This is a genomic window from Micromonospora sp. NPDC093244, from assembly GCF_040683695.1.
Lineage (GTDB): Bacteria > Actinomycetota > Actinomycetes > Mycobacteriales > Micromonosporaceae > Micromonospora.
In genome coordinates this window covers 1-54975 of sequence record NZ_JBFBEO010000011.1, presented here as the reverse complement: position 1 = coordinate 54975, position 54975 = coordinate 1, and the positions used below count along the sequence as shown (strand labels likewise).

The following is a 54975-nucleotide window of genomic DNA, read 5'->3' as shown; positions in this document are numbered from 1 at the left end:
GGCGCCGTACCGCTGCCCAGCTCGGCCTCGGCCGCGTTGCCGCAGCTGGACATGGAGGCGCTGATCAAGGCGGCGCAGATCGATCCGCGTCGACCGGACACCGCCCTGACCGAGGGGGCGAAGGACAGTGTCCTGCTCGTGGAGCGCGCGCTGGTGGCGAGAGGGCTGCTGTCGTCGACGTACGTCGACGGGCACTTCGGCACCAGCACGATCGCCGCGTACGCGGCCTACCAGCGGTCCCTCGGCTACACAGGTCTCGACGCGACGGGCCTGCCCGGCCCGTCGTCGCTGCGGTCGCTCGGCGAGGGGCGTTACACGGTGGTCAGGGCGATCTCACCCGGCAGCGTGGTGACCCTGCGCGGTGTGCAGGTCAACACGCGCACCAGGTCGATGCTGCTCGAGGCCGAACGCCTGCTCGGCCGTCAGCTCGGTATCACGCAGGGCTCGTACAGCAGCGGTGTTGGCGCGTCCGCCGGCACGCACGACGGCGGCGGCGCGCTCGACCTCTCGGTCAGCGGTCTCTCCTCGGCCGTGCGCACGGATGTGCTGCGGCGACTGCGGACGGTGGGCTTCGCCGCGTGGCTGCGGACCCCTGAGCAGGGGGACTGGGGTTACCACATCCACGCGATCGCGCTGTCCGACACCGACCAGTCGACAGGTGCGCAGAACCAGGCCGGCGACTACTACCTCGGTCGTAACGGCCTGGCCAACCGGGCCGCCGATGACGGGCCGGCGGTGAGCCCGAAGCGGACCTGGGAGGAGTACCAGCGCACGCTCTGAGAGGGTCGGTGCCGGTCACCTGGCACGACCTGCCTGCGTGGCCTACTGGCGCCCGATCCGCTGGCACCGCACGTCGGCCGACGTGCGGTGCCAGCGCCGATGGACCGCGCGACGTCGGGTACTGATCACCACTGGTGGGCCACGTCGAGGACGACCCGACTGTGCGCGCCCGGACCGGCGAGGACGAACGTGCGGAACGGCAACCGCGCGCGTACGCCCACCGCGAAGGTGCTGTAGCCCTCGAAGCTGCCGCCGAAGACGACATCACGCAGGGTCGGGTAGCGCAGCAGGTTCGCGGCGTGCTCACCGACCGCGTACGGCACGGTGCCCTGGCGGGCGTCGTCGTAGGCCGGCGCGCGCAGTGCGACCCGCAGCAGCGCTCCCCCCGCGGTGTACGGCGACAGCGCCAGCCCCTCGCCCTCGGTCCACGTCTCGCCGTAGCCGACCGTGTAACCGTCCATCGGGCCGGCGAACTCGAACACCACCCGGTCGTAGCAGTCGTGCCGTCCGGTCCGTACGTCGACCAGCGGCGCGCTGCTCAGTGTGCCGGCCGACTTCTCCGCGCTGCCCCAGGTGAGCCCGCAGTACGGCGACGCGCTCGTCGCTGCGGCGCCGTTGCCGGTGCCGGCGACCAGCCCGGCGAGCACGACCGCCAGCGCCGTCAGTGCGCTCCTGATCCTCATCGTGGTGCCTCCGTCCGATGTGCGGGGGCCACGCCGCGGCGGCGTTGCCGGTGACCCTCTGCCGTGACCGTCGTCCCGCCCCGGCACGGCCACTTCGCCGGGGCGTAACAGCCACGTAACGGAGGTCGATGGTGGTGACGTGGACGGCGCAGGTCAGTCGGGCACGGGTGGTCGGTGCAGCGTGCGCAGTGGTGAGCAGAACACCGGGAGCCAGGTCAGTCCGTTGGTGACCGCGCCGACCACCAGCGCTGTACGGACGTCCGCGTACTGACCGAGCAGGCCGGCGGCGACCGCTCCGACGGTCAGCGCCCCGGTGAGCAGGAACCGGAAGGTGGCGTTCATCCGGCCGAGCAGCGCGTCCGGGGTGGCGCCCTGGCGCAGGCTCACCCCGATGACGTTGCCGACCCCCGTCCGCCAGGCCAGGGCCATCCAGCCGATCCCGGCGAGCCAGAGCATGGGTCCGGTGTGGACCAGGGCGACAAGCCCGCCGAGCGGGGCGACGAGCAGACCGGGCAGCCAGAGCGCGCGACCGTGACCGATCCGATCGGCGAGGGAGCGTGCGCTGAGTGCGCCGAGCAGCGCACCGACCCCGCCGGCGCCCAGGAAGACGCCGAGGACGGCCGCGCCGAGCTCCAGTTCGCGCAGGAAGACGACCGGCAGCATTGTCGTGGTGAGCTGCATGGTCAGGTTGATGCCCGCGGTCGAGAGGGCCAGTGGGCGCAGCAGCGGGTTGCCGGCCACGTGCCGGACCCCGGCGCTGAGCTGCCGGGCGAAGCTGCCCGTGGCACGGGACCTCGGAGTGCGGGGTGCCCCGGGGCGGATCCGGGAGAGGACTGTCCCGGAGACGGCGAAGCTCACCGCGTCCAGCACGATCGCGACCGGCGCGGTGAGCGCCTGCACCACCAGCCCGCCGAGCCCTCGTCCTGCGATCTGCATGGTGGCGCCGGTGCTCATCATCAGCGAGTTGGCGGCCACCAGCCGCTTTCGGCCGACCAGTTCGGGCAGGTAACTCTGCGCGGCGACGTCGGCGAAGACGGTGCCGACTCCGGTCAGCAGCACCACCACATAGAGCTGCGGGATGCTCAACCAGCCGGCCCACCAGGCCAGCGGCACGGATGCGACAAGTGCCGCCCGGGCGAAATTCGCGATGATCAGCACTGCACGGCGGGGCAGCCGATCGACCCAGACGCCGGCCGGCAGGCCGATCAGCAGGAAGGCGGCGGTGTTCAGAGCGGCGAGAGCTCCAACCTGACCGGGAGTGGCGGCCAGCAGGGAGACGGCCAGCACCGGTACGGCCAACTGGCCGACGTGGAAGCCGACGCCATCGATGAGGGAGGCCGCGTAGAGCAGGCGGAAGGATCGCGGCCAGGGCTCCGGTCGCTGGCGTGCGGCGGTCACTGTCGGGGCAGTGGTCATGCCGCCCACGGTGCCTGTCGCAGTCCTTTCGACCGATAGATTTGATGCTCGCCGAATCGATCGGGGGGCGCGGATGATGCTTGTCGGTCTGGACGCGCGGGACCTGGCGATGACCCGATTCGCGGTGTCACCGCTGTGGGAGGCGGTGGCCAGTGTGCGGATCATCAAGCGGCCGCATCAGTTCCCGGAGCACCTGGCCTGGCACCGGCGGGTCCGGCCGCGTCTGGCCGAAGTGGACTGGCAGTTGTTCACCGACCTGGTGCAGATGCCGACACCAGCCATCCCGACCTTCATCTGCCCGCCACCGACCACGTCACAGCCCACCCTCGACATCGAGTTGGCGACCCTCGTCGCCACACCTCCCGAAGCGGTGCGGGCCAGCCTCGACACGCTGCCAGGGCCCCGGTCGTCGGCCCTGGCGGCGCTCTACGCCGATCCGCCAACTCACCTGGCCGGGCTGGCCGAGGTGATTCGGGCGTACACCGATGCGGTCATCGCGCCCTACTGGCCCCGGATGCGGACCCTGCTGGAGCGCGAAGTGCTGCTCGGCGCACAACGGATGGCCACCGACGGGGTGCACGGCCTGCTCAACCAGCTCGATCCCTTCGTCCGGCTGGAGGCCGGCACGCTGAAGGTGGAACACGTCGTCGTCGCTGGCAGTGTGCGACTCGACGGCCGGGGCCTGCTGCTCGTGCCGTCGGTCTTCATCGGCCGCCGGGTGTGGTCCAACTTCGGCTCTCCGGGACAACCGGTGCTGCGCTTTCCGGCGCGGGCGGTGGCCACTCTCTGGGAACGGGATCCGGCCCCGAGCGGGCGAGGGCTGGCCCGGGTGTTGGGTCGCACCCGGGCCGCCCTGCTCCACGAACTGGCGGTCCCGACCTCGACCGTGGAACTGGCCGAGCGCTGCGGGCTCACCCCGGGCACCGTGTCACAGCACCTCGGCGCGCTGCGCGAGGCCGGCCTGGTGGGGGCCCACCGCGTCGGCCGCTTCGTCCTCTACGCCCGCACGACCGCGGCCGAGGCGCTGGTCGCCGCCGGCGGTGCGGCCGCCACCTGACGCCGTCTCGACCCAGGTCGGCGGTCTGCCCGTCTGACCATTGTGGATCGTGGCGGTCGGGGAGGCGAGTGTCCCGACCGCCACGCCGGGGTGTCACCCACAGGTGACCCACTGTGCGGTAGCCTGCCTGGCACATCGACACATCCGAGGTGGACCATGCCTGCTGTCGTCGCCCTCGTGCTGACCCTCGCCCTGGCGCCCGCGCCGTCCCCGTCGACCACCTCGGGGCCGATCGGCGACCTTCTCGGGGGCGTCGGGCAGATCGTCGACGACCTGCTGGGCGGCGGTTCGACGCCGAGCACGTCCCCGACGCCGGCTCCCACCGTGGCGCCCACGCCGAGCACGTCGACGGCGCCCGGCCGGTCGGATCCGGCGGTGCCGGCGAGCACCCCACCGGCCAGGTCGACGCCTCGGGCGTCAGCGGCGCCCGGCCCGCCCGAGCGTCCCGCGAACGGCCCTGGGCCCCGGGAGGCGTCGGTGCCGCTGCGCACCGGCGACGCGCCCGCTCCGGCCGCCCCGCCGACGTTCACCACCCCCACCCGGGGCGGCTGGCCGCCGGCGTACTACCTGGCGCTCGCCGCCGCCTTCGGGGTCCTGGCGCTGCTGCTGCTGTGGCGCCGCCGCCCGGTGGTCGTGGCGGCCGGTCCGACACCTGCACCCGCGCCCACTCCCGCACCCACGACCGCTCCCGATCCGGACCCCGGCCCGGTGCCGGACAATGTCAGCCGGCTGCCGACGAACCTGAACGCCATCTACGAGCTGGGTCGCCTCGACGAGCGGCTCGAGCAGGAACGCAAACGTCGCTCCTGAGCCGCCCTGTTCAGTGCGCCGGCCGGGCACCCTCGGGCGGCGGGATCGCGTCGCGGTACGCCCCCACCGGCCCGGTGTAGCGGGCCGTGCCGTTCGGGTACGGCCAGGCGTTGGCGGTGCAGCCGTGCAGGCCCAGCGTCTGCTGCTGCATCACCGGCGCCGCCCGCCCGCGCCCCGGGCACCGCTCGTGTCCCAGTCCGAGCCGGTGACCGACCTCGTGGTTGACCATGTACTGCCGGTAGGTGGCCAGGTTCGCGCGGTAACCCGGCACCGCCTTGACCCACCGGGCCACGTTGAGCACCACCCGGTCGCCGTTGCGGCACGACGTGTAGCCGTCCGGCACGTCCTGGCAGAGCGTGTCGCGGGTGCCGGGGGTGGCCAGGTAGATGGTGAAGTCGGCAGGGGTGCCCGCGCCCACCCGGCGCAGGCGCCACCTCCCGCCGGCCGTCCACCCGCGCGGGTCGTTGAGCGTCGCCGACACCGACGCCGCGACCTCGGCCGCCGGAAGCCCCCGGATGTCGCGCTCCACAAGCACCCGGTAGCGCAGCAGGTGGCCATCGCCGCCGGCGCCGGCAGTCGTCTCGGCCGCCGCCGTCGTCCAGCGGTTGCCGCCGGTGGCGGGGTAACTGACCACGACGGGTGGGGGTGCGGCGCCGGCGCTCCCGGCGGCGGCAGCGGGCCACCCGGTCGGCACCTGTCCCGCCGCGGGCTGCCGGCCGAGCACCGGGTCGGTCGTGGCACCGCCGGCCGGGGCCGGATCGTTCGCCGACCCACCGGCGACCGGCAGGTCGCATCCGGTGAGCAGTGCCACCACCAGCAACGCCGCGGAGGCGGCGTGACCACGGCGGGTAGCCTTCGTCGACATGTCTCTCCCCTCGCGCGCCGCACGGAGGCGACGCGGGGGAGAAGACGGGTGATCGCGGCGAAAAGTTGAGGCGGTCCGGACGCAACTTTTCGGGGGCCCCGCCCGTCGGTACCGGTGTGGCACGGGGGAGGGCGCGCGGTGGCGCGGGGTGACGCGGAGTTCGTCGAGTTCGCGCAGGCGGCTACCGCGCGGCTGGTGCACGCCGCGTTCCTGATGACCGGCGACCATCACCGCGCCGAGGACGCCGCGCAGACCGCCCTGGTCCGCACGTACGCGTCCTGGTCCCGGATCCGCGACGACGACGCCTACGGCTACGCCCGCCGGATCCTGGTGAACCATCTGGTGGACGGGTGGCGGCGCCCACTGCGGGAGTATCCGACCGAGCAGGTCCCGGAGCAGCGGCGCGACGACGTGGCCGACGAGGTGGTCACGCGGCGCTGGCTGACCGCCAGCCTCGGCGCGCTGAGCCCCCGCGAGCGGGCCATCGTCGTGCTCCGCTACTACTTCGACCTTCCGGAGGCGCAGGTGGCCAGGGAACTCGCCATCTCCGTGGGCACGGTCAAGAGCACCAGCTCCCGGGCCCTGGAGAAGCTGCGCGCCGCCGGCCCGTTGACTGTCGACAACCAGGAGGTGCGGCGATGACCGAGCTGGACCGGCTCCGGGACGCCATGCGGACGACCGAGCGTCCCGCCGCCATCCTCGACCTGGCCGCCGTCATGCGGGAGGGACGACGGTTGCGGACCCGTCGACGGGTCGCCGGAGCCGGAGCGGGGACGCTGGCGACCGCCCTCGCCGCCGTCGTCGTCATGGTGGCGGTCGGGCCGCGGCCGGGGGAGCCGCCGTCGGTCGACCGTCCGCCGCCGGTGGCCGTCGCTCCGCCGCCAGCCGCCGTCTCGCCGACGCCGACGCCGAGGTCGCAGGAGCCCACGCCGCCGCCGTCGACACCACCGCCGAAGCCGTTGGGCCGGACCGTCGACAGCGGGGTCTGGCACGGCACCCACCAGCGGGTGTACTACATGGTGAGGGTGTCGGTGCCCGGCCAGCCCGGGGTGTCCATCGGGCTGGCCGCCGGACGCCGCGCCCCGGACGGCACCCTGACCACCGACTTTCTCGTCAACGACGTCGAGGGGGCCGACCGCAGTCCGGGCTTCCACCAGATCGGCTACGACGAGCGGTCGTCCGCGGCGCCGGTGCCCGCCTTCGGTTACTTCGTCGGCCCCGCCCAGCGGATCGTCGGCACCGTCGGCGGACGGCAGGTCGATGCCCGACTGGCCCGGTGGAGTCTCGACAAGCAGGTGGTCATCTTCTGGTTCGAGCCGGCCGAGCTGGCCCCGGGGCAGCGGCTGGACGGCATCGTGGCCCGCGACGGCGACGGCCGCCGCCTCTGACGGGTCTGTCGTTCAGGCCGGGTCGTCCAGCCGACGCTCGATCGTCACCGTCGTCCCCTCGGCGGTGGAGACCAGCCGCACGTCGCCGTACGCGTTCATCAGCAACGCCCCGCGCCCCCGGTCCATCGCCGGGCGGCGGTCCCGCCAGGTGCCGAAATCGCGGACCGAGATCCGGATCAGGCCACCGCCGACCTGGAGCCGGACCCGCACCTCCGGGCGACTGGGCCGCTGCGCGTGCTCGACGGCGTTGTTCATGGCCTCGGACGCGGCGAGCAGCAGATCCTCCAGCAGGTCCGGGCCGACGTCCAGATCGGCGAGCGCCAGCCGTACGTCGCGGCGCAGCGCGGCGGCGGAGGTGGGCGCCGAGGGGTACGTCCAACCGGCGTCGAGCGCGTCGCCGGGCGGATCCGTCGGTGCTCCGGTGACCGGTCCGGCGGTGGTGCCGGACAGGTCGGGGCCGTCGGGCGCGGCCGGCCGCGGTTCGACTGTCGACGCCGGCAGCCCGGTGACGACCTCGCCGGGGCCGATGGTGGCGGGTGCCGGAGTGACACTGCCGGCCAGGGTCGGGTCGGTGGCCGTGCCGGCCCGGGCCCGACGGATGGCGGCCCGCACCCGGGCGATCAGCTCGGCGGCGGCGAACGGCTTCACCAGGTAGTCGTCGGCTCCGAGGCTCAGGCCCGCCACGCTGGCCTCCTCTCCGGCGCGGGCGGAGAGCACCAGCACCGGCAGGGTCCGGGTCGCCGGGTCGGCGCGCAGTTGGCGGACCAGGTCGAAGCCGTCGAGCACCGGCATCATCACGTCGGTGAGGACCACGTCCGGTCGATCGCGGTGGATCGCGTCCAGGGCCTGCCGGCCGTCGTTGACCGCCCGTACCCGCCAGCCCTGGGCGGTGAGCAGCCGACTCAGGTACGCCCGCATGTCGCTGTTGTCGTCGGCCAGCAGGATGTCCGCGCCGGCCAGCTCGTCCGTGGCCGGACCGGACGCCGCGTCGGTCTCCCGCACCTCGTCGGCCGGGTCAGTCAGCCAGCCCATCGCCTCGGCGACCGCCGCGCGGGCCGCGTCACCCCGACCGTTCGCCGGTGGGCCGGTCACCGCACGACGTGCGGTAGACCGGGGCAGCGCCACCGTGAAGGTCGTCCCGACGCCGACCTCGCTGGTCACCCGGACCTGCCCGCCCTCCAGGCGGGCCAGCTCGTGAACCAGGGCCAGCCCGATCCCGGTGCCCTCGTGACTGCGTGAACGGGTGCCCTGGACCCGGTGGAACCGTTCGAAGAGCTTCGGCAGGTCCTGTTCGGCGATGCCGATGCCGGTGTCCGCGATGGTGAGCCGGACCTCCTCGTCGTCGGCGTCCAGCGCGACCCGGATCCGCCCGATGAATGTGTACTTGAGGGCGTTGGAGAGCAGGTTGGTGACGATCCGTTCCCAGTTGACCGGGTCCACCGTGACGGGGCCGGGCAGCGGCGGGCAGTCGACCTCCAGCACCAGGCCGGCCCGCTCGACGGCCGCCCGGAAGACCCCTGCCAGCTCGGTGGTGAGCGCCGCGAGGTCGATCAACCGGGCCTCGCTGGAGGCCCGCCCGGCCTCCAGGCTGGAGAAGGTCAGCAGGCTGTTGACCAGGGTCAACAGCCGGGTGGCGTTACGCCACGCGGTCTCCACCCGTTCCCGCTGCACCGGCGCGAGCGGCGCGGCGGCGTCGGTGAGCGCGTCACCGAGCGGCCCGAGCATGAGGGTCAACGGGGTACGGAACTCGTGGCTGACGTTCGTGAAGAAGGTGGTCTTCACCCGGTCCAGCTCGGCCAGCGCCTCGGCTCGCCGACGTTCCTGCTCGTACTCCCGCGCGTTCCGCAGGGCCACGGACACCTGCTGGGCCAGCAGGTGGTAGAAGGACCGGTACGACTCGTCCAGCCCGCGGCTGGGACTGACCCCGGCGAGCAGGACGCCGAGCGGCTGCTCCTGGTCGGCCGAGGGCAGCGGCAGCGCCAGCGCGGCGCGTACCGGGTCGTCCCACGCGCCGCCGGACAGCTTCAGTCGTTCGGCGATCCCGGTCACCTCGGTCGGACGGCCCTCGGCGGCGTCCGGCAGCCCCCAGGCGTGCCCGGTCCGGCCCGGCTCGTCCAGGTGTACGGCGTCCGGGAGCCCGTGCGGCACCGTGGCGTCGTCCGGTTCGCCGCCGACGCAGGCGGCACGCCTCAGCACCGCGCCGTCGCGCAGGTAGATCGCGGCGAACGGCACGTCCAGCGGGTGACCGCCGATCGCGGAGATCAGGCGGGCGCAGGTGGCGTCCACGTCGACGGTGCGGCCGTCGCCGCGTACGGACAGGTCGCGCAGCAGCCGCAGCCGCCGTTCGCCGACCACCTGCTCGGTGACCTCGCTGCACACGGTCAGCACGCCGACGGTCCGGCCGTCGTCGTCGCGGGCCGGGGCGTGCGAGACGCTGAAGTACGCCTCCTCGCGGTAGCCGGCCCGATCCAGCAGCAACCGCAGGGCGGGCACCCAGCTGGCGACCCCGGTGGCCATGGCCTTCTCGATCAGCGGGGCGAGGACGTCCCAGCCCTCGGCAAGCGTCACGCGTACGTCGCCGCCGAGCGCGGCGGGGTGCTTGTCGCCGATCAACGCGGAGTACGCGTCGTTGTAGAGCTGGGAGAAGCGCTCGCCCCAGAGCAGCAGCATCGGGTAGCGGGAGGAGAGCACCACCCGGACCCCGGCGCGCAGGCTCTGCGACCAGTCGCTGACCGGTCCGAGCGGAGTGCCGGCCCAGTCGAGGTCGGCCATGAGTCGGCCGGTCTCGCCGCCGTCGGTGAAGAGATCCGTTCTGGGTCGTGTCACGTTCGACCCGGCCCCATCGCAAGCCCCCCGTTCCGGGCCTGTCGACCCCTGCTGGTGTTACCTACCCATCCTGGCATCTCTACTCACCTGTGCTGACGCCGGCACCTACCGTCGAAGCGGTGGTGGTTCCGGACGAACGACCGATGCCCGTTACATCGATATCTGTCAGTGTCGCGGTTATCTCTCCAACCCCCGAGGAGCCCCCATGAGAGGCATAACGCTGAGCGCGGGAACCGCGCTCGCCGTGTTCGCCATGACGGTGACGCTGGCCGCCCAGCCGGCGACCGCGTCGCCCACCACCACGACGACGCTGGCCCGGCCGATCGCCGCGTCCGCCGCCGCCCTGGCCGCACCTGACATCTCCGTCACGAACGTCCAGGCCCACCTGACCCAGTTCAACTCCATCGCCACCAGCAACGGCGGCAACCGGCGGGCCGGCTCGGCCGGCTACACCGCCTCGCTCAGCTACGTCAAGAGCAGGCTCCAGTCGGCCGGCTACACGGTCAGCGAGCAGTACTGCTCCAGCTGCACGTATCCCTCGAACAACCTGATCGCGGAGTGGCCCGGCGGCCCGACCGACCAGGTGGTCATGTTCGGCGCCCACCTCGACGGCGTCTCGGCCGGCCCGGGCATCAACGACAACGGCACCGGCTCGGCCACCCTGCTGGAGAACGCGCTGGTCCTGGCCGCGCAGAACCCGACAATGACGAAGAAGGTTCGGTTCGCCTGGTGGACCGACGAGGAGCAGGGGCTCAACGGCTCCCGCTTCTACGTCAACTCGCTGAGCGCCACCCAGCGCGGCTACATCAAGGGCTACTACAACTTCGACATGGTCGGCTCGACGAACGGTGGCTACTTCATCAACCGGGTCAGCTCGACGACCGCCGCGCCGCTGAAGGCGTACTGGGACTCGTTGGGCCTGCAACCGGAGGAGAACGTCGAGGGGCAGGGACGCTCCGACGACTACTACTTCCAGCAGGCAGGCGTCCCCACCTCCGGCTACGCGGCGGGCGCCAGCGCCCGCAAGACCAGCGCCCAGGCGGCCAAGTGGGGAGGCACCGCCAACTCGGCGTACGACCCCTGCTACCACCGGTCCTGTGACACCACAGCCAACGTCAGCGCCACGGTGCTGAACCGGGCGGCGGACGGCGTCGCGTACGCGCTGTGGCAGCTCGCGGTGGGTGGCGGCACCCCGACCAACGACTTCTCCGTCGCGGTCAGCCCCACCACGCGCACCGTGGCCCGGGGCGCCAGCACCACCGCGACGGTCTCCACCGCCACCACCGCCGGCTCGGCGCAGTCGGTGAGCCTCTCCGCCTCCGGGGCGCCCAGCGGGGTGAGCGTGTCGTTCAGCCCGTCCTCGGTGACCTCCGGCGGCTCGTCGACGATGACACTTACCGCTTCGTCGAGCGCCGCTACAGGCACCTTCACAGTGACGGTCACCGGGACCGGCTCGGTCACCCGGACCGCCACCCTCACCCTCACCGTGACCGGCACCGGCGGCTGCGCGGCCGCCCAGGTGATCGGCAACGGGGGCTTCGAGAGCGGCGCCACGGTGTGGACGGCGTCCTCCGGGGTGATCACCAACTCCAGCAGCAAGCCGGCCCGCACCGGGTCGTACAAGGCGTGGCTCAACGGGTACGGCAGCACCCGCACCGAGACCCTGTCCCAGTCGGTGACCGTGCCGGCCGGGTGCGCCAGCTACACGCTGTCGTTCTGGACGCGCATCGACACCGCCGAGACCACCACGTCCACGGCGTACGACAAGCTGACCGTGCGGATGGGTTCGACCACGCTGGCGACGTACTCGAATCTGAACGCCTCGACCAGCTACGTCCAGCGCACGCTCAACGTGGCCGCGTACGCCGGGCAGACCGTGACGCTGACGTTCACCGGCACCGAGGACGCCTCACTGCAGACCAGCTTCGTGATCGACGACGTGACGTTGCAGGCGAGCTGACCCGCGTACCCGACATGAGGGAGGGCCGCCGTCGGGAACGCCCGGCGGCGGCCCGTCGCGTCGGAGGTCAGGGGAGCTGCGGGTAGAGCGCGGCGACGCCGCCGGCCAGCCCGGCCTGCACCTGCCGGCTCAGGTCGTCGGCGACGATCTCGTACGCGTCGGCCTCGATGCCGTCCACGGCGATCCGGGCGATGGCGGCCGGGTCGGACTTCGGGCCGGTGACAGTGGCGGCCATGTCGGTGTCCAGGTAGCCGACGTGCAGGCCGGCGACCCGGACGCCCCGCTCGGCGAGTTGGACGCGCAGCACGTTTGTCATCGACCATTCGGCGGACTTGGCAACGCTGTAGGCCGGGTGGGCCGGGGAGCCGAACCAGGACAGGACGCTCAGCACGTTGAGGATCGTCCCGCCGCCGTTGTCGGCGATGACCGGCGCGAACGCCCGGATCGTCGACAGGGTGCCGATGTAGTGGGTCTCCAACTCCAGCCGGACGAGGTCCAGGTCGCCGTCGAGCAGGTCGGTCCGGGTGTCGATGCCCGCGTTGTTGATCAGCAGGTTCACGTCGCCGGCCAGCTCGGCGGCGGCGGCCACCGAGGCGGGGTCGGTGATGTCGAGGCGTACCGGCGTCACGCCGGGCAGGTCGACGGTGTCGGGGTTGCGGGCGGCGGCGTAGACGGTGGCGCCCCGGGAGGCGAGTTCGGCGGCGAGGTGGCGGCCGAATCCACGATTGGCGCCGGTGACGAGGGCGGTGCTTCCAGAGATCTTCATGGGCGTCAGGCTATCCGTGCTGGCTTCTGTTAGCCAAAGTCAGCTATGTCACGAGGACGGCGCGCCCGGATCGGGAATACGACCCGGACGCCCCCACCGCCCACCCGGTGACGACTCGTATCCTTTGCGCGAACCTCCGCACGTGACAGAAGGGAGACGGTGTGAGCAACCAGGCCGAGACGTTGGAGTTCCAGGCCGAGGCGCGTCAGCTCCTCCAACTGGTCGTCCACTCGATCTACTCGAACAAGGACGTCTTCCTGCGGGAACTCATCTCGAACGCGTCCGACGCGCTGGACAAGCTGCGGCTGGCCACCATGGTCGACAAGGACCTCGTCGCCGACACCGACGACCTGCACGTCGCCATCGAGGTAGACCGGGACGCCCGCACCCTCACCGTCCGGGACAACGGCATCGGGATGAGCCGCGACGAGGTGGTCGGCCTGATCGGCACCATCGCCAAGTCGGGCACCGCCGAGCTGCTGCGCCAGCTGCGCGAGTCCGCCGACGCGCGCGCCTCGCAGGACCTGATCGGCCAGTTCGGCGTCGGCTTCTACGCCGCGTTCATGGTCGCCGACCGGGTCACCCTGCTCACCCGCAAGGCCGGCGAGACCGGCGGCACCCGCTGGGAGTCCGCAGGCGAGGGCACGTACTCGGTCGACGGAGTCGACGAGGCGCCGCAGGGCACGTCTGTCACCCTGCACCTCAAGCCCGCCGACACCGAGGACAACCTGCACGACTACACCTCCGAGTGGACCCTCCGCGAGATCGTCAAGCGCTACTCCGACTTCATCGCCTGGCCCATCCGGATGACCGTCGAACGCCCCGGCGCCGACGGCGCGGACGCCACGAGCGAGGTGCAGACCCTCAACTCGATGAAGGCGCTCTGGGCGCGGCCCCGCGACGAGGTCGACGCCGCCGAGTACAACGAGTTCTACAAGCACGTCAGCCACGACTGGGCCGACCCCCTCGAGGTCGTGCACATGAAGGGCGAGGGCACCTTCGAGTACGAGGCGCTGCTGTTCCTGCCCAGCCACGCCCCGCTCGACATGTTCGCCCCGCAGGGCCGCCGCGGCGTCCAGCTCTACGTCAAGCGCGTGTTCATCATGGACGACTGCGAGGCGCTGGTCCCCACCTACCTGCGCTTCGTCAAGGGCGTCGTCGACGCGCACGACCTGTCGCTGAACATCTCCCGCGAGATCCTGCAACAGGACCGGCAGATCCAGATCGTCCGCCGCCGTCTGGTCAAGAAGGTCCTCGCCACGGTCAAGGACCTCAAGGCCAACCACCCCGAGCGGTACCGCACCTTCTGGAACGAGTTCGGCACTGTCGTCAAGGAAGGGCTGATCGACGACACCGACAACCGGGACACCCTGCTGGAGATCCTGTCGGTGGCGTCCACCAACGACCCGGCCGAGCCCACCGACCTCGCCGGCTACGTCTCGCGGATGAAGGACGGCCAGAGCGACATCTGGTACGCCACAGGCGACTCCCGGGCCACCATCGAGAACTCCCCGCACCTGGAGGCGTTCCGGGCCAAGGGCCACGAGGTGCTGCTCCTGACCGACCCCGTCGACGAGGTGTGGGTCGAGCGGGTCGGCACGTACGACGGCCGGCAGTTGCGCTCCATCGCCAAGGGCGAGGTCGACCTGGACACCGACGAGGAGAAGCAGCAGGCCGAGACCGAACGTGAGCAGCAGCGGCAGGAGTTCGCCGCGCTCGTCGAATGGCTGGGCACCACCCTCGCCGACAGTGTCCGGGAGGTCCGCCTGTCGTCGCGGCTGACCACCTCACCGGCCTGCGTCGTCGGGGACGCGCACGATCTCACCCCGACGCTGGAGAAGATGTACCGGGCGATGGGGCACGAGATTCCGTCCACCAAGCGGATCCTGGAGATCAACCCGGGTCATCCGCTGGTCGCCGGGCTGCGCAAGGCCCACGAGCAGGGCGACTCCTCCGAGACCCTGACCGAGACGGCCGAACTGCTGTACGGCCTGGCGGTACTCGCCGAGGGCGGCGAACTGGCCGACCCGGCCCGCTTCACCCGGACGCTCGCCGACCGGCTGGCCCGCACCCTGTAGTCGCTCCGACCGGCGGGGCACCCGGCAGGGGCCCCGCCGGCACGCGACCCTGATCTCTGCCCGAACGTCGATTCCGGGAGGGCTCGTGCCTGTCGACACCGTGATCTTCAGCGGCCAGGGGCCGCACGGCGACCCCTGGCACCCGTTGGCGCAGACCAGCGCCATCCTCGCGGACATCATCGGTGGTGCCGCCGTCATGACGTCCGTCGACCGGCTCGCGACCGCGCTCGACGGTGCCCGACTGCTGGTGGTGAACGCGAGCGCCGACCGGTCCTCCCCGGTCCCCGACGACGCGCTCCTCGGGCTCGTTCTCGACGGCTTCCTGGCCGGCGGCGGCAACCTGCTCGCCGTCCACAGCGCGACCCTCGCGTTTCCCCGGGTGCCGAGCTGGCGTGCCACGATCGGCGCCGCCTGGGAGCACGGCCGTTCGTTCCATCCGCCGATCGGTTCCAGTCTCATCCGGCGGACCGCCGTCGCGCATCCGATCACCGAGGGGCTCGGCGACATCGAGGTCTTCGACGAGCGCTACACCGACCTGGAACGGGTCGACGGCGTCCACATCGAGCCGCTCTACGGGCACCGGGAGGACGGCGTCTTCCACCCGCTCGTCTGGGCCCGCACGGCAGGGGACAGCCGGATCGTCTACAGCGCCCTCGGCCACGACGGCCGGTCGTACGAGTCGCCAGGCCACGTCGAGCTGCTGCGTCGAATCGTCGCCTGGCTCCGCCCCGAGCGCTGATCGCAAACGGTCCATCGTGGTCACTGCACAGTGCCGCGAGGCCCGCAACCGGTGGGCGCAACGCCGAGCGCTGCCCGGTGAACAACTTCACAGCGAGTGGGCGTTCGTCACCGACCGTGCCTAACGTCGGTCGGGTTCGCCACTGCGGACACCACGGCCGGCAACGCCAAATCCTGCCCCCGGTCGTCGGAACCCAGTCCACCGGGCAGGAGCGGGGGACCCAGGTTTTCCGGTGCACGTCACCTCGGGGTGAAGCCGCCACCGCGCGGCCGGGCTCCTCGGCCCGAACCCGACAGCTCACCTCGCCGGCGTGGAGGAAACTCATGACTTCTGCTCACACGCCCCGTCATCGACGGGTCACCACCCGCCGCCTCGCCGTCGGCACCCTCGCCGTCGGCGCGGTCACCGGTGCTGTCGCCCTCTTCGGCCCGGCCGCCCCGGCGCAGGCCGGCGTCAACTGGGACGCGATCGCCAAGTGCGAGTCCGGCGGCAACTGGAAGACCAACACCGGTAACGGCTACTACGGCGGTTTGCAGTTCTCGCAGAGCACCTGGGCCGGTTACGGCGGCAAGAAGTACGCCGCACGCGCCGACCTGGCCAGCCGCGGCGAGCAGATCGCCGTCGCCGAGAAGGTGCTCGACGGGCAGGGCATCGGCGCCTGGCCGACCTGCGGCAAGAAGGGCGGCTCGTCGGGCGGCTCCGCCACGAAGTCGACCAAGTCGACGGAGTCGAGCTCGAAGCCCAGGCCGTCGCGCGGCGAGAAGCCGGCGACGCGCGACCACGAGCGCACCGCGCCCGCGGCGGGCGGCGAGACGTACACCGTCAAGCCGGGCGACACCCTGTCGGAGATCGCCGACCGCCAGCGCTCGACCGGCGGCTGGCAAGCGCTGTACGAGCGCAACCGGCAGCTGATCGGCGCCGACCCGGGTCTGATCTTCCCGGGTCAGCGGCTCAGCCTCTGACGCACGACGCACGACGCACGACGCACGACGCACGACGCACGACGCACGAACGCTCGGCCGGGTCACCGGCCGAGCGTTCGTGTGTGACGACGCGGGTAGCGGTCAGGCCGCGGTGGCGGACGCCTTCTGCTCTCGCTGCTGCGCGGGCAGCGGCCCGGCGTTGCGGCCCCAGCGCGGCGCGGTCCCGCCGGGCCAGCCGGGGCGGCTCTCGTCCCGTACGTCGTCGACTGTCGTCTCGACCGAGGTGGACTCGCCGCGGGCCAGCCGCAGCGAGTGCTCGGCGCCGGTGCGGGCCTCGCACGGCCACCCCTGGCCGGCGCACTGGAGATTGCGGCAGTGCCCCTCGTCGTCCGGCTCGTGGGCGCTCAGCACGTCGACCGCGAGCTGCCAGAGCAGCGGGTCGGTCACGTCGTGCGGACGCTCGACGCGACGGCTCGGTCGGTTGCTGGTGTCGTCGGACATCGTGGGTCCCCCTCGTCAGGCTGGTCCCCTCAAGGGTCACCCGTGGGCGGTCGGCTAAACCGCCGACCTGCTGTGATGTGTCACCGATCGCAGAAACTCGGCCGCCAAGAGACCATCAGTCGGGCAATAGCGGCATCTCGACGCCGGGATCGCGGCCGAGCAGCACCGCCCGGGTGAGGGCCGCCGATCCGAACCGGTCACGGACCGCGTCGACCGCCGCGTCGAGGTCGGTGCCGGGGTCGGGTTGGAAGGGCAGCTCCGGCTGGACCGGGTTGTCGTCGAGGTTGCCCACCGAGACGCCGATCAGGGTCACGCCCCGCCTGTCGATCTCGGGCCGGGTCGCCCGCAGCAGCGCCCGTGCGGCGGCGAGCACCTGAGTGGTGTCCGCGGTCGCCTTGCCCACCGTGTGCGAGCGGGTGGCCCGCGTGTAGTCGCCGAAGCGAAGCCGCAGCACCACCGTGCGGCCGGCCCGTCCGGCGGCCCGCATCCGCCTGGTGACCCGGTCGACCAGGCCGGCGAGGATCGCGTCCAGCTCGGCCGCCGCGTGCGGGGCGGGGCTCAGCGCGTGCTGCGCGCCCATCGACCCACGCCTGCGGCCCACCTGCACCGGCCGGGGGTCACGGTTGTGGGCCAGAGCGTGCAGGTGCCGGCCCGCGCCCCCGCCGAGCAGCGAGACCAGCGCCGCCTCACCGAGCCGGGCCACGTCGCCGACGGTACGGATCCGGCGTTCGCGCAGCTTCGCAGCGGTGATCGGACCGACACCCCAGAGCCGCTCGACCGGCAGCGGATGCAGGAACGCCAGTTCGCCGTCGGGTGCGACCACCAGCAGCCCGTCCGGTTTCGCCACCCCGCTTGCCACCTTCGCCAGGAACTTCGTCCGCGCCACGCCCACCGTGATGGGCAGGCCGACCTGCTCGCGGACCTCCCGACGCAGACCCTCGGCGATGTCGGCCGGGGGCCCGACCAGGCGGCGCAGGCCGCCCACGTCCAGGAACGCCTCGTCGATGGAGAGCCCCTCGACCAGCGGGGTGGTCCGCCGGAAGATCTCGAACACCGCCCGGCTCGCCACCGTGTACGCGGACATGCGCGGCGGCACCACTATCGCGTCGGGGCACAGCCGGCGCGCCTGCCGACCGCCCATGGCGCTGCGGACGCCGCGCGCCTTCGCCTCGTAGCTGGCCGCGAGCACCACCCCGCCGCCGACGATCACCGGGCGTCGCCGCAGGCGTGGGTCGTCGCGCTGCTCGACCGACGCGTAGAAGGCGTCCAGGTCGGCGTGCAGGATGGTGGCCCCGGGCGACACGTACACATGTTCGCATAGTGCCTGTCGCCACTGTAGTGACCTGGGCGAACGCGGTCACGTGCCGATCAGTCGAGGCAGAACTCGTTGCCCTCGGGGTCGGCCATGACGAGGTGGCCGGCACCCAGCGGGGGAGCGGGCTCGTGTCGGGCGAGCCGGGTGGCGCCGTACGCGACGAGCCGTTCGGCCTCCGCTTCGAGGGCCGCCATCCGCTCGTCCCCGGCGAGGCCCGGCGCCGCGCGGACATCCAGGTGGACGCGATTCTTGACCTGCTTGCCCTCGGGTACGCGCTGGAAGAACAGCCGTGGTCGGGAGCCCTCGGGGTCGACCACCGCCGAGGCGTCGTTGCGGTTCTCCGGCGGCACGCCCATCGCGTCGAGTGCCTGCTCCCACGACTCGAAGCCGCCGGGCGGGCCCTGCAGCCGGTAGCCGAGCGCCTCGGCCCAGAACCTGGCCAGCGCGGCCGGGTCGGCGCAGTCGAACGTGATCTGCACGTCGCGTGGCATGGCAGCTCCCCTGATCTCGTCGGTCATGGTCCCAGCCTCCCGGAAATCGCGGACAGGATCGTTCCTCGATCCGTGCAACGATCGGCGGGTGAGTGTCGAGGCGACCACCGAGCGGGTTCTGCGGTTGTCGCGCTGCTGCAACGACGACCGTCCTGGACGGCCGCCGACCTCGCCGCGCAGCTGCGGGTCACCGACCGCTGCGTCCGCCGCGACGTGCAACGCCTGCGGACACTTGGGTATCCGGTGCGCGCGGTGTCAGGTGTCGGTGGCGGCTATCAGCTCGGCGCGGGCACCCGGCTGCCGCCGTTGCTGCTGGACGACGAGGAGGCGATCGCGACCGCCGTGTCCCTGCGGCTGGCGTCCGGGGGCACGGTCGCCGGGGCGGGCGAGGCGGCCCTGCGGGCGCTGGCGAAGCTCGACCAGGTGATGCCGTCACGGCTGCGCGCCGAGGTGCGGGCGGTGCACGGCTCCACGGATACCCTCATCGGGCCGGTCGTCGAGATCGACGCGGAGTTGCTGGTGATGCTGGCGCGGGCCTGCCGCGACGCGGTGCGGGTGCGGTTCGGCTACCCGGGACGGGACGGGGAGCGCGAGCGGACGGTCGAGCCGGTCCGGATGGTCACCACCGGCCGACGGTGGTATCTGATGGCCTGGGACGTCGACCGGGCCGACTGGCGCACGTTCCGACTGGACCGGATGCGTACGGCGGTGGCCACGACCTGGCGCTTCCGGCCCCGCGCGCATCCCGACCCGGTCGCCTTCGTGCAGCGGTCGGTCACCGGGTCGCCGTACCGGTACGTCGCCCGGGTGCGGGTACGCGCCCACCCCGACCAGGTGCGGGCGTCGGTGCCGCCGCAGGTGGGCCGCGTCGAGGACGACCGCGACGGGTGGTGTGTGCTGCTCGTCGGCGGCGACGATCTGGACTGGCTCGCCGCGCACATCGCCCGCCTGAGCTACGAGGTGCAGGTGGTGGAGCCCGCGGAACTGCGTGACGCCGCCGCCGGTCTGGCGCGCCGCCTGGCGGCGATGGCCGAGCCCGCCGAACCGGGCCCGGTCAGTCCGGGGCGGGCCGGGCGCGGACGGTGAACTCCCGCAACGACACCGGGTCGCCGTCCGGAGCGGTCCACGATGCCGTGCGGATGCCCGTGCACCGCCACCCGGTGCGTTCGTAGAGCGCGACGGCAGCGGCGTCCCGCACGGCCACCTCGAGCACCAGGTCCGTCGCGTGCTCGTCCGCCCACCGTCGGGCGCGGGCCAGCAGCGCGTCGCCGAGCGCCAGCCCGCGGGCGGCCGGCGCCACGAAGAGGCGCGCCACCTCGGCTGTCGGCCGGTCGGTCTCGGACAACCTGTGCACCGCGACATGTCCCACGATTGTCGCGTCCGGCGCGACGGCGACCCAGGCCCCTGCCGGTCGCGGCTCGCACAACCACCGGTGCGGGTCGGCGGGCCAGTTCATCGGGTACCCGTCGACCCGGTGCACCTCGACGAGGGCCGCGACACATCCGTCCAGGTCGGTGGCGCGGCGGCGACGGACGTGCGGTGGAATCACAGGTCGTCGAACGGGCGGGCGTAGCGGAACTCGCCCCGGATCGTGTCGCGCCACGCGCTCAACGGGCGGGCCATGAAGTACTGCGGACCCCACGGCTGCGGCGGGGTGACACCCACTTCGACGGCCGGCCGGAACCCGAAGCGCGGGTAGTAGTCGGGGTGCCCGAGCAGCACCACCAGGGGCTCGTCCCGCGCGTCGGCCGCGCCGAGCACCGCGTGCATCAGGGCGCTGCCCACCCCGCGCCGCTGCCAGCCGGGCAGGACACCCAGCGGCCCGAGACCCACCGCCACCGGCGCACCGGCCACCCGGGCGCGGGTGGCCACCACGTGCCCCACCACCTGGCCGTCCGAATCGACAGCCACCAGGGAGTACGCGGACACCCAGCTCTCGTCCACGCGCAGCGCGTCGACAAGTGTGGCCTCGACGGGTACGTCGACACCGTCCTTGGCGAAGGCCGCGACGTGCACCGCCCGGACGGCGTCCACGTCGGCGGGTGTCTCGCGCCTGATCAGCATCGCGCCACCATAGGCGTGCGGCGCCGCCGGCCGCACAGGATTATCGCCGTGCGGCCGGGGGCGGGAGGTCAACCGACCGCGGTCGCCGACGGTGGGGCGCTGCCGCCCTGCGGCACCTCCGGGGTCATCAGTCGGATGATCTCGGCCTGGTCGGCGGGCGACGGCAGCCCCCAGCCCGGACGGTAGCCGTACACCTCGTGCAGTGGGGTGGAGCCGGTGCGACCGTCCAGGATCTCCACGGCGTCGGTGTCGATCAGGCCCGGGTGTTCGACGCCGCACGCCTCGGCGACCTTGGTGAGGTCGCGGCGCAGCGTCGCCAGATAGTTGGCGGCCCGGACCGACTTCAGGGTCGGGTCCAGGCCCCGGGCCAGCCAGGCGTTCTGCGTCGCGACGCCGGTGGGGCAGGTGTCGGTGTGGCACTTCTGCGCCTGGATGCAGCCGATCGAGAGCATCGCCTCCCGACCCACGTTGACCATGTCGCAGCCCAGCGCGAAGGCCACGATGGCGTTGTCCGGCAGGCCGAGCTTGCCGGCGCCGACGAACACCACCTGTTCGTGCAGGTCGTGCTCGGCGAAGACCTTGTAGACCCGGGAGAAGCCCTGCTGGAAGGGGAGAGACACCGAGTCGGTGAAGATCAGCGGCGCGGCGCCGGTGCCGCCCTCGCCGCCGTCGATCGTCACGAAGTCGACGCCCCGGCCGGTGTCGCGCATCAGGGTGGCCAGCTCCTGCCAGAAGCCGAGGTCGCCCACCGCCGACTTGATGCCGACCGGCAGGCCCGTCTCGGCGGCCAGCAACTCCACCCAGTCGAGCAGGCTGTCGCAGTCGGAGAACTCGGCGTGCCGGGACGGGCTGACGCAGTCCTGCCCGGCCGGGATGCCCCGGGTCGCGGCGATCTCGGCGGACACCTTCGCGCCGGGCAGCAGCCCGCCGAGGCTCGGCTTGGCGCCCTGGCTGAGCTTGATCTCCAACGCCCGCACCGGTGCGCCGGCGACCAGGTCCTTGAGCCGGTCCAGGCTGAACCGGCCGTGCTCGTCTCGGCAGCCGAAGTACGCGGTGCCGAGCTGGAAGACCAGTTCACCGCCGTTGCGGTGGTACGGCGACAGGCCGCCCTCGCCGGTGTTCTGGAGGCAACCGGCCAGCGCCGCCCCCTTGTTGAGTGCGGTGATCGCGTTGCCGGAGAGCGAGCCGAAGCTCATCCCGGAGATGTTCACCGCCGACTCGGGCCGGAACGCGTGGGCACGCCCCCGGGCCGCGCCGAGCACCTTCGCGCACGGCAGCCGCACGTCGTGCCCGGCGCCCGGCGTCGACGGCGGCACGGCCCGGCCGAACGTGCGGTGCTTGATGATCGGATAGCCGGGGGTGTACTCGATGTCGTTGTCGGTGCCGAACCCGAAGTAGTTGTTCTGCTGCTTCGCCGACGCGTACACCCAGCGGCGCTGGTCGCGGGTGAACGGACGCTCCTCGTTGTTGCCGGCCACGATGTACTGCCGAAGCTCCGGCCCGATGGCCTCCAGCAGATATCGGGCGCGACCGACCACCGGGAAGGTGCGCAGCAGCGCGTGGTCGCGCTGGATGAGGTCCCGCGCGGCGAGCGCCGCCATGGCGGCGGCGACGGCGGGTACGGCTCGACGGGCCCATGTCATGCCCGGGTCTCTTTCCGGCCGGGCGGTGGATCAAACCGGCCCGAGAGTGACGCGGTGCTGGTCAGCCCCGTGACTGGGTGTGGGCCGGGCGGCGGTGCGGGTGTGGCCCGCACCGCCGCCGGTGACTCAGCGGTGCCGCAGGCTCTGGCGGACCGTACCGCCGACGATCGCGCACCACGTGCTCGTGCTGAGCTTGCCGTTGCGCGGCAGGTTGTGCAGCGCCTGGAGGTCCTGCACGGCCGCCCTGGTGGCGTGGTCGTACGCGCCGGTGACGGTGACCGCGTACCCCTTGGTGGCCAGGATCTCCTGCACGGCGGTGACCGGCGCGCCGGTGGCGTGCTGGTCCAGCTCCGGCGCCAGGGTCTCCCAGATCGGCGTGGTGAGCGTGGCGTCCACGTCCACGGCGATGCCGTTGCGGGCCTGCCAGTCCTGCACGGCGGCGACTGTCGCGGCGTCGAACGTGCCGCTGACCGTCACCGCGTAGCCCCGGAAGGCGAGCAGGTGCTGCACGACCCGGACCGACGGGGAGTTGACGAAGCGCCACAGGTCCGGCCAGCGGCGCGCCGGCACGTCACCGGGCTTAGTGCCCAGGGCCGTGTGCACCCGGCGGCGAAGCTCGGGGAACTGCCGGTAGAAGGCCGCGCCGGGGCACTGGGTGGTGCGGAAGTCCCAGTGTCCGAAGATGTCGTACGCGTGCAGACCGTACTGGCGGCAGATGGCGACGCAGAGCTTGACAAGCGAGTCGGTGAGCGCCTCCGGTGGCGTCTCGGTGACGTAGGTGCCCTCGTTCTCGATGCCGATGGCCCGACCGTTCTCGCCGGGGCAGTGCGCGGAGATCATCTGCCTGTCGCCGGCTTCGAGGCGTTCCAGGCTGCCCCGGCGGCCCTCCAGCACGTAGCCGCCCCGGCTGACCGTGAAGTGCTGGCCGGTGTCGGACCAGCCGTTGCCGTCCATGTGCAGGTCCTGGCAGTCGTGGGCCAGCCTGACCGCCTGCTCGCGGGAGTAGTCGGTGACGTTCGGGAACGCCATGTGATGCACGATGATCTTGTTGGTGGGGATGGCGCTCACCGACAGCGGGTCCTTCGGCGGCCGCGCCCCCCACTCGTCACAGCTGATGATCCAGTCCAGATCGGTGCCCGGAGCGGCCTGCGCCATGGCGGGAAAGGCCAGCTCGCTCCCGACGACGGCGACCGTGGCGGCGCCGAGACCGGCCCGCAGCAGCGTCCGGCGGTCCACTTCGGAGTGGTCGACGTGCATGAAAGTCTCCTCCTGCGGCCGACGGCGGGGGATGAAAAGTAGCTCCAGTGGCCGCACGCACTCCGGAGAATATTGCCAAGGCTGTCCCCGCGCCAGACCCCGTGTCACCGCAGCGCGGCGTTTCCCCGCCGGTGAGCGGGGGTAGGTCGGGGCTGACCGTTCGGCTTTCCCGCGTGAAGGAATGACCAGATGAGTGACAACGTCAGCGACGCGGTGGGCGACGCCCTGCGCTCGGTGATGCTCTTCCTGCCCAAGGCCGTCGCCTTCCTGGCGATCCTGGTGGCCGGATGGCTGATCGCCAAGGCCGTGCTGAAGATCGTGGAGAAGGTCCTCGAACGCGTGGGCTTCGACCGCGCCGTCGAACGTGGCGGCGTGCGCCGCGCGTTGAGCCGATCCCGGTACGACGCCAGCGACATCGTCGCGAAGCTCGCCTACTACGCGGTGCTGCTGTTCACCCTCCAGCTCGCGTTCGGCATCTGGGGCCCCAACCCGATCTCCGACCTGCTCGGCGCGGTCATCTCCTGGCTGCCCCGCGCGTTCGTGGCGATCGTCATCGTCGTGGTCGCCGCGGCCATCGCCAATGCCGTGAAGGACCTCATCAGCGGCGCGCTCGGCGGCCTGTCGTACGGCCGGGTGCTGGCCACCATCGCCTCGGTGTTCATTCTCGGCCTCGGCGTCATCGCCGCGCTGAACCAGATCGGCGTGGCCACCGCGGTCACCACCCCCGTGCTGATCGCCGTGCTGGCCACGATCGGCGGCATCCTCGTCGTGGGCGTGGGTGGCGGTCTGATCCGTCCGATGCAGAGCCGCTGGGAGGCCTGGCTGACCCGCGCGGAGCAGGAGTCACACCTGATCGCCGCGCACACCCGCGCGTACCGCACCGAACGCCGCGACGCCGAGCGGGCCCGCGCGTCGGCACCCGCCAGCGATCCGGAGGAGACCCAGATCGTGACGCGGCCGGTCGACCCGGACGCCACCCAGGCGGTACGCCCGTCGGCCGACTCCGAGGCGACCCAGGTGGTACGCCCGTCCGCCGACTCCGAGGCGACCCAGGTGGTACGCCCGCCGGCCGACTCCGAGGCCACCCAGGTGGTACGCCCGTCGGCCGACTCCGAGGCGACCCAGGTGGTCCGGGGTGGCACCGACCGCGCGGTGCCCGAGCAGCGCCTCGGCGACGACAGCGAGGCCACCACGGTCATCCCGCCGGTCGACCGGCGCTGACCGTCAGCGGCACGAGGCGGGGCGGGATCCTCCGGGATCCCGCCCCGCCTCGTCGTACGCCACTCCCAAAACGCTGGCCGGGGCCGGGAGGCTTGTCTAGCATCGCCGACATGACCTGGCGATGTTGATCCAGCGGCGTAGGCCGATCCCGTGGACCGCCACGGACACCGCACGTCCGGTGTCCGTCTCCACTCCCACGGGAAGGCCAAATGATCCACACGATCCCGCGCGTGCCCGGCCCGGCGCTCCGCCGGCTGACGACAACCCTCTACGGGTACGCGTTCCTCAGTGACCTCGTCCTGCTCTACCCGCTGTACGTGGTGTTCTTCGCCGACACCGGGCTGTCGGTGGGGCAGATCTCGTCGCTCTTCGTCCTCTGGTCGGCGGCCGGCATCCTGTTCGAGGTGCCGTCCGGCGCGTGGGCCGACGTGGTGTCCCGCCGGCTGCTGCTGTGCCTCGCCCCGCTGGTGACCGCCGGCGGGTACGCGCTGTGGGTGCTGCTGCCGTCGTACCCCGCGTTCGCGGTCGGGTTCCTGCTCTGGGGGGCCGGCGGCGCGTTGGTCTCCGGCGCGCTGGAGGCGCTGGTCTGGACCGAGCTGGACAGGCTCGGCGCGGCCGACCGGTACGCCCGCGTGCTGGGGCGTGCCCGCACGGCGGGCGTGCTGGGAGTGGTGCTCTCCGGGGTGCTCGCCGGTCCGGTGCTCGCGGCCGGCGGCTACCCGGCGGTGGGTGCGGCAAGCGTGCTTGCCTGCCTGCTCGCCACGACTGTCGCCGCGCGGTTCCCGGAGCATCGCGCCCCGGCCGCCGCTGGCACGCCCGCCGTCGCCTCGGTCGTCGCAGCCGACGACGGTGACCTGGGCTGGTGGGACACCCTGCGGGCCGGGGTGGCGCAGGTCCGTACCCGACCGCCGGTGCGCTCCGCCGTGCTGCTGGTCGCCGTGGTCGCCGCCGACTGGGGTGCCCTCGACGAGTACACCCCGCTGCTGGCCCTGGACACCGGCGTCGGGCCGCGCGCCGTGCCGCTGCTGCTCCTGCTGCTCTGGGCCGGGGTCACGGTCGGCGGCCTGCTCGCCCCGATGGCGGAGCGGTGGGGCGGCCGGGGCTACGCGGCGCTGCTGGGCCTGGTCGGTGTCGCGCTGGCCGGGGGCGCCCTGCTCCGGCACCCGGCCGGGTTCGTGCTGCTCGCGGTGGCGTTCGGAGCCGCGCAACTGGCCACGGTGCTGGCCGACGCGCGGCTCCAGGCCCGGATCACCGGCGACAGCCGTGCCACAGTCACGTCGCTCGCCGGGATGGCCACCGACCTGCTGATCATCGGGACGTACGCGGGTTACGGTCTGCTCGCCACCGTGTTCGGCAACGCGGTGGCCTTCGCGGTGACAGCCGTGCCGTACCTCGTCCTGGCCCTGGTCCTGGTCCTGCTGCGCCGCACCCGGCGCGCGGTGGGCACACCCGTCGGCGTCGCCGCGCGTAGTTCGACCTGACACGGTGCGGGGCGGCGGCCTGACGGGCCGCCGCCCGGCGTGCGGCGGTCAGCTCGCCAGGTGCAGGAACGACCACTGGTGGCCGTCGAGGTCCCGGAAGCCGCGCATGTACATCGGCCCGTTGGCGATCCCCGGGCCGAGCGGCTCCCCACCGGCGACCGCCACCCGGTCGACCAGCTCGTCGACCTGCTCGCGGCTCTGCGCCGACAGCCCCACGATGACCTCCCGGCTGGTCGCCGTGTCAGTGGCGGCTACCCCCGTGTACGCCTCGAAGGCCGAGCGGACGTGCAGCATCAACCGGGTGGTGTCGGAGATGGTGAGCATCATGCTGTCGCCGGCCGGCGCGGTCTGGTCGCTGGTGAAGCCGATCGCCCGGTAGAACTCGGCGGCGAGGGTCAGGTCGCTCACCGCCAGGTTGATGAACGTCATGGTCATCGGAGGTCTCCGTTCAGCTCGGTGGGCTCCGGTCAGCTTCCCGCGCGGGACGCCGACCCGGCCCTCGACGCGCCGACGGCGGCGTCAGCGCTGGTCGCCGTCGAGGTAGACCCACCGGCCGTCCTCGCGGACGAACCGGCTGTGCTCGGTGAGCGTGCCGGGCCGGCCCGCGTCCCGGTAGTGGGCGTGGAACGTCACGGTGCCGGCGCTGTCGAGCAGGCCGCCCCGCTCGGTGTCGACGATCTCCAGCCGGGTCCACCGCTGCCCCGGGTCCAGGTCGAGAAGGGCCGGCCGGGTCGAGGAGTGCCAGCTACGTAGCAGGTAGCCGGAGTCGCCGAGGGCGAAGGCGCTGAACCGGGACCGCATCAACGCCTCGGCCGTCGGCGCCTGCGCCGCGCCGCCGTGCACCGGGGCGCAGCAGTCCCCGTACGCCTGCCCCGACCCGCACGGGCAGGCCCGTCCCGTCGTCGCGTTCGCCCGCCGCCGCGCACCACCCTTGCCCACGCCCTCATCCTGCCGCACCCGTCCGCGAGCCCCGACGCTGGCCGAGGGGTTGACGCTCGTCCCTAGACTTGCGGCAACTCAGCCAAGATCCTGTGCAGCGACTTCCGGATGACGCGGCAGACCGCCCACGTCCTGGGCGAGTTGGAGTACGACACGCCCGCCTTCACCCACGGCCCGGAGTTGACCGACAACCCCCGGGCCCGGATCCGCGCCTTCCTGTCCCGCCACCGGTGAGCACGGCGGGCCGCCGCCCGTCAGAGCCAGCCGGAGCGCCGGAACAGGCGGTACAGGGCCAGGGCGGCCACCCCCATCAGCGCCACGGCGCCCGCGTAGCCGTAACGCCAGGCCAGCTCCGGCATGTGCTCGAAGTTCATGCCGTAGATGCCGGCGATGCCGGTCTGGGTCGCCGCGATGGCAGCCCACGCCGCGATCTTGCGCATGTCGTTGTTCTGCTCGACCGCGAGCTGCGCCAGGCGGGACTGGACGATCGAGGTGAGCAGGTCGTCGTACGCGGCCACCCGGTCGACCGCGCGGCTCAACCGACCGTCGACGTCCACGAACCAGCGGTGCAGGGTACGCGGCGGGCCGGCGGGGCCGTCCGGGGTGAGTAGCGTGCGCATCGGCGCCTGCAACGGCAGGACCGCCCTCTTGAACTCCACCACCTCCCGCTTGAGCTGGTAGATGTGCTGGATGTCGGCGGAGCGGTCGCGGGCGAACACGGCCTCCTCGACCCGTTCCAGGTCCCGTTCCACATGCCCGGCCACTTCCAGGTAGGAGTCGACCATCCGGGCGCAGACCGCGTACGCGACAGCCCACGGGCCGGCGGCCAGCAGCGCCGGTCGGCGTTCGATGTCGGCCCGTACGCTGCGCAGCGCCCCGGCGGCGCCGTGCCGCACGGTGATGGCGAACCGGTCACCGAGCAGCACCATCACGTCGCCGGTGTCGATCACCTCGGAGGTGTCGGTCAGCTCGTCGTGCTCGACGTACCCGGCGGTGCGCAGCACCAGCAACGTCACCGGCCCGTGTGGCTGCACGGTCGGCCGGTGCCCGTCGGCGAGCGCCTGCTCGACGGTCAGCTCGTCGAGGCCGAACGTCCGGCCCACCGCGGCGAGCACCGCCGGACCCGGGTCGTGCAGGCCCAGCCACACGAAGGCGTCACGACCGCGCCGGGCCCGGGTGTACGCGTCGGCGTAGTGCGGGCGGCCGGGCTCCCGTCGTCCGTTGACGTAGACGGCGCAGTCGACCACGGCGTCCGGGTTGGACCTGCGCGGGGTGGGGGAGCCGTCCTCGGCGCGTCCGAGCAGTCGACGGGCCAGCGCGCGTACGCCCCGACCGGCCCGGTCCCGTACCGTCCGCCCGTCCGCCACCGCGTGCCCCCGTCGCCGCCGTACCGCCCCGATCACCGATGGTGTCACCGCATTCTGCCCAGCGGGGTCGGGCGTGCGACAGGCGGGCGGCAGGGCTCACGCGGTGCGGGTGGCGAGGACGACGATGTTGTCCACGTAGTTGCCGGTGGCGGCGTCGAAGCGCCCGCCGCAGGTGATGAGACGCAGGGCTGCGACGTCCGCCGGGCCGTAGACGAGCGCGGTGGGGAACCGGTCCTTGGGGTACGCGCGCACGTCGTCCACAGTGAACGTGGTGACCCGGGCGTCGGCCCTGGTGACCTCGATCTCCTGGCCGGCGCGCAGGCGACCGAGGTCGAAGAAGACGGCCGGGCCGGCGGGTGAGTCGACGTGTCCGACCAGGACGGCGTTGCCGGTCTCGCCGGGGCTGACCCCGTGCCGGTACCAGCCGGCGAGACCGGGCCGGTCCAGGGGTGGCACCTCCAGCACCCCTGCGGTGTCCGCGCCGACGGGGACGATCTCGGCGCGTACGTCGATGGCGGGTATCCGCACCCGGACCGGCGCGGAGCGCGGCAGGGGCGGCAGGTCCGGTGCGGGGTGGGTGCGGGTCGGCGCGTGGGCAGGCGGCTGTGGTGGCCGCGCCGGGTCGGCGGTGAGGCCGACGGTGATCAGCCCCAGCCCGGTCACGCCGAGCACCGCGACCACGGCTGGCAGGGTCCGCCGCCACCACACGTGCGTGCCTCCGTACGGGATCGTCGGGGTGCCCGCGCCGGTGTCACCGGCACGGGCACCCGTCCTCAGGGATGGAGCGGGTCGCCGGTCAGGCGACGGTGGACGCCGGTCGGCGCCGGCGGAACAGGACCACCGCACCGGCCAGGGCGGTGCCGAGCAGCGTGCCGCCGGCGGCGAGGGCGCCGGTGTCGCGGCTGTCGCCGCCGGAGCCGGCAGGTGCGGCGCCGATCGGCGTGACGGTGAACGTGGCGCTGCCGGCTGAGCTGCCGTCGCCGCAGGTGGCGGCCACCGTGTACGTGCCCAGGGTGAACCCGGCGGTGAAGAGTTCGGCGCTCAGGCCGCCGCCGGCGGCGGCCGTGGTGGATCGGACGTTCTGGTCGCGGTTGGGGCCGGTGACGCGGAAGAGGGCGTCACCCGACTTCGGGTTGCAGGTCGTCGCGGTGAGCACGACGGTCCCACCGACCGGGGTGGTGGCCGGTGACACGGTGGTGTCGGCCAGCGCGGCGCCTGGCAGCAGGAGCGTGCCGAGGCCCACGCCGAGCGCCGCTGAGCAGAGTGCTGTTGAGACCTTCATACGCGTCTTCCCTCACTTTTCGTCCGCTGACTGCGTGGGACGTCGTTCGGGTGGCCAACTCCGTGACTAGCACCGGTGTGCCCAACACTAGGTGGGTTGGGACCTCGATCCGGTGAAAATGAGAAATCCTCGTTGCCGTCACGTGTCCACCCGAAGGCGGGGAGAGCTGCCCAAAGGCCCGGACGGGCCGACCGGCACCGGTGCTCCGTCGATGTCTCCTGCGGGCAAGCTGTCGTCGCTGGGCCGATGGCGAGGTATCGCGTCGCCTGTCCCAACGGTGCCGGATGCGACGCGGAACAGGGCGGGGCCGTGTGGCAGCGTGGTGCGGGTGACCGACTCCGCGCCACTCGACGTCGACCTCGCGCTGCTCGGCGGCGGTGGCGCCGCGTCGCTGCTGCTCGCCGCACTGGACCGGCACCACGTCCGCGACCTGCGGATCGCCGTCGTCGACCCGGTGCGCCGACGCGGCCAGGACCGCACCTGGGCGTTCTGGGGCAGCCCGCACGACGACCTGGACCCGCTGCTCAGCGCGAGCTGGCAGCAGGTCGAGGTGGCCACGCCCGCGCGGCGCCGCGTCCTGGACCTCACCCCGCTGCGGTACGCCATGCTGCGCTCCGGCCCGGTCTACGACCGGGCTGCCGAAGCCGAGCACCGCCTGGGCGCCACCCGGATCGTCGCGCCCGCCCAGGCGGTGACAGACGACGGCAGCCGCGTGGTGGTGCGCACCGGCGACGGATCGGTCGTACGGGCCGGCTGGGTCCTCGACTCCCGCCCCCGCCCACCGGCGCGCGCGGGTCGTACCACCTGGTTGCAGCACTTCCGCGGCTGGTGGCTGGAGGCCGACCGGCCCGTCTTCGACCCGGAGCGGGCCGTGCTGATGGACTTCCGCACCCCGCAGCCGCCCCGGGGCGTCTCGTTCGGGTATGTGCTGCCGGTCAGCGACCGCTACGCCCTCGTCGAGTACACCGAGTTCTCCCCGGAACTGCTCACCGACGCCGGGTACGACACGGCGCTCGCCGCGTACCGGGACCTGCTCGGGTTGGACCCGGCCGGGCTGCGGGTACGCGAGGTGGAGAACGGGGTGATCCCGATGACCGACGCGCCGTTCCCGGCCCGGCCGACACCCCGGGTGGTACGCCTCGGCACAGCCGGCGGCGCGACCCGGCCGTCCACCGGGTTCACCTTCTCCGCCATGTACCGCCAGGCCGACCAGGTGGCCCGCGCGCTCGCCGCCGGTGGCCCGCCGGTGCCGGCGCCCGCGTACCCGCGCCGGCACCGCTGGATGGACGCGGTGGCGCTGCGCGCGCTGGACCGGGGTGGGGTCGGTGGACCGGAGTTCTTCGACAGGCTCTTCGACCGCAACCCCGCCGAACGGGTGCTGCGCTTCCTCGACGGGGTCACCACCCCGGCCGAGGAGGTCGCGGTCATGAACTCCACCCGGCTGCTGCCGATGATCACCGCCACGGCCGGCGACGCGGCGCACCGCCTGCGCGACCGCCTACGCCCCGCCCGGCCCGCGCCGGCCATCCCGGCGGCGGTGGTGGGCGCGGAGACACCCGCCTGATCAGGTCGGTCAGCGCCGGGCGGCCACCGCGTCGCGAACGAGCACCCGCAGGTCCTCCATCGGGTCACCGTCGCCGGCACCGAGCAGCGTCTTCGTCGCCGCGACGGTCAGCCCCAACCCGGGGTAGGCGTAGGCGAGACTGCCACCGCTGCCGGCCGCGCCGAACGAGCCGTCGGGATCCACCGCGTACCCGAGGCCCCAGGTGCCCTCCTGCCCGAACACCCACTCCGGGCCGGGCAGGTCGGGGGTGGTGGCGGCGCGCAGCCGGATCGGCGAGATCAGCCGGACGCCGTCCACCTCGCCGATGAGCGCGGCGAGCATCCGGGCCGCGGCGCGGGCCGTCATCGTGCCGGTGGCCGGCACGTCGGCGGTGAGGACATCGGCGCGGGCGCCGATCTCCGCGCCGGGGCGCACACCGGGCGGGGCGACCCGGTCAAAGTTCGGCAGGTTCGCGCCGGCGTACGCGAACAGCGCGGACAGGTTGCGGTCCTCGACCCGCGCCAGCCGGCTCAGCTCGGTCGGCGGGACCCCGAGGTACAACTCGTCGCGTACCCCGAGCGGCCCGGCGACGTCCTCGGCGAGCACCTGCGAGACGCGCCGGCCGGTGACCCGGCGGACCACCTCACCGACCAGCCAGCCGAACGTCCACGCGTGGTACGCCTTCAGCTCCCCGGACCTGGCGATCGGCTCCGCGTCGGCGACGAGGGCGCACATCCGGTCCCAGTCGGTGAAGTCCTCAGGCGTGACGTCCGCCGGGAGGACGGGGACTCCCGCCGTGTGGGTGAGCGCGTGCCGCAGCGTGACGCCGCCCTTGCCGTGCCTGGCGAACTCCGGCCACACGTCGGCGATCCGCACGTCGTAGTCCAGCTCCCCGCGTTCGACGAGCACGTGAACGACAGTCGCGGTCAACGCCTTGCCCGTGGACGCGCTCCAGATGGGCGTGCCGGCGGTCAACGCCCGGCCGGTGGCCCGGTCGGCCAGCCCGGCGTGCACCTCGAGGATCGGCTCACCGTCGAGGTACGCCGCGACCTGCACACCCGACTCCCGACCGGCGGCGATCAGCTCGTCGATCCGCTGGCGCACCTCGGCCCGTAGGCCGTCCCAGTTCCCGTCGTCCATGACGATCGACTCTGGCAGACCGGCCGGAGCAGCGCGCGTGGTTATCGGTGGCCGCGCCGACTCAGCGGTCCAGCAGACGCTCGCGCAGCCGGGTGGTCAGCGCCTCGTCCACGCCGAGCCGGTCGGTCACGTACCCGGCGACGGAGCCGTGCGCGGCCGTCAGGTCGGCCAGGAAGTGCCTGATGATCGCCTCCGGCGCCCGCCCGTACCCCGGCCACCGCAGCTCACGGTCGGGATTCAGGGCCCGCCAGTCGGCGACCAGCCGTTCGGTGGCCAGCTCGGTGCGCGCGAAGTCGGCGGCGATCTGGTCCTCGTCCACCCCGAGCACCGCCAGCAGCAGCGCCGCCAGCAGGCCGGTGCGGTCCTTGCCGGAGGCGCAGTGGAAGACAAGCGGAGCGTCGGCGGCGGCGATCACCTCGAGCGCCTGGCGCAGCTCGTCCACACCGTCCTCGGCGACCTCGGCGTACCGGTCGGCGAGGTAGCGCCACGGGTCGAGCGCCGGGTCGATCGTCGCCTGGTCGTAGGGGCGGTGCTCGACGCTGAGGTTGTGCCAGGTGAGCCCCGCCAACTCCGGTGCCCGGCCGCGCGCGGCGATCTCCCACGGGTACCGCAGGTCGATGACCGTGCCGACCCCCAGAGCCCGGAACCGGTCCAGGTCAACGCCGCTCAACTTGCCAAGGGAATCCGAGCGGTAGAGCAGGCGCCAGCGCACCGTACGCCCGTCGTCGGTGCGGTAACCGCCGAGGTCGCGGAAGTTGTGCAGGCGGTCGAACGTGACGTGTCGATCCATCCGGCCGACCCTAGCGGGCCCCGCCCGGCGCGGCGGCCCCCCGAGCGCCGGGTGTGGCGTCGCCGCCCGGTAGGTTCGCCTGCATGGTGGACGCGGCGGCCGGCAGGGGCGTACAGATCTGGACCGACGGGGCGTGCAGCGGCAACCCCGGGCCCGGCGGCTGGGGTGCTCTGCTGCGCTACGGCGACCACGAGCGGGAGCTGTGCGGCGGCGAGGCCACCCCGACCACCAACAACCGGATGGAGCTGATGGCGGCCATCCAGGCGTTGGAGAGCCTGAACCGCCCGGTCACCGTGGAGCTGCACACCGACAGCACGTACGTGCGCAACGGCATCACCAGTTGGCTCGCTTCGTGGAAGCGCAACGGGTGGCTGACCGCCGCGAAGCAGCCGGTGAAGAACGCCGACCTGTGGCAGCGACTGGAGGCGGCCTGCGAGCGGCACGAGGTCACCTGGCTGTGGGTCAAGGGGCACAACGGGCATCCGGAGAACGAGCGCGCCGACCGGCTCGCCAACAAGGGGATGACCGAGGCGCGGGGCGCGCTGGCCAGCCGCTGAAACCGCGCCGGGCCCGCCCTCAGCGGGTCGCGTCCGGATGCCCCGGCATGCTCGACCCGCCTCCGCTGCTGCCGGACGAACCGCCGGTCATGCCCGAGCTGTTGTCCTCGGTCACGATGTCCGGTGGCACGTCGGTGTCGTCCGGCGGCGGGACGTCGGTGTCGGCCTCGACCTGCACCAACGGCACCTGGCCCGCCTCGTCCTCGGCATGTGCCGGGTCAGCCGGCAGCTCACCGTCGCGCTTTCGGTAGCCCACGCCGCGCCCCCCGTCGATGCCGTACCGCGTCGGCGGTGGCTACCCGGCGTGGTCAGGGCCGAAACCTCGCGCTCAGCGGTGCCGGCTCCGTCGACCGCGACCGCCGGCCCGCGACGCCTGGCCCACCGGGGTGAGCGCGAGTGCCGTCCAGTGCGCCGGCCGGGTGCGGGTCGCCGGCAGCCCGGTGCGGACGTCTCCCCGCGCGGCATCGAGCTGGGCCTGGTGCAGGAAGAGGGTCGTGCGCAGGTCCGCGCCCCGCAGATCGGCGCCGCGCAGGTCCGCGCCCGTCACGTCCGCCAGGCCCAGGTCCACGCCGCGCAGGTCGGCGCCGACCAGCAGCGCGCCGCGCAGGTTGGCCCGGCGCAGGTCGACCCGGCGCAGGTCGGCCCCGAGCAGAGGCGCGCCTCGGTGGTCCCGGCCGCCCGGGGAACGCGCCGCCTCGCTGGCCCGCGACAGCAGCGGGTTGATCCGCTCCCGCTTCGCGGCGACGTCCACCGCGCGAAGCCGCGCGGGGTCCCCCGCAGTGAGCGCCGCGATCTCGGCGCGGGCGCGGTCCAGCTCGGCGCGCAGGTCGGCCGGCGGGCGCAGCGCGACCGCCTCGGTGAGGTACCAGAGCAGCTCGTGCATCGGGCGCAGCACGGTGAACGCCTCCGCCATCGCCGGCAGCGTCTCCGGTGCGTCATGCCAGTCCCGCCCGCCGAAGGTGACCTGGGCGACCTGCTGCCCGGCGCCGAAGCAGTCGAAGACCGTGCAGCCGGGAAAGCCACGCTGCCGCAGCTCGGTGTGGATGCCGCAGCGGTGGTCGGCGCCCAGGTGGGGGCAGGCCTTCCCGGCGGGCTTGTCGATGGCGAAGTCCGCCGACCTGGCGAACGCCGGCACCACGCAGCACAGCCCGAAGCAGCGCTCGCAGTCGGCGCGCAACTGCGCCGAGCCGGGCGGGGGTGCCGGGCTGGACGACACTGGGGAGGTTCCTTTCGCCAACGGACGCGGGTGCCCCGATTGTCCCGCGTGCCGACAGGTCCGACCGGGTCGGGGGTCACCGTCCGTGCGTGTCGCCGGCCGCCGAGGAGCGGGGCGCCGGCGTACGGGGACCGCCAGGTGACGGCACCAGCCGGCGGATCGCCCGTTCCCCGCCGTCGTGCCCGTACTTCTGGTCGAACTGCCGTGCCACGACGGCGACCGGCGTACGGTCCCCGTCCACCGGCTCGGCCAGCTCGAACACCGCGGGGGCCGCCCCCGGCGCGCGGGGCGGCAGCACGGCCCGCACGGTCAGCGGCCCGGTCACCCGGAAACCGCTGCAGTCGACCCAGTGCTGCCCGTCCACGGTCACGTAGGGAACCCGCACCTCGACCACGTCCAGATCGTCGTGGCGCAGTGTGACCGCCACCGACAGGTACCGCTCCAGGTCCAGGGTGGCCTGCTGGTGCTCCCACAGCTCCTCGAACCGGGCGTGCACGAACCCGCCCCACGGGCTGTCCATGTCCACCTCCAGCTGGGGCACGTTGAACGACAGTTTCCCGATCGGGAAGAACGAGATGAGGGCACGCCCGTCCCACTGGTAGAGCTGGATCGACGGGGACGCGTCGTAGAGCCGGACCTGCAACCGGTGTCGAAGCCGGGCGTCGAGGGTGTCGGCGAAGGCGGCCAGGTGGCGCAGATTGGTACGGATCTGTCGCGGCACGTCCACCCGCTGCCGCTCCAGTTCCTCGGAGCGCTGCTGGGCGGCGGTGCAGTCCGGGTCGAGCAGGAGCAACTGCACCTGGGCACCGTTGGTGAGCGCCGCGCGTACCGCGGTCAGGGTCTCCTCGCGGTGCCGCTGCTCGAGCAGGATCGTCCACGTGTCGAGGATGCGTACCCGACGGGCGGAGCGGTGCAGTCGTGTGACGAAGGCCTGCTGGTCGAACCTCAGGTGCTCCTGCACCCGCGCCTTGCGGGCCTCCTCGAACAGCGGGTCGAAGATGACGTACGAGATGGCCGCGAGCACCACACTGGCACCCAGGTTGAGCAGCAGGTCACTGAGGAAGCCGGTGCTGCGCCAGGCCGCCAGCAGCATCACGACGGCCACCGCGAGCAGCGGCCCGCCGACGAGCAGGGCACGTCGTTGGCGGCCACCCCGACCAGCCCACCCGGGCATCCGGTTCCTCCTTCGCCGTCGGTCGGCGCCACCGCCGATCACCGGAATGCGGAGGATACGTGCCCGCTTTGCCGCCCGCTGTCCCCTTCGCGACCGGCCGCGCCGGCTCGTCCCGCCCGTCCGCTCAGACCTGGCGCCAGTCGTCGGTGGTGAGGGCGTTGGCCTGCGGCCCCATCAGCAGCATGCCGCCGTCGACAGGCCAGGACGCCCCGGTGACGTACGCGGCGGCGGGGGAGGCGAGCAGGGCGACCATGGCGGCGACCTCCCGGGCGTCACCCGGCCGACCCACAGGTACGCCAGGCCTCCGCTCGGTGAACGGGTCGACGTCCTCCTGACCTGTCATCGGCGTGGCGATCTCGCCGGGGGCGACCGCGTTGACGGTGATCCCGTCGGCGGCCAGCTCCTGTGCCATCACCCGGGTCAGCAGGCCCAGCCCGCCCTTGGCTGCGCAGTACGCGGCGGAGCCCACCCGGGGCGCGTGCTCGTGCACGCTGGTGATGTTGATGATCCGTCCGCCGAGGCCGGCGGCCCGCATCCGTCGCGCGGCCCGCTGCGCGCAGAGGAACGGCGCGTCGAGGTCGACGGCGAGCACCTCGCGCCACTGCTCCCACCCCGTGTCGACGAACGGCGTCGAGGCGCCGGTGCCGGCGTTGTTGACGAGCACGCCGATGCCGCCCAGCCGGTCGGCCAGCTCGTCCACCACCTCGGCCGCGTCCGGCAGGCCGGTCAGGTCCACCTCGGCCACCTCGCAGCGTCGACCGGTGGCGCGGACCTCGGTCGCGGTCCGCTCGGCGCCGTCCGGGTCGCCGTACCAGGTGATGCCGATGTCGAAGCCGGCCCGCGCCAGGGCGACCGCGCAGGCCTTGCCGATGCCGGAGTCCGCGCCGGTGACCACGGCGATCCTCGGGTAGTTGTCGTATCGCTCGGGCATGACCGGGCAGTACCCCGAGCGGCTGCGGCGTACCGTCGCCGGATGCGGATCACGAAGTTCACCCATGCCTGCGTCCGGGTCGAGCACGACGGCGGGGTGCTCGTCGTCGACCCGGGCACCTGGAGCGAGCCCCGGGCGCTGGCCGGGGCCGACGCAGTCCTGGTCACCCACGAGCACACCGACCACGTGGACGTGCTGCGGCTGGCCGGCCTCGGTGTCCCCGTGTACGTCCCCGAGGGCGCCCGCCTGCCCGACCTCGCCCCGCTGCCGGTGACCCCGGTCCGCGTGGGGCAGCGCTTCACTGCGGCCGGGATCGAGGTCAGCGCCCACGGTGGCCGGCACGCCACCATCCACGAGGGTCAGCCCGACTGCCCCAACCTGGGTTACCTGATCGGTGACGGGCTCTACCACCCGGGCGATTCGCTGCACGTGCCGGACGAGCCGGTGCACACCCTGCTCGTCCCGGCGCAGGGGTCCTGGATGCGGCTCGACGAGGCGATCCGGTTCGCCCACGCGGTGGGCGCCGAACGGGCGTACCCGATCCACGACGCCCAGCTCAACGAGCGCGGCCTGGCGAGCGTCGCCGGCTGGTTCGGCGAGACGATCCCCGGATACCGCCACCTCGTTCCCGGCGACACCGCCTGAGCCCGCCCAGGGCTTGAGGACGGGCACGCCCTGGGCGACGAGTGCCCGGTCAGCCCAGGAACAGCTGGACGAGGACGAGCACGGCGAGCAGCGCCGGCCCGCGTGCGCCCTGCCGCAGCAGGTCGACGGGGACCATGCCGAACGGCGTGTTGACCGTCGCGCCGCCGTAGTCGATGGGTGGGCGGGTGGCGGCGCGGAAGGCGGCGGCCACCACGCCGAGCGCCAGCGTCGGCGCGAGCCACGCCGGCCCGGGCTCGACCGTCGGCAGGGTCGCCAGCCACCACAGGCCCGCGCCGAGCGCCGGCACCACCACGTGGATGCCGCGCAGCAGGGCGTCGCTGCCGCCGAGCGCCCGGCGCAGCCCGGTCGACCTGCTGATCGCGCGCAGTCCGCCGGTCAGCCGGGCGGCGGCGAGGTACGCGAACACCACCTGCGCGGCGCCGGCCAGCCCGGGCAGGGCGAGCGCGGCGGCGTACTGGACCCCGATCAGGGCCGCCCAGACCAGCAGGGCGCTGGGGTGGCGGCGCAGCCGGCGCACGTCGGCCTGCAGTAGCGCCCACCAGCCCGGGCCGGGCAGGAAACCGCCGCTGCGTACCCGGCCGATCCGGCGCCACCGGCGGCTCTCCACCAGGCCGGTGAGCAGGCTCGGGTCGAGCAGGATGGTGGCAGTGGCGGCGGCGTTGGCGAACTGCGCGCCGGTGGTCAGGGTGGCCCGGTCGACCCGGGGCAGCGCCCGTACCGCGAGGACCGTTCCGGCCACCGCGAGGGGCACCCCGAGGGCGACGAGCGCGATCGTCGGCGTCGACTCCGGCCGGGGCAGCCCGTCGCCGAGGCGACCGGTGAGCACCACGAGGGCGGTGATGACGGCGGCGGCCACCATGGGGGCCGCTCCGGCCACTGTGGGCCACCGTCGACCCGCCCGGCTGCTCTGGGCGACGACGCTCAGCGCCAGCGCGGCGGCACCCCAGCCCGCGCCGGCGCCCGCCGCCCAGCCCAGCGCGGTCGGGTCGCTGACGCCGCCGAGCGCCGCCACGGCCACGCCGAGCAGCGCGGTGCCGACGGCGGTGCCGGCCAGCAGGACCGCGAGGCGCGGCGCCAGCCAGGCCCGCCTGTCGATGGGCGCGCTCGTCACCCAGCTCTGGGTGGCCGGGGTGACCAGCAGCGGGCCGAACGCGCGCAGGCCACGCCAGGCCAGGCCGGCGCCGGTGAGGAGCGCGGCGACGGCCAGCCACCACCGCACGCCCGGCTCGGCCTGCCCGACGGTGGGGGAGTCCAGCATGTTCCGGCCGGCGCTGATCGCGAACCAGCCGTACATGCCGACGAACAGGACGATGACGTACGCGTCGCCGAGCACGTCGCCGAGGGAGTGCTCGTGGTGCCGGCGGCGGGCCCGACGCAGGTGGGTACGGACCTGGCGGGCCGTGGGCAGCCCGGCCGGCGCCTCGGCGACGGTGGCCGGCGGGGCGGTCACCTGCCGATCTCGATCCGCTCGTCGACGACCGCGTCGATCAGTTCCGGGTCGTGCGAGGCCAGCAGCACCGTGGTGCCGGCGTCGCGTTCGCGGCGCAGCCGGTCGGCGAGCCACTGCCGGCCGGCGACGTCGAGGCGCTGCTCCGGCTCGTCGAGGATGAGCACCCGACGGGGCCGGACGAAGCACGACGCCAGGGCGAGCCGTCGGCGCTGCCCACTGGACAGGGTGACCGGCAGTTGGTCGCGGGCCGGACCCAGGCCCAGCTCGGTGATGACCTCCTCGACCGGCTCGGCGCTGCCCCCGTGGGCGTACGCGACGAGTTCCAGGTGCTCGACGACTGACAGGTCGGGGAAGAAGTCGATGTCGTCAAGGGCGGCGGCCATCAGCGCCCGCACCTGCGGGTCGGTCTCGTCGGCCCGGTAACCGTGCACCCGCACCTCGCCCGCATCCGGCCGGTCGGCGCCGACCACGCAGCGCAGCAGGGTGGTCTTGCCGCTGCCGTTGGGGCCGAGAACCACCGCGATCCGCCCGGGCGGGAGCGTGAAGCTCACGTCGTCGAGCACCACCAGGTTGCCGAAGTTACGGCTGAGTCCCCGTACCGCTAGCGCGTCCACGAGCACACACTCTCCCAGACCCGTGCCACCGGCCACCACGAGCGGCCGTACTCAGGGTGTCGTACCGCCCCGGGTGTCCGGTTGCGGCGCGGGTGCGTAGAGGGCGGCCAGCCCCGCCGCCGTGGCGGTGAGCCGCTCGCGGAGAGCGACAGGTGTCAGCACCTCCACGTCCGCGCCGAGGCGCAGCAGGTCGCCGTGGGCGTGGGTGAGCGACTCGATCGGCAGCACCGCTGTCACCCAGCCCCGGGCGTCCGGCGGACCGGCGCTGGCGTCCACGGCGGCCACCACCGGATCGCTGCCGATCTCCCGCAGCCGCTCCCGACCGGCGGGGGAGAGCCGGACGGTGGCCTCGTCACGGTGCAGTTCCGCCCGGAACCGGGCCACGTGCGCCCGCCACCAGGACGGCAGGTCGAAGTCGGCGGGCCTGTCGAACTCCTCTGTCAGGGGGGTCAGCGCTTGTATCTGGTTGACCCGGTAGGTCGCCGGTCGACCCCGGCCCGGCTGGGCGGCCACCACGTACCACCGGCCGCCCTTGAGCACCAGACCGTACGGCTCCAGCACCCGTGTCACGTCGCCCTTCCAACTGCGGTAGCGCACCTCGACGCGGTGCTGGCGCCACACCGCCTCGGCGGTGCGGGCCAGCTCGGGTGAGGTGTCGCCGTCGGCGTACCAGCCGGGCGTGTCCAGGTGGAAGCGTTGCTGGAGCTGGGTGGCCCGGTCGCGCAGCGGGGCCGGAAGCGCGGCGTGCAGTTTGAGTCGCAGTGCGGCCACCACGTCGCCGTAGCCCAGCTCGTCGGCGGGGCCGGGCAGCCCGGCCAGGAAGAGCCGGTCGGCCTCCTCGGCGGTGAGACCGGTCAGCCGGGTGCGCCAGCCGTCGACGAGCTGGTAGCCGCCGGCGTGCCCGGCCTCGCCGTACAGCGGGATGCCGGCGGCGTGCAACGACTCGACGTCCCGGTAGATGGTGCGGGGGGAGACGGACAGCCGCTCGGCGAGCTGCGCGGCGGTCAGCCGGCCGTGCGCCTGGAGCAGCAGCAGGACGGAGAGGAGTCGACTGGCCCGCACTTCACTGACACTAGCTGTCAGGGAAGGGGTCCTACCGTCCCGGCATGGCATTTCGCGACAAGGACCTGCGAGCACCCGGACCGGTCACCGTGGACGGTCGGCAGCTCAAGCGCTATCACATCGACCAGCCGCAGCGGCCCCTCGAGCCGGAGGTGGAGAAGGCCGCGTACGACATGCTGCCCGCGCTGCTGGCCGACGTCCCGTACGACGGCACCCCGGCCGCCGGCTGGGTGGTGCTGCACCGGGGCGCGGACACGGGCGCCTACCTGCTGGCGTACACCTGGGTCTGGGACAACGCGGTGGAGGTGCGCGTGGCGGCGGCCGGGCAGCCCGCGCTGGACTGCCCGGACCAGGACCCGACGAACTTCGTGACGCTCCGCCGCCCCGCGGTGGGCTGCGTCTGGGAGTTGGCGGTGTTCGAGCACGAACGGGCCGCCTGGGTACGGCACATGCTCGCTCCGGAACGTCCCGACCTGACCGGGTATCTGCGCGACACGCGAGCGGAAGGACCGGTGGGCCGCTGATGGGCGACTTCGACTTCTTCGTGGGCACCTGGAACGTGGTCAACCGCCGGCTGCGCGAGCGGCTGGTCGGCTCCGACGAGTGGGAGGAGTTCCCGGGGGTGTCGGTCGCGCACGGCTTCTTCGCCGGCGGCGGCCACTTCGACGAGATCACCTTCCCGACGAAGGGTTTCTCCGGCGCGACGCTGCGGATCTTCGACCCGGCCACCGGGCAGTGGTCGATCTACTGGATGAACAGCTGTCGCGGCGAGTTGGAGCAACCCCCGATGGTGGGCCGTTTCGTCGACGGGGTGGGCCGCTTCCACGCCGACGACAAGCACGAGGGGCGTCCGGTCCGGTGCCGGTTCATCTGGTCGGACATCAGCGCGAGCACCGCGCGCTGGGAGCAGGCGTTCTCGGTCGACGGCGAGCGCACCTGGGAAACCAACTGGATCATGACGTTCAGCCGGGCGGCCGACTGAATCGGCCCGGCGACGGGGCGGTGGGCGCGGTGTTAGTGTCCGTCCACCGCCCCGGATCCAGGAGCGCCCATGACTCCCGACCACGTCGACGTGCTGATCGTCGGTGCCGGCCTGTCCGGCGTCGGCGCCGCCTGCCACCTGCGCCGCGACTGCCCCGACAAGACGTACGCGGTGCTGGAGGCGCGCGACGCCGTCGGCGGCACCTGGGACCTGTTCCGCTATCCGGGCATCCGGAGTGACTCGGACATGTTCACCCTCGGCTACTCCTTCAAGCCGTGGACCGCGCCGAAGGCCATCGCCGACGGCGGGACGATCCGGGAGTACGTCCGGGACACCGCCCGCGAGTACGACGTGCAGCGGCACATCCGCTTCAACCACCGGGTGACGCAGGCCGACTGGGACAGCGCCACCGCCCGCTGGACGGTACGCGCCCAGCGCACCGACACCGGTGAGCCGGTCGTCCTGACCTGCTCGTTCCTCTTCGCCTGCACCGGTTACTACCGCTACGACGAGGGTTACACCCCACCGCTGCCCGGCCTCGACGCGTACACCGGGCGGCTGGTGCACCCGCAGCACTGGCCCGACGACCTCGACTACGCCGGCAAGCGGGTGGTGGTGATCGGCAGTGGCGCCACCGCCGTGACACTGGTGCCGGCGATGGCCGAGCGGGCCGCCCACGTGACGATGCTCCAGCGCTCACCCACGTACGTCCTGGCCCTGCCCTCGCGCGACAGGCTGGCCGACGCGCTGCGGCGCCGGCTGCCGGCGACTGCCGCGTACCCGGTGGTGCGGTGGAAGAACGTGCTGATGTCCACGATCACCTTCCAGCTCAGCCGGCGGGCGCCCCGGCTGGTGAAGCGGATGCTGCGCCGGGCCACGACGGGCCGGCTCCCGGTGGGGTACGACGTCGACAGGCACTTCTCACCCCGCTACGACCCGTGGGACCAGCGGCTCTGCGTGGCGCCCGACGGCGACCTGTTCACGGCCGTGGCTCAGGGCCGGGCGTCGGTGGCCACCGACACCATCGACACGTTCACGCCGCACGGCGTCCGGCTGACCTCCGGCGCCGAGCTGCCCGCCGACGTCGTGGTCACCGCCACCGGGCTCAACCTGCTGGCCATCGGCGGCCTGACCCTGCGCGTCGACGGTGTCGAGGTCGACCTGGCCGACACCGTCGCCTACAAGGGCATGATGCTGTCCGGGGTGCGGAACTTCGCGTTGACCCTCGGCTACACGAACGCGTCGTGGACGTTGAAGGCCGACCTGGTCGCCCGTTACGTCTGCCGGCTGCTGCGGCACCTGGACCGCACCGGCCAGCAGGTCGTCACCCCGCTCCCGCCGCCCGACGACGAGCGGGTGCCGCTCATCGACCTGCGCTCCTCCTACGTGCTGCGCAGCGTCGACGTGCTGCCCCGGCAGGGCGCGAACGCGCCGTGGCGGCTCTACCAGAACTACGCCCGTGACGTGCTTCTCATGCGACACGGCCGGCTCACCGACGAGGGGGTGCGGTTCTCCCGCGCCACCCGGCAGGAAAGGAGCACCCGTGCGGAGGTTTGAGTTCACCGGCGCGACAGCCGTCGTCACAGGCGCGGCCAGCGGCATCGGCGCGGCGTTGGCGCAGGCGCTGGCCCGCCGGGGCAGCGACCTGGTCCTGCTGGACCGCGACACCGAACGGTTGGACGCGGTCGCCGTGGCGATCCGCGCCGAACACCCGGGCCGGCGGGTGCACACCCACGTCGTGGACCTCGCCGACGCGTCGGCCACCGCCGCGGTGGCCGAGGAGATCCGCCAGCGGCATCCCCGCGTACGGCTGCTGGTGAACAACGCGGGCGTGGGCCTCGGCGGCCGGTTCGACCAGGTGACGTTCGACGAGTTCAGCTGGGTCATCGACGTCAACTTCCGGGCCGTGGCGCAGCTGACCCACGCGCTGCTGCCCACCCTCAAGGCGGAACCCGGCGCGCACCTGGTGAACATCTCCAGCCTGTTCGGGCTGATCGCGCCGGCCGGGCAGACCGCGTACGCGGCGAGCAAGTTCGCGGTGCGCGGCCTCACCGAGGCGCTGCGCCACGAACTGGTCGACGACGGCATCGGCGTGACGTCGGTGCACCCCGGCGGCATCCGCACCCGGATCACCGAGAACGCCCGGATCGGCAGCGGCGTCTCGCACGATGAGTACGCCGCCGGCCGCGCCCAGTTCGAGAAGCTGCTCACCATCGCCCCGCAGCGGGCCGCCGAGGTGATCCTGCGCGGCGTCGAGCGACGCCGGGGCCGGGTGCTGATCGGCTGGTCGGCAAAGGTGCCCGACCTGCTGGCCCGGGTCCTGCCGGCCTCGTACAACAGGCTGCTGGTGACCGGCCTCAACCGGGGCGTCGTCCGGCCGGCCCCGCCCGTGCCCGCGCAGCGCTCCGCCGACACCGCCCGCGACGCGGTGTGACGGCAGGTCCGGTCACGGCGGCGTGCTGCCCCGCTTCTCCTCCTGCGCCAGCACCGCCTCGCGGTGCTCCGGGTCGTCGCGGCTGTCCAGCTCGGCGGCGAGCCGCGGATCGGCCACCAACCGCTCCCGGTTGCGGTGCAGGAAACTCTCGAAACCCCCGGTGTACGGGCAGGCCAGGTCGCCCAGGGCCCGCTCGGGCACGTAGCGGCACCCGGCGCAGTAGTCACTGATCTCGTCGATGTCGGTGCCGCCCACCGCGTACGGGCGGGTGTCGATCCGGGCCAGGTCGGCGTACTGGCTCATCCCGACGACAGTCGCGTTCATCACCCAGTCGGTGCCGTCGACGAAGCACAGCTGGAACCAGTCCGCCAGCTCCGACGGGCGCCAGCCGCGCTGCAACGCGTAGTTGCCGAGCACCAGCAGGCGGGGGCTGTGGTGGGTCCACGCCCGGTCCCGTACGGCGGCGAGCACGTCGGCCAGGCAGCGGGCCTCCACCGCGTCGGCGTCCAACTCGGCGAACCACTGCGGCAACGGCTCGGTCGCGCCCAGCCAGTTCGCGCCCCGGTACGGCGGCTCGAAGTACCAGTACAGCTGCCACAGGAACTCCCGCCAGCCGAGCAGGCCCCTGATGAACGGCTCAACCGCCGTCCGCGGGGCCGCGCCGCTGCGCCACGCCTGTTCGGCGGCGCGGATCGCCGGCTCCGGGTCGAGCAGCCCGAAATTGAACGAGGACGAGAGCGCGGAGTGCGCCAGCAGCGGGTCGTCGACGCTCATCACGTCGGCGTAGCGGCCGTACTGCGGCAGTCGGTGGGTCAGGAAGTGCGCCAGGCGGGCCTGCGCCTCGGCGTGCGTGGCCGGGTGTCGGCGGGGGCCGTCGCGGCCCACGAAGCGCACCCCGTCGGCGGCCCACCGGTCCAGGTCGCGGCGTACCTGCGCGTCGATCTCGTCCTCGACGATCGGCGGCGGTACGGGCGGCGGCGTCGGCACGCCGTGGTCCTCGGCGCGGGTACGCCGGGCCGCCGTGGCCCCGCCGGCGGGGGCGGTCAGCACGTCGTGCCGGCGGCGGGCGTGCCGGTAGAAGTCGGCCATCCGCAGCGGACCGCGCCGGGTGCGGTCGGCCCAACCGGCGAAGTCGGCCTGGCTGGTGACGAAGCCGCGCGGGGGCAGCACGGTCAGCTCCGGCACCGACCGGGCGAAGCGCAGCGCCGCCCGGGAGTGCGGATGGCACACCTCCAGGGGCTCACCGACCTGTGTCAGCGCCTCCCGGAAGGTGTCGGTCCGCAGCACCAGCGCCCGGTCACCCAGCTCGGCCGCACGGTGGCGCAGCGCGGAGAGGATCAGGTGCGCCTTCTGCCGGTGCATCGGCCGGCGGCGGAACAGGTCCCGGATCTCCACCAGCAGCACCGGCTGATCGGGGTCGTCGAGGAAGTGCGGCCCGAGTTGATCGGCCAGCAACCATCGGCGGCGAAGCATGTCGCAATTCTGCCCACCTTCGGGCCGACGCGCCCGTCGGCAGGCGGGCCGGGCGCGTCCGGGTCCATACCGGTCGGATCATCCCGAACCGACGCCGGGGACCGCCGGCGCGGGCAGCACGTCGCGGCGGCGCAGCAGCACGGTAAACGCCACGAGTGCCACAAGCAGCAGCGCGACCGCGTACACCGGCGCCGGACCCAGCGGCGTGAGCAGCGCGAGCAGCGCCACCACCGGGAACGCCACGACCACCACGCCGTGCTGTTGCCGACGGACGTGCAGCACCCAGATGGTGAGCAGGAAGACGGCGACGGGAACGGCGAGCGCGTACCCGGCGGTGGTGCCGGAGATGTGCGCGAGGTGCCGCTCGTGGTCGACCGCCACACCCAGGCCGGCGCCGACGGCCGCGACCGCCGCGAAGACCAGGTAGTGGCCATAACCCCAGACCAACGAGTACGGCAGTTGGTCGGGCGCCTCGATGGGCCTGTCGAAGTAGAGCCACCACAGTGCGAACACGATCACCGTTGCCGCCGCCGCCAGCGACCAGAGCTGGCGGTCTCCCGCGTCCACTCCGGTCTGGATGGCCACCGACGTGGCCAGCACCACGTCACCGAGCACGATGAGGGTGAACAGCCCGTACCGTTCGGTGATGTGCCCGGGGTGCCAGGGGGTCATTCCGGGCCGTTCGGCCACCGCCGGCACCAGCAGGTCGGCCAGGGCCAGCACCAGGAACGACGCGGTGCCCCACTCCTGTGGCAGGGCCAGCCGCAGCAGCCAGCCGAGCTGGACGACTGTGACACCGATGGCGTACCGCGTGGCCGCCGGGCGGTGTACCGGGTCACCGGCGGCGGCCCGCGACCAGTGCACGACCGCCGCGAGCCGCATCACCACGTAGCCGTACGTGATGACGCTGAAGTCGCCGTCGCTGAAGGCCCGTGGCACCCCGGCGGCGATGATCAGGGCGCCGGCAATCTGCACGAGGGTCGTGATCCGGTAGACGTCGTCGTCGGTGTCGTAGGCCGACGCGAACCAGGTGAAGTTCATCCACGACCACCAGATCGCGAAGAAGACCATCAGGTAGCTGGTCAGCGCGTGGACGAGGTGCCCCTCGGAGACGTCGTGGTGCAGGCTGCCGGCCGCCTGCGCCACGGCCACCACGAAGCACAGGTCGAAGAACAGTTCCAGCGGAGTTGCCGCCCGGTTCGGTTCGTCCCGGCTGCGGGGCCGCATCGGCCGGTAGAACGGCCGTACCGACGGGCTCCTGGTCACCGCGGCTCCTCGGCAGGTGCGGTCAGTGTCGCCGGCGGCCGTGGGTCAGACCCTCCAGCACCAGGGTCAGCCCCGCGCCGACCAGCCAGACGTCCTTGGCGAGACCGGTGCCCTGCTGGGTCGGGCGGACGCTGCCCGGCTCCCGCATCCCCGGTGTCTTCAGGTACAGCTGCACCAGCCCCGCGCCGAACGCGGTCAGGCCGAGCCCGACCAGGGGCGCCGGGACGAACGGCGCGAGCAGCGCGGCCCCCAGGGCGATCTCCGAGTACGACAGCAGCTTAGCGAACCGCGCCGGCTCGAACTGACCGAGCTGGGGCATGGCGGCCACCGCCATACCGTGCATGCCCTCCGCGGCGGCGCCCTCCAGATTCCGCTTACCCAGACCCGAGTTGAGGATGTACGCGCCGATGCTGACCCGCAGCGGCAGGTGCGCGAGCTTCATTGTCACTCCCGATGGCCGTTGTCGAATGCGGCAGGCGTACCCGGGACGGCCGGCGATAACCCGCCGGGGTGGCTGGGCTGGTCGTGGTGGTGGCGGTAGGTTCGCCCCAGGGCCCACCGCCGAGCCCGGCGCACCCGCTGACCCGGCGTCCGGCCCCGCCGCACACCACCAGCAGGAGGCCACGTGAGCCAGGAAGTCCGGGGAGTCATCTCCCGCAGCAAGGGAGCGCCGGTCGAGGTCACCACCATCGTGGTGCCCGATCCAGGCCCCGGTGAGGCAGTCGTCCGGATCCAGTCCTGCGGGGTCTGCCACACCGACCTGCACTATCGCGAGGGCGGCATCAACGACGACTACCCGTTCCTGCTCGGTCACGAGGCGGCGGGCATCGTCGAGCAGGTGGGCGCCGGCGTCACCGACGTCGCCCCCGGTGACTTCGTGGTGCTCAACTGGCGCGCGGTGTGCGGGGTGTGCCGGGCCTGCCGTCGCGGCCGGCCGTGGTACTGCTTCGACACCCACAACGCCACGCAGCGGATGACCCTCACCGACGGCACCGAGCTGACCCCGGCGCTGGGCATCGGCGCGTTCGCCGAGAAGACCCTGGTGCACGCCGGCCAGTGCACGAAGGTGGACCCGGCCGCGCGGCCGGCGGCCGTGGGCCTGCTCGGCTGCGGGGTGATGGCCGGGCTGGGCGCCGCCATGAACACCGGAAACGTCACCCGGGGCGACTCGGTCGCGGTGATCGGCTGCGGTGGCGTCGGGGACGCGGCGGTCGCCGGCGCGGCCCTCGCGGGCGCCACGACGATCGTCGCGGTGGACACCGACAGCCGCAAGCTCGACTGGGCCCGCAGGTTCGGCGCCACGCACACCGTGAACGCCTCCGAGACCGACCCGGTCGAGGCGATCCGCGCCGCCACCGGTGGCTTCGGCGCCGACGTCGTGATCGACGCGGTGGGTCGCCCGGAGACGTGGAAGCAGGCCTTCTACGCCAGGGACCTGGCCGGCACGGTGGTGCTCGTCGGCGTACCGACCCCGCAGATGCGTGTCGAGCTGCCGCTGCTCGACGTCTTCGGCCGTGGCGGCGCCCTCAAGTCCAGCTGGTACGGCGACTGCCTGCCCAGCCGCGACTTCCCGATGCTCACCGAGCTGTACCTTCAGGGCCGACTCGACCTGGACGCCTTCGTCACCGAGGAGATCGCGCTCGACCAGGTCGAGAACGCGTTCGCCCGGATGCACGGCGGTGGCGTGCTGCGTTCGGTGGTGGTGTTCTGATGACCGCCCGGGTCGGCCGTACGGTCACCGCCGGCACGTTCTCCCTCGACGGCCAGACCTTCGACGTGGACAACAACGTGTGGGTCGTCGGCGACGACAGCGAATGCGTCGTGCTTGACGCGCCGCACGACGTGGAGGCGATCCTCGCCCTGGTGGGGGGCCGCCGGGTCCGGGCCATCCTCGCCACCCACGCGCACGACGACCACGTCCGGGTAGCGCCCGAACTGGCCGAGGCCACCGGCGCGCCGGTGCTGCTGCACGCCGCCGACCGGGTGCTGTGGGACATGGTCCACCCGCACCTGCCGCCGCACGGCGAGCTGCACGACGGGCAGGGCATCGAGGTGGCCGGCACCACGCTGCGGGTGCTGCACACCCCCGGGCACAGCCCCGGGGCGTGCAGCTTCCACGCCCCGGGCCTGGACGTGGTGTTCACCGGCGACACGCTGTTCAACGGTGGGCCGGGCGCGACCGGGCGCTCGTTCAGCGACTTCGACACGATCGTCAGGTCGATCCGTACCCGCCTGCTCACGCTGCCGGCGGAGACGGTCGTGCACCCGGGGCACGGCGACGACACCACGATCGGTGCGGAGGCGCCGCACCTGCCGGAGTGGCTGGCCCGGGGCCACTGAGCCCCACGCGTGCCGGCGGGCGCGTCAGCGCTCGTCGGCCGCGCCCAGCACCGGCTTGACGTCCAGGATCGGGGTGCCGTCGAGCGCCTCCAGGTCGGCCACCCGCAGGCGCAGGCCGTCCACGGCGAGCACCCGCACCCGGTGCAGGCCGATCGGGTTGGGCCGGTGCGGCGAGCGGGTGCTGAACACGCCCGTCTCCGGGCGGCTCTCGTCGCCGCGCGGACGCACCGCCAGCACGTCCCGCCGCGCCCGGTCCAGCCAGGTCAGCACCAGCAGGTCGGCACCGACCCGCACGTCGCGCACGGCACGCTCGACCTGCGGGTCGAAGACCAGCCACGCCTCCGGCGCGCCCTCGTCGCCCTGCCGTGGCGCGGTCGCCGCGTCGGTAAGCGGCGAAAGGACCCGGCCGACCGCTCGCACGAGGTGTTCGTCGGCCATCCGCACTCCCTTCCGGACGGTGTCAGCCTACGGCGTTACGATCGCCCGCATGCCCGCCGAACACCAGGTACCCGCCGTCCGTCAACTGCGCCTCGTGGTGGAGGCGGCCGATTACGACGCCGCCGTGGCGTTCTTCCGCGACGCGCTGGGCCTGCGTGAGGAGGCGGCGTTCAGCGGTGAGGGTGACGCCCGGGTGATGATCCTGGACGCGGGCCGGGCCACCCTGGAGATCGCCAACCCGGCGCAGAAGCGCATGATCGACGAGGTCGAGGTGGGCCGGCAGGTGGCGCCGCGCATCCGGGTGGCCTTCGAGGTGGACGACGCCGAGGCGACCACCGCCCGACTGGTCGCCGCCGGGGCGAGCGAGGTCGCGCCGCCGACGCGTACCCCCTGGCAGTCGCTCAACTCCCGCCTCGACGCCCCGGCCGACCTGCACATCACGGTCTTCGAGGAGTTGGCGACGGCTGATGACGGCGACGACTGACGCGGGAGGGGTCCACGCCACGACCGGCCGGGCCGCGCAGGCGGCCGCCGTCGCGTACGTGCGGTCGCTCGCCGTGGTCGAGCGTCCCGCCGCGCTCGCCACAATCGTGCGGGAGCTCGCCGCCGCCGACGTCCACCATCGGCCCGAGCAGGTGCTGACGTCGGTCGTCAGCCATGGCCGGCTCACTGTGAACTTCCATCCGGACCGGCTGGGCGCGGACGGGCGGACGGTGGCGCCGCCCTCGCCGACGACGGGGTGTACCGCAGTCAGTTCGTCACAGGGATCTCCAACGGCGGGCTCAGCCCGTACCCCGGCGGCGACCGGGACCGCTGGGAGCGGCGGATGTTCGGCGGGGCGTACCAGCGGCCCGGCGTGACACCGGCGGACCGGCCCACCTACGGCGGGCTGAACCTGCTCGACCATCCGGACGGCGCCTGCCCCCGCTTCGGCTCCTGTCACCTGCGGCTGCGTCCGGCGGTGCTGTCCCGGGCCACGTTCTGCCTCGGCGACAGCCACCTCGGCCCGGGTGTGGTGGGCACCGCCGACGCGTTCGAGGCGGTGCTCGCCGGGTTGCTGACCGCCACCGCCGCCACCGGGGTCTGCCTGGGACGCGCGGGAACGGACGTCGGCACCCTGGTACGGACGGTTCTGGACGCGCCCGGGACACCGGCCACGGTGGGTCGCGCGCTTGACGACTACGTGGAGGCTCAGGTCCACGGCACCCTGGACCTCGCCACGGACGTCGAGGAACTGGTGGCGGATCCGTCCTTCGCCGGCACCCCGACCGGCGTCGCGCTGGAACAGATCGCCAGGCGGTACGGTTTCCCGCTGCGGTGGCACGCCGGCTTCACGCTCGCGGTCGATCGGGTCGACCCCGACTTCCGGGGCCCCTCGATCCCGGTGTTGGCGGCGCGTCTGCACCGCGAGTTCGCCCGACCGGGCGCACCTGTGGACGCGGCGCTGATCGGCCGGGGCGCGGCGTCGGCGGTCACCGAGCCGGCCCGTTGGGCGGACCGGGGCCCGATCGCGGGCACCCTTCAGCATCTGAAGCAGCTCTGGCACGTTCTCGTCCGGTTCGGCACGCCGCACGCCGGCTGACCGGTCCAGAGCCCGTCCACACCGATCGTCCGGTTCGCCCGGGTGACCGGGACCGCATGCTGCGCCAGCTCGGGCATTTCCGGAATGCCCGACACGCCAAGCTGGTTGTGTCCCCCGTACCGCCGGAGCCCAAACCCTTTTCCGCGGTCATCTCCCGAGGAGTGTTCACCCCGGAACGCTCCGCACGATCGAAAGGGCAACCATCGTGAAGGTCGACTTCACTCGATGGCTCCCCGCCATCGCTAAGGACTCGTACCGCAAGACCGCGCTGAGCGTGGTGGGTGTGGCTGCCCTCGGCGGCCTGGCGCTCGCGCCCACCGCGGCCGCCGCCCCGGTCACCTCAGGACCGCACCAGGGCGCCGTCGCCGCCATCGACCTCGCCACCGGCAAGGCCGCCACCTCTGCGCGGCAGGAGGACCAGCCCGTCGAGTCGGGCCTGACCACCGGCTCCGCCACCGGCAGGCCGGCGGCCGGCAAGCCCAGCCGGGACCAGCTCATCCCGCACGGCATCGAGGGTGCCCAGTCGCGCATCCCGCTCGACAAGGCGCAGCTCGACAACGCGCGGGCGATCGTCGACGCCGCCAAGAAGACAGGCGTCGGTGACCGGGGCGCCGTGATCGGCGTCGCCACCTCGTTGCAGGAGTCGAAGCTGTACAACCTCGGCCACCTCGGCGCGTACAACGACCACGACTCGCAGGGCCTCTTCCAGCAGCGCCCGTCGTCCGGTTGGGGCACGCCCGAGCAGATCACCGACCCGGAGTACTCGGCCACGGCGTTCTTCACCGCGCTCAAGAACGTGGGCGGCTGGCAGGACCTGCCGCTGACCACCGCCGCGCAGACCGTGCAGGTCTCCGCCTTCCCGTACGCGTACGCGCAGTGGGAGGAGCAGGCGGCGGACATCGTCCAGCAGCTCTGGTGACACGCGCACACGAGAACCGGCCGGCTCCCCGCACGGGAGCCGGCCGGTTCTCTCGTACTCAGCAGGCGGGGTAGAGGCGGCGGGTGCCGACCCCTGCGGCGTACGCGGCCCGGTCACTGAACCGGCAGCCGTAGTCGGCCCGAGCCACCACCGCCGGATCGGTAACGGTGTCACCGGCTGGACGCTTGCCGGTGCGTACCCAGGACACCAGGTCGTCCCACGCGGCGCCCGCCTCGCTCGGGGTGAACTCGCAGTGCTGCGTGGCACGGATGGCCCGCTGCACCACCAGCCGGCCGCGACCGTTGCGGGCCACATCGGTGGCGTACGCCTGCTCCATGCTGAACGGCACGAACAGGTCACCGAGGCCGTGCAGGCTGAGCACCGGCGCGGTGGGTCGGCCGGCGATCCGCGGCACCTCGGTAAGCGTCGGCAGGAGTCGCTGCACGACGTTCTCCGGGGCTACCCGCAGCACTGTGGCGTTGACGTCCACCGGGCTGTTCGGGGTGTAGCGGGTGAGCAGGTTGGTGGACAGCTGCCCGGGCCGCTGGGCGGGGGAGTTGCCGCTCCCGGTGGGCACGCTGATGGAGAAGAGAAAGTCCTTCCACACCGCGAACGCGGCGTCGGCTCCCGGACGCGGCCCGCCCGAACGGTTCACCGTGATGGCTCGCAGCTGCTTGCCCCGGTCGGTAGTGGTGTCCGGCCCGGTGGGGGTCAGCCCGGCCAGGCCGAGCGCCACCTGGATGCGCGGGACGGCGTTGTTCAGGTAGTCGGCCGGGGTGGGATAGGCAGGCACCTCGGCCAGGGCCTGCGCGACCAGGTTGTAGTCCAGGTAGAAGTCGAGCAGCGTCTGGTCGCCGAGCACCCCGCACATGGGCAGCGCGCCGTCGTAGAAGCCCGGGTACTGCTCCAGGGAACGGCCGATGACGTACCCGCCCATCGACACCCCGGCGAGGTAGGTGCGGTGCGGCTTGCGGACGGTCCGTCCGAAGTGGTCGGCCAGGTCCCTGGTGCCCAGCACCCCGGAACGGATGTCGAAGCCGTTGCGGTCGTACGACGAGGACGCCCACGCGTACCCCTGCTCCAGCAGGCGCTGGCGCAGTTCGTACGCGGGAGGCTCCGGCGAGAGCACCGTGCCCTGACCGCGGTAGCCGTGTGCCCACAGCACCAGATCGCCGTTCCACCGGGCGGGGACCTCGATGATGTACCCGGCGTGGCGGTGCACACCCTGGCGTACCGTCGTCGGCCGGCCGCCCACGACCAGCGGGGCCAGCGGCGGGTTCTCGATGGTGTACCCGGGCAGCGGCTGGCCGCCCCCGGGATCGCGGCCGGAGGCGGCGGCCGGCGCGGCGCCGGCCAGCCCGACGGCCAGAATGAGGGTCGCGGTGGCCGCGACCAGGCGGCGCAGGGTACGAACGGGTGTGGACAGCATCGACGCTCCCCATCGGACGGATGTCGCCTGCGGGGGCGACCAGGCGGGACGGTTGCCTACCGGCCGGTAGCGCCCTGAACCTAGGACCGCCGTCGACCGGAGTCAATGGGTACGCTGACCGGCCGCTCAGACGCGACTGTCCGGCCGGTCAGGTCGGGCCGGACGGGTGCCCGCCTCCGTTACCGGCCCGGGTACGCGGCCGGGCCGGGCCGTCGGGTTGACTGGTCCCGTGGACGACTCGATCTGGGACGCGGTCCGAGCGATGCGCGGTTGGCTGGACGCGGCGAACGGCACCGGGCAGACGGAACTGACCTGCCGCATCCTCAAACTGACCGAGGAGGCGGGGGAGGCGTCCGCCGCCTGGATCGGCCTGCTCGGACAGAATCCGCGCAAAGGCGTCACTCACACCCGCGAGGACGTGGCGGCGGAGTTGGCCGACGTGGCGCTCACGGCGCTCGTGGCGATCGAGAGTCTGGGGCTCGACGCGCAGACGATCCTGGACACCTCCGCCAGAAAGGTCCGCTCCCGCCTCGCGGGGTGAGGCCCGCCCACCCCGCCTGATTCATGACCGACGCCAGGTCGCCGAGCTGGCGGTGTCCCGACGTCGCGGATGCCGCCGTATCGGCGATATGGAGTGGATCAGCGCCCTGAGCGCCCTGAGCGCCCTGAGCGCCCTGAGCGCCCTGAGCGCCCTGAGCGCCCCCGCCCGGCGTGTCCGGGTGGGGTGTTTGTCCGGTCTGGGGTCGTGTGGCTGTGACCGCTCGCACCGGTGCGGCGGAATCATGGCCGGCCGGGGGTCGTTACACACCCTGACGATCGCAGGACCACGGCCGCCCGTCCCACCCGCCGCGGGTTGGAATGCCCGGCCTGGCCCGCTCGTTGCAGACCCCCCAGGCACCGCAAGATGTGGGTGCCACCGCATGGGCCGCCCCCCGGAATGACCCCGGTCCGCCGGTCGTTACACCGACCCCTCAGGCACCGCCGAAATGTGGGTGCCGCCGGATGGGCCACCCCCGGAATGGCCCCGGCCCCCGGTTGGTTACACCCAGATCTCGGCGCCGCGAGCCCCGCTCGCAGGCCGCCGACCTTCCTCAAAGTCTTTGTGCAGCGCCGGACG

General features: G+C 73.1%; 57 protein-coding genes and 1 riboswitch (1 of these 58 only partly in view). Of the genes, 26 read left to right on the top strand and 31 right to left on the bottom strand.

What is annotated here, in order from left to right; genetic code table 11:
• Positions 1–780, top strand: partial view of a peptidoglycan-binding domain-containing protein gene (locus AB0N27_RS29430; RefSeq protein ID WP_364376871.1) — the 3' portion only. 48 nt of this gene lie to the left of the window's left edge; the window shows 780 of its 828 coding nt (coding positions 49–828); its start codon lies beyond the left edge, outside the window; it ends in the stop codon at positions 778–780.
• Positions 781–905: 125 nt separating this feature from the next.
• Here AB0N27_RS29430 and AB0N27_RS29425 read toward each other — a convergent pair whose 3' ends face one another.
• On the bottom strand, positions 906–1463 hold the full coding sequence (locus AB0N27_RS29425) for a hypothetical protein (RefSeq protein ID WP_364376868.1): 558 nt from the start codon (positions 1461–1463) through the stop codon (positions 906–908).
• Positions 1464–1616: 153 nt separating this feature from the next.
• Complete coding sequence (locus AB0N27_RS29420) at positions 1617–2879, bottom strand: MFS transporter (protein WP_364376865.1); 1263 nt, start codon at positions 2877–2879, stop codon at positions 1617–1619.
• Positions 2880–2952: 73 nt separating this feature from the next.
• On the opposite strand from AB0N27_RS29420, the gene AB0N27_RS29415 reads away from it, so the two are divergent.
• Together AB0N27_RS29415 and AB0N27_RS29410 are read left to right on the top strand one after the other, a co-directional pair.
• On the top strand, positions 2953–3936 hold the full coding sequence (locus AB0N27_RS29415) for a helix-turn-helix domain-containing protein (RefSeq protein WP_364376861.1): 984 nt from the start codon (positions 2953–2955) through the stop codon (positions 3934–3936).
• Between the two features lie 156 nt (positions 3937–4092).
• On the top strand, positions 4093–4746 hold the full coding sequence (locus tag AB0N27_RS29410; protein ID WP_364376858.1) for a hypothetical protein: 654 nt from the start codon (positions 4093–4095) through the stop codon (positions 4744–4746).
• A gap of 10 nt (positions 4747–4756) precedes the next feature.
• Here AB0N27_RS29410 and AB0N27_RS29405 read toward each other — a convergent pair whose 3' ends face one another.
• Positions 4757–5611 carry a DUF3152 domain-containing protein gene (locus AB0N27_RS29405; protein WP_364376855.1) on the bottom strand — a complete coding sequence of 285 codons (855 nt, stop codon included), beginning with the start codon at positions 5609–5611 and terminating at the stop codon, positions 4757–4759.
• Between the two features lie 138 nt (positions 5612–5749).
• On the opposite strand from AB0N27_RS29405, the gene AB0N27_RS29400 reads away from it, so the two are divergent.
• Positions 5750–6253 (top strand): SigE family RNA polymerase sigma factor, encoded by a 504-nt coding sequence (locus AB0N27_RS29400; protein WP_364376851.1) that lies wholly within the window; start codon positions 5750–5752, stop codon positions 6251–6253.
• Positions 6250–6999, top strand: coding sequence for a hypothetical protein (locus AB0N27_RS29395; RefSeq protein ID WP_364376849.1), 750 nt, complete (start codon positions 6250–6252; stop codon positions 6997–6999). The genes AB0N27_RS29400 and AB0N27_RS29395 overlap by 4 nt, the downstream gene beginning before the upstream one ends.
• Before the next feature lie 12 nt (positions 7000–7011).
• On the opposite strand, the gene AB0N27_RS29390 is transcribed toward AB0N27_RS29395, so the two are convergent.
• Positions 7012–9825 carry an ATP-binding protein gene (locus tag AB0N27_RS29390; protein WP_364376847.1) on the bottom strand — a complete coding sequence of 938 codons (2814 nt, stop codon included), beginning with the start codon at positions 9823–9825 and terminating at the stop codon, positions 7012–7014.
• 205 nt (positions 9826–10030) lie between these two features.
• Here AB0N27_RS29390 and AB0N27_RS29385 point away from each other — a divergent pair, with 205 nt between their 5' ends.
• Positions 10031–11785 (top strand): M28 family peptidase, encoded by a 1755-nt coding sequence (locus AB0N27_RS29385; protein ID WP_364376844.1) that lies wholly within the window; start codon positions 10031–10033, stop codon positions 11783–11785.
• A gap of 67 nt (positions 11786–11852) precedes the next feature.
• Here the strand turns inward: AB0N27_RS29385 and AB0N27_RS29380 are convergent, their stop codons facing one another.
• Positions 11853–12551, bottom strand: coding sequence for an SDR family oxidoreductase (locus AB0N27_RS29380; protein ID WP_364376841.1), 699 nt, complete (start codon positions 12549–12551; stop codon positions 11853–11855).
• A gap of 161 nt (positions 12552–12712) precedes the next feature.
• Here AB0N27_RS29380 and htpG point away from each other — a divergent pair, with 161 nt between their 5' ends.
• The 3 genes from htpG to AB0N27_RS29365 all read left to right on the top strand — a co-directional run bounded on the left by htpG (position 12713) and on the right by AB0N27_RS29365 (position 16330).
• Positions 12713–14629 (top strand): molecular chaperone HtpG, encoded by a 1917-nt coding sequence (gene htpG / locus AB0N27_RS29375; RefSeq protein WP_364376838.1) that lies wholly within the window; start codon positions 12713–12715, stop codon positions 14627–14629.
• 85 nt (positions 14630–14714) lie between these two features.
• A complete protein-coding gene (locus AB0N27_RS29370) occupies positions 14715–15368 on the top strand; it encodes a ThuA domain-containing protein (RefSeq protein ID WP_364376835.1) in 654 nt (217 codons plus the stop codon).
• Positions 15369–15522: 154 nt separating this feature from the next.
• Positions 15523–15694, top strand: a riboswitch (cyclic di-AMP (ydaO/yuaA leader).
• Entirely contained in the window at positions 15692–16330 is a 639-nt protein-coding gene (locus AB0N27_RS29365; RefSeq protein WP_364376832.1) for a transglycosylase family protein, read from the top strand. Its footprint overlaps the riboswitch before it by 3 nt.
• A gap of 102 nt (positions 16331–16432) precedes the next feature.
• Here AB0N27_RS29365 and AB0N27_RS29360 read toward each other — a convergent pair whose 3' ends face one another.
• The 3 genes from AB0N27_RS29360 to AB0N27_RS29350 form a co-directional block, all read right to left on the bottom strand.
• Positions 16433–16792, bottom strand: coding sequence for a hypothetical protein (locus tag AB0N27_RS29360; RefSeq protein ID WP_364376829.1), 360 nt, complete (start codon positions 16790–16792; stop codon positions 16433–16435).
• Positions 16793–16907: 115 nt separating this feature from the next.
• Positions 16908–18095: a DNA polymerase IV gene (gene dinB / locus AB0N27_RS29355; protein ID WP_364376826.1), complete on the bottom strand. Its 1188-nt coding sequence runs from the start codon at positions 18093–18095 to the stop codon at positions 16908–16910.
• A gap of 65 nt (positions 18096–18160) precedes the next feature.
• The gene (locus AB0N27_RS29350) at positions 18161–18598 is read right to left on the bottom strand and encodes a VOC family protein (protein ID WP_364376922.1); all 438 of its coding nucleotides are present in this window, start codon (positions 18596–18598) and stop codon (positions 18161–18163) included.
• Positions 18599–18670: 72 nt separating this feature from the next.
• On the opposite strand from AB0N27_RS29350, the gene AB0N27_RS29345 reads away from it, so the two are divergent.
• Positions 18671–19684 (top strand): YafY family protein, encoded by a 1014-nt coding sequence (locus AB0N27_RS29345; RefSeq protein ID WP_364376823.1) that lies wholly within the window; start codon positions 18671–18673, stop codon positions 19682–19684.
• Here AB0N27_RS29345 and AB0N27_RS29340 read toward each other — a convergent pair.
• From AB0N27_RS29340 to AB0N27_RS29325, 4 genes are all read right to left on the bottom strand, one after another.
• A complete protein-coding gene (locus tag AB0N27_RS29340) occupies positions 19653–20147 on the bottom strand; it encodes a GNAT family N-acetyltransferase (protein WP_364376821.1) in 495 nt (164 codons plus the stop codon). The genes AB0N27_RS29345 and AB0N27_RS29340 overlap by 32 nt on opposite strands.
• Complete coding sequence (locus AB0N27_RS29335; RefSeq protein WP_364376818.1) at positions 20144–20662, bottom strand: N-acetyltransferase; 519 nt, start codon at positions 20660–20662, stop codon at positions 20144–20146. The genes AB0N27_RS29340 and AB0N27_RS29335 overlap by 4 nt, the downstream gene beginning before the upstream one ends.
• Positions 20663–20730: 68 nt before the next feature.
• Entirely contained in the window at positions 20731–22305 is a 1575-nt protein-coding gene (locus AB0N27_RS29330; protein ID WP_364376815.1) for an FMN-binding glutamate synthase family protein, read from the bottom strand.
• A 126-nt stretch (positions 22306–22431) separates the two neighbouring features.
• Complete coding sequence (locus AB0N27_RS29325; RefSeq protein ID WP_364376812.1) at positions 22432–23562, bottom strand: N-acetylmuramoyl-L-alanine amidase; 1131 nt, start codon at positions 23560–23562, stop codon at positions 22432–22434.
• 189 nt (positions 23563–23751) lie between these two features.
• Between AB0N27_RS29325 and AB0N27_RS29320 the strand changes: the two genes are divergently transcribed.
• Positions 23752–24783 carry a hypothetical protein gene (locus tag AB0N27_RS29320; RefSeq protein WP_364376809.1) on the top strand — a complete coding sequence of 344 codons (1032 nt, stop codon included), beginning with the start codon at positions 23752–23754 and terminating at the stop codon, positions 24781–24783.
• Positions 24784–24992: 209 nt separating this feature from the next.
• Positions 24993–26264, top strand: a complete 1272-nt coding sequence (locus AB0N27_RS29315) for an MFS transporter (RefSeq protein WP_364376807.1) — start codon at positions 24993–24995, stop codon at positions 26262–26264.
• Positions 26265–26312: 48 nt separating this feature from the next.
• Here AB0N27_RS29315 and AB0N27_RS29310 read toward each other — a convergent pair whose 3' ends face one another.
• Together AB0N27_RS29310 and AB0N27_RS29305 are read right to left on the bottom strand one after the other, a co-directional pair.
• Positions 26313–26699 carry a VOC family protein gene (locus tag AB0N27_RS29310; protein ID WP_364376805.1) on the bottom strand — a complete coding sequence of 129 codons (387 nt, stop codon included), beginning with the start codon at positions 26697–26699 and terminating at the stop codon, positions 26313–26315.
• Positions 26700–26783: 84 nt separating this feature from the next.
• On the bottom strand, positions 26784–27203 hold the full coding sequence (locus AB0N27_RS29305; protein ID WP_364376803.1) for a YchJ family protein: 420 nt from the start codon (positions 27201–27203) through the stop codon (positions 26784–26786).
• Between the two features lie 108 nt (positions 27204–27311).
• Here AB0N27_RS29305 and AB0N27_RS29300 point away from each other — a divergent pair, with 108 nt between their 5' ends.
• Positions 27312–27437 carry a hypothetical protein gene (locus tag AB0N27_RS29300; RefSeq protein WP_364376800.1) on the top strand — a complete coding sequence of 42 codons (126 nt, stop codon included), beginning with the start codon at positions 27312–27314 and terminating at the stop codon, positions 27435–27437.
• 20 nt (positions 27438–27457) lie between these two features.
• Here AB0N27_RS29300 and AB0N27_RS29295 read toward each other — a convergent pair whose 3' ends face one another.
• From AB0N27_RS29295 to AB0N27_RS29285, 3 genes are all read right to left on the bottom strand, one after another.
• Complete coding sequence (locus tag AB0N27_RS29295) at positions 27458–28618, bottom strand: magnesium and cobalt transport protein CorA (protein ID WP_364376797.1); 1161 nt, start codon at positions 28616–28618, stop codon at positions 27458–27460.
• Between the two features lie 48 nt (positions 28619–28666).
• Positions 28667–29251 carry a class F sortase gene (locus AB0N27_RS29290; RefSeq protein WP_364376794.1) on the bottom strand — a complete coding sequence of 195 codons (585 nt, stop codon included), beginning with the start codon at positions 29249–29251 and terminating at the stop codon, positions 28667–28669.
• A gap of 115 nt (positions 29252–29366) precedes the next feature.
• Positions 29367–29852, bottom strand: coding sequence for a hypothetical protein (locus tag AB0N27_RS29285; RefSeq protein ID WP_364376792.1), 486 nt, complete (start codon positions 29850–29852; stop codon positions 29367–29369).
• A gap of 328 nt (positions 29853–30180) precedes the next feature.
• On the opposite strand from AB0N27_RS29285, the gene AB0N27_RS29280 reads away from it, so the two are divergent.
• On the top strand, positions 30181–31416 hold the full coding sequence (locus tag AB0N27_RS29280; RefSeq protein ID WP_364376789.1) for a lycopene cyclase family protein: 1236 nt from the start codon (positions 30181–30183) through the stop codon (positions 31414–31416).
• 9 nt (positions 31417–31425) lie between these two features.
• On the opposite strand, the gene AB0N27_RS29275 is transcribed toward AB0N27_RS29280, so the two are convergent.
• Entirely contained in the window at positions 31426–32535 is a 1110-nt protein-coding gene (locus AB0N27_RS29275) for a serine hydrolase domain-containing protein (RefSeq protein WP_364376786.1), read from the bottom strand.
• Positions 32536–32596: 61 nt separating this feature from the next.
• Positions 32597–33325: a tyrosine-protein phosphatase gene (locus tag AB0N27_RS29270; protein ID WP_364376783.1), complete on the bottom strand. Its 729-nt coding sequence runs from the start codon at positions 33323–33325 to the stop codon at positions 32597–32599.
• A gap of 83 nt (positions 33326–33408) precedes the next feature.
• Between AB0N27_RS29270 and rnhA the strand changes: the two genes are divergently transcribed.
• Positions 33409–33882, top strand: coding sequence for a ribonuclease HI (gene rnhA / locus AB0N27_RS29265; RefSeq protein ID WP_203175783.1), 474 nt, complete (start codon positions 33409–33411; stop codon positions 33880–33882).
• 19 nt (positions 33883–33901) lie between these two features.
• On the opposite strand, the gene AB0N27_RS29260 is transcribed toward rnhA, so the two are convergent.
• The 4 genes from AB0N27_RS29260 to AB0N27_RS29245 all read right to left on the bottom strand — a co-directional run bounded on the left by AB0N27_RS29260 (position 33902) and on the right by AB0N27_RS29245 (position 37203).
• Positions 33902–34138, bottom strand: coding sequence for a preprotein translocase YidC (locus AB0N27_RS29260; RefSeq protein WP_357993970.1), 237 nt, complete (start codon positions 34136–34138; stop codon positions 33902–33904).
• A 72-nt stretch (positions 34139–34210) separates the two neighbouring features.
• A complete protein-coding gene (locus AB0N27_RS29255; RefSeq protein WP_364376779.1) occupies positions 34211–35098 on the bottom strand; it encodes a pentapeptide repeat-containing protein in 888 nt (295 codons plus the stop codon).
• A 76-nt stretch (positions 35099–35174) separates the two neighbouring features.
• Complete coding sequence (locus AB0N27_RS29250; RefSeq protein WP_364376777.1) at positions 35175–36272, bottom strand: DUF5919 domain-containing protein; 1098 nt, start codon at positions 36270–36272, stop codon at positions 35175–35177.
• A gap of 124 nt (positions 36273–36396) precedes the next feature.
• On the bottom strand, positions 36397–37203 hold the full coding sequence (locus AB0N27_RS29245; RefSeq protein WP_364376775.1) for an SDR family oxidoreductase: 807 nt from the start codon (positions 37201–37203) through the stop codon (positions 36397–36399).
• Between the two features lie 42 nt (positions 37204–37245).
• On the opposite strand from AB0N27_RS29245, the gene AB0N27_RS29240 reads away from it, so the two are divergent.
• Positions 37246–37848, top strand: coding sequence for an MBL fold metallo-hydrolase (locus tag AB0N27_RS29240; protein ID WP_364376772.1), 603 nt, complete (start codon positions 37246–37248; stop codon positions 37846–37848).
• A 49-nt stretch (positions 37849–37897) separates the two neighbouring features.
• Here the strand turns inward: AB0N27_RS29240 and AB0N27_RS29235 are convergent, their stop codons facing one another.
• The 3 genes from AB0N27_RS29235 to AB0N27_RS29225 are packed head-to-tail and all read right to left on the bottom strand — an operon-like array spanning position 37898 to position 40995.
• Complete coding sequence (locus tag AB0N27_RS29235; RefSeq protein ID WP_364376769.1) at positions 37898–39319, bottom strand: DUF6297 family protein; 1422 nt, start codon at positions 39317–39319, stop codon at positions 37898–37900.
• The gene (locus AB0N27_RS29230) at positions 39316–39933 is read right to left on the bottom strand and encodes an ABC transporter ATP-binding protein (RefSeq protein ID WP_357994346.1); all 618 of its coding nucleotides are present in this window, start codon (positions 39931–39933) and stop codon (positions 39316–39318) included. Before AB0N27_RS29230 ends, AB0N27_RS29235 begins: the two co-directional genes overlap by 4 nt.
• Before the next feature lie 51 nt (positions 39934–39984).
• Positions 39985–40995, bottom strand: a complete 1011-nt coding sequence (locus AB0N27_RS29225) for a WYL domain-containing protein (protein ID WP_364376765.1) — start codon at positions 40993–40995, stop codon at positions 39985–39987.
• Positions 40996–41039: 44 nt separating this feature from the next.
• On the opposite strand from AB0N27_RS29225, the gene AB0N27_RS29220 reads away from it, so the two are divergent.
• From AB0N27_RS29220 to AB0N27_RS29205, 4 genes are all read left to right on the top strand, one after another.
• Positions 41040–41519: a hypothetical protein gene (locus AB0N27_RS29220; RefSeq protein ID WP_364376762.1), complete on the top strand. Its 480-nt coding sequence runs from the start codon at positions 41040–41042 to the stop codon at positions 41517–41519.
• Complete coding sequence (locus tag AB0N27_RS29215; protein WP_364376759.1) at positions 41519–41977, top strand: hypothetical protein; 459 nt, start codon at positions 41519–41521, stop codon at positions 41975–41977. The genes AB0N27_RS29220 and AB0N27_RS29215 overlap by 1 nt, the downstream gene beginning before the upstream one ends.
• A 69-nt stretch (positions 41978–42046) precedes the next feature.
• Positions 42047–43534 (top strand): NAD(P)/FAD-dependent oxidoreductase, encoded by a 1488-nt coding sequence (locus AB0N27_RS29210; RefSeq protein ID WP_364376756.1) that lies wholly within the window; start codon positions 42047–42049, stop codon positions 43532–43534.
• The gene (locus AB0N27_RS29205) at positions 43521–44411 is read left to right on the top strand and encodes an SDR family NAD(P)-dependent oxidoreductase (protein WP_364376753.1); all 891 of its coding nucleotides are present in this window, start codon (positions 43521–43523) and stop codon (positions 44409–44411) included. Before AB0N27_RS29210 ends, AB0N27_RS29205 begins: the two co-directional genes overlap by 14 nt.
• A gap of 12 nt (positions 44412–44423) precedes the next feature.
• Here the strand turns inward: AB0N27_RS29205 and AB0N27_RS29200 are convergent, their stop codons facing one another.
• From AB0N27_RS29200 to AB0N27_RS29190, 3 genes are all read right to left on the bottom strand, one after another.
• Complete coding sequence (locus tag AB0N27_RS29200; protein ID WP_364376750.1) at positions 44424–45884, bottom strand: cryptochrome/photolyase family protein; 1461 nt, start codon at positions 45882–45884, stop codon at positions 44424–44426.
• A 78-nt stretch (positions 45885–45962) separates the two neighbouring features.
• Positions 45963–47150 carry a low temperature requirement protein A gene (locus AB0N27_RS29195; protein WP_364376747.1) on the bottom strand — a complete coding sequence of 396 codons (1188 nt, stop codon included), beginning with the start codon at positions 47148–47150 and terminating at the stop codon, positions 45963–45965.
• A 22-nt stretch (positions 47151–47172) separates the two neighbouring features.
• Positions 47173–47592, bottom strand: a complete 420-nt coding sequence (locus tag AB0N27_RS29190) for a hypothetical protein (RefSeq protein ID WP_357994243.1) — start codon at positions 47590–47592, stop codon at positions 47173–47175.
• A gap of 183 nt (positions 47593–47775) precedes the next feature.
• Between AB0N27_RS29190 and AB0N27_RS29185 the strand changes: the two genes are divergently transcribed.
• Both AB0N27_RS29185 and AB0N27_RS29180 read left to right on the top strand, forming a co-directional pair.
• Positions 47776–48861: an S-(hydroxymethyl)mycothiol dehydrogenase gene (locus tag AB0N27_RS29185; protein ID WP_364376743.1), complete on the top strand. Its 1086-nt coding sequence runs from the start codon at positions 47776–47778 to the stop codon at positions 48859–48861.
• Complete coding sequence (locus AB0N27_RS29180; RefSeq protein WP_364376740.1) at positions 48861–49490, top strand: MBL fold metallo-hydrolase; 630 nt, start codon at positions 48861–48863, stop codon at positions 49488–49490. The genes AB0N27_RS29185 and AB0N27_RS29180 overlap by 1 nt, the downstream gene beginning before the upstream one ends.
• 24 nt (positions 49491–49514) lie before the next feature.
• On the opposite strand, the gene tsaA is transcribed toward AB0N27_RS29180, so the two are convergent.
• Entirely contained in the window at positions 49515–49928 is a 414-nt protein-coding gene (gene tsaA / locus AB0N27_RS29175; RefSeq protein ID WP_364376737.1) for a tRNA (N6-threonylcarbamoyladenosine(37)-N6)-methyltransferase TrmO, read from the bottom strand.
• 49 nt (positions 49929–49977) lie between these two features.
• Here tsaA and AB0N27_RS29170 point away from each other — a divergent pair, with 49 nt between their 5' ends.
• The 3 genes from AB0N27_RS29170 to AB0N27_RS29160 all read left to right on the top strand — a co-directional run bounded on the left by AB0N27_RS29170 (position 49978) and on the right by AB0N27_RS29160 (position 52429).
• Entirely contained in the window at positions 49978–50412 is a 435-nt protein-coding gene (locus tag AB0N27_RS29170) for a VOC family protein (RefSeq protein ID WP_364376734.1), read from the top strand.
• A gap of 255 nt (positions 50413–50667) precedes the next feature.
• Positions 50668–51510, top strand: a complete 843-nt coding sequence (locus AB0N27_RS29165; RefSeq protein WP_364376731.1) for a DUF3626 domain-containing protein — start codon at positions 50668–50670, stop codon at positions 51508–51510.
• A gap of 205 nt (positions 51511–51715) precedes the next feature.
• Positions 51716–52429 carry a hypothetical protein gene (locus AB0N27_RS29160; RefSeq protein WP_364376728.1) on the top strand — a complete coding sequence of 238 codons (714 nt, stop codon included), beginning with the start codon at positions 51716–51718 and terminating at the stop codon, positions 52427–52429.
• Positions 52430–52487: 58 nt separating this feature from the next.
• Here AB0N27_RS29160 and AB0N27_RS29155 read toward each other — a convergent pair whose 3' ends face one another.
• A complete protein-coding gene (locus tag AB0N27_RS29155; protein ID WP_364376725.1) occupies positions 52488–53858 on the bottom strand; it encodes a hypothetical protein in 1371 nt (456 codons plus the stop codon).
• A gap of 262 nt (positions 53859–54120) precedes the next feature.
• Between AB0N27_RS29155 and AB0N27_RS29150 the strand changes: the two genes are divergently transcribed.
• Positions 54121–54399, top strand: a complete 279-nt coding sequence (locus tag AB0N27_RS29150) for a MazG-like family protein (protein ID WP_364376919.1) — start codon at positions 54121–54123, stop codon at positions 54397–54399.
• The last annotated feature ends 576 nt before the right edge of the window (positions 54400–54975 follow it).

What these genes read in the sequence shown, in the direction of transcription:
- AB0N27_RS29420 (WP_364376865.1), bottom strand. Translation starts at nt 2,879, where the DNA reads ATGACCACTGCCCCGACAGTGACCGCCGCACGCCAGCGACCGGAGCCC.
- AB0N27_RS29155 (WP_364376725.1), bottom strand. Translation starts at nt 53,858, where the DNA reads ATGCTGTCCACACCCGTTCGTACCCTGCGCCGCCTGGTCGCGGCCACC.
- AB0N27_RS29285 (WP_364376792.1), bottom strand. Translation starts at nt 29,852, where the DNA reads ATGAAGGTCTCAACAGCACTCTGCTCAGCGGCGCTCGGCGTGGGCCTC.
- AB0N27_RS29410 (WP_364376858.1), top strand. Translation starts at nt 4,093, where the DNA reads ATGCCTGCTGTCGTCGCCCTCGTGCTGACCCTCGCCCTGGCGCCCGCG.
- AB0N27_RS29405 (WP_364376855.1), bottom strand. Translation starts at nt 5,611, where the DNA reads ATGTCGACGAAGGCTACCCGCCGTGGTCACGCCGCCTCCGCGGCGTTG.
- AB0N27_RS29200 (WP_364376750.1), bottom strand. Translation starts at nt 45,884, where the DNA reads ATGCTTCGCCGCCGATGGTTGCTGGCCGATCAACTCGGGCCGCACTTC.
- AB0N27_RS29320 (WP_364376809.1), top strand. Translation starts at nt 23,752, where the DNA reads ATGAGTGACAACGTCAGCGACGCGGTGGGCGACGCCCTGCGCTCGGTG.
- AB0N27_RS29315 (WP_364376807.1), top strand. Translation starts at nt 24,993, where the DNA reads ATGATCCACACGATCCCGCGCGTGCCCGGCCCGGCGCTCCGCCGGCTG.
- AB0N27_RS29240 (WP_364376772.1), top strand. Translation starts at nt 37,246, where the DNA reads ATGCGGATCACGAAGTTCACCCATGCCTGCGTCCGGGTCGAGCACGAC.
- AB0N27_RS29270 (WP_364376783.1), bottom strand. Translation starts at nt 33,325, where the DNA reads ATGGATCGACACGTCACGTTCGACCGCCTGCACAACTTCCGCGACCTC.
- rnhA (WP_203175783.1), top strand. Translation starts at nt 33,409, where the DNA reads ATGGTGGACGCGGCGGCCGGCAGGGGCGTACAGATCTGGACCGACGGG.
- AB0N27_RS29395 (WP_364376849.1), top strand. Translation starts at nt 6,250, where the DNA reads ATGACCGAGCTGGACCGGCTCCGGGACGCCATGCGGACGACCGAGCGT.
- AB0N27_RS29335 (WP_364376818.1), bottom strand. Translation starts at nt 20,662, where the DNA reads ATGCTGATCAGGCGCGAGACACCCGCCGACGTGGACGCCGTCCGGGCG.
- AB0N27_RS29245 (WP_364376775.1), bottom strand. Translation starts at nt 37,203, where the DNA reads ATGCCCGAGCGATACGACAACTACCCGAGGATCGCCGTGGTCACCGGC.
- AB0N27_RS29415 (WP_364376861.1), top strand. Translation starts at nt 2,953, where the DNA reads ATGATGCTTGTCGGTCTGGACGCGCGGGACCTGGCGATGACCCGATTC.
- AB0N27_RS29210 (WP_364376756.1), top strand. Translation starts at nt 42,047, where the DNA reads ATGACTCCCGACCACGTCGACGTGCTGATCGTCGGTGCCGGCCTGTCC.
- AB0N27_RS29325 (WP_364376812.1), bottom strand. Translation starts at nt 23,562, where the DNA reads ATGCACGTCGACCACTCCGAAGTGGACCGCCGGACGCTGCTGCGGGCC.
- AB0N27_RS29385 (WP_364376844.1), top strand. Translation starts at nt 10,031, where the DNA reads ATGAGAGGCATAACGCTGAGCGCGGGAACCGCGCTCGCCGTGTTCGCC.
- AB0N27_RS29190 (WP_357994243.1), bottom strand. Translation starts at nt 47,592, where the DNA reads ATGAAGCTCGCGCACCTGCCGCTGCGGGTCAGCATCGGCGCGTACATC.
- AB0N27_RS29220 (WP_364376762.1), top strand. Translation starts at nt 41,040, where the DNA reads ATGGCATTTCGCGACAAGGACCTGCGAGCACCCGGACCGGTCACCGTG.
- AB0N27_RS29360 (WP_364376829.1), bottom strand. Translation starts at nt 16,792, where the DNA reads ATGTCCGACGACACCAGCAACCGACCGAGCCGTCGCGTCGAGCGTCCG.
- AB0N27_RS29365 (WP_364376832.1), top strand. Translation starts at nt 15,692, where the DNA reads ATGACTTCTGCTCACACGCCCCGTCATCGACGGGTCACCACCCGCCGC.
- AB0N27_RS29330 (WP_364376815.1), bottom strand. Translation starts at nt 22,305, where the DNA reads ATGACATGGGCCCGTCGAGCCGTACCCGCCGTCGCCGCCGCCATGGCG.
- AB0N27_RS29275 (WP_364376786.1), bottom strand. Translation starts at nt 32,535, where the DNA reads ATGGACGACGGGAACTGGGACGGCCTACGGGCCGAGGTGCGCCAGCGG.
- AB0N27_RS29425 (WP_364376868.1), bottom strand. Translation starts at nt 1,463, where the DNA reads ATGAGGATCAGGAGCGCACTGACGGCGCTGGCGGTCGTGCTCGCCGGG.
- AB0N27_RS29310 (WP_364376805.1), bottom strand. Translation starts at nt 26,699, where the DNA reads ATGACCATGACGTTCATCAACCTGGCGGTGAGCGACCTGACCCTCGCC.
- AB0N27_RS29300 (WP_364376800.1), top strand. Translation starts at nt 27,312, where the DNA reads ATGACGCGGCAGACCGCCCACGTCCTGGGCGAGTTGGAGTACGACACG.
- tsaA (WP_364376737.1), bottom strand. Translation starts at nt 49,928, where the DNA reads ATGGCCGACGAACACCTCGTGCGAGCGGTCGGCCGGGTCCTTTCGCCG.
- AB0N27_RS29350 (WP_364376922.1), bottom strand. Translation starts at nt 18,598, where the DNA reads ATGCCACGCGACGTGCAGATCACGTTCGACTGCGCCGACCCGGCCGCG.
- AB0N27_RS29170 (WP_364376734.1), top strand. Translation starts at nt 49,978, where the DNA reads ATGCCCGCCGAACACCAGGTACCCGCCGTCCGTCAACTGCGCCTCGTG.
- AB0N27_RS29150 (WP_364376919.1), top strand. Translation starts at nt 54,121, where the DNA reads ATGCGCGGTTGGCTGGACGCGGCGAACGGCACCGGGCAGACGGAACTG.
- AB0N27_RS29215 (WP_364376759.1), top strand. Translation starts at nt 41,519, where the DNA reads ATGGGCGACTTCGACTTCTTCGTGGGCACCTGGAACGTGGTCAACCGC.
- AB0N27_RS29180 (WP_364376740.1), top strand. Translation starts at nt 48,861, where the DNA reads ATGACCGCCCGGGTCGGCCGTACGGTCACCGCCGGCACGTTCTCCCTC.
- AB0N27_RS29380 (WP_364376841.1), bottom strand. Translation starts at nt 12,551, where the DNA reads ATGAAGATCTCTGGAAGCACCGCCCTCGTCACCGGCGCCAATCGTGGA.
- AB0N27_RS29250 (WP_364376777.1), bottom strand. Translation starts at nt 36,272, where the DNA reads ATGCCCGGGTGGGCTGGTCGGGGTGGCCGCCAACGACGTGCCCTGCTC.